56 protein-coding genes and 1 pseudogene (2 of these 57 cut by a window edge) are annotated in these 56,881 nt (G+C 74.5%); 22 read left to right on the plus strand and 35 right to left on the minus strand.

Annotation, left to right across the window (positions count from 1 at the left end):
- Both CO540_RS11100 and CO540_RS11105 read right to left on the minus strand, forming a co-directional pair.
- Positions 1-279, minus strand: the start of a protein-coding gene (locus tag CO540_RS11100) for a cell wall metabolism sensor histidine kinase WalK (protein ID WP_172967828.1). It extends 879 nt beyond the left edge of the window; the window shows 279 of its 1,158 coding nt (coding positions 1-279); the start codon lies at positions 277-279; the stop codon falls past the left edge of the window.
- 1 nt (position 280) lies between these two features.
- A complete protein-coding gene (locus tag CO540_RS11105; RefSeq protein WP_099161975.1) occupies positions 281-946 on the minus strand; it encodes a response regulator transcription factor in 666 nt (221 codons plus the stop codon).
- 158 nt (positions 947-1,104) lie between these two features.
- Between CO540_RS11105 and CO540_RS11110 the strand changes: the two genes are divergently transcribed.
- Positions 1,105-2,301: a C39 family peptidase gene (locus tag CO540_RS11110; protein WP_253866612.1), complete on the plus strand. Its 1,197-nt coding sequence runs from the start codon at positions 1,105-1,107 to the stop codon at positions 2,299-2,301.
- Here the strand turns inward: CO540_RS11110 and CO540_RS11115 are convergent, their stop codons facing one another.
- On the minus strand, positions 2,302-3,594 hold the full coding sequence (locus tag CO540_RS11115) for a PQQ-binding-like beta-propeller repeat protein (RefSeq protein ID WP_099161977.1): 1,293 nt from the start codon (positions 3,592-3,594) through the stop codon (positions 2,302-2,304).
- Positions 3,591-4,838 carry a PQQ-binding-like beta-propeller repeat protein gene (locus CO540_RS11120; protein ID WP_099164706.1) on the minus strand — a complete coding sequence of 416 codons (1,248 nt, stop codon included), beginning with the start codon at positions 4,836-4,838 and terminating at the stop codon, positions 3,591-3,593. The genes CO540_RS11115 and CO540_RS11120 overlap by 4 nt, the downstream gene beginning before the upstream one ends.
- A gap of 91 nt (positions 4,839-4,929) precedes the next feature.
- Here CO540_RS11120 and CO540_RS11125 point away from each other — a divergent pair, with 91 nt between their 5' ends.
- Positions 4,930-6,783: a hypothetical protein gene (locus CO540_RS11125; RefSeq protein ID WP_172968010.1), complete on the plus strand. Its 1,854-nt coding sequence runs from the start codon at positions 4,930-4,932 to the stop codon at positions 6,781-6,783.
- Positions 6,784-6,874: 91 nt separating this feature from the next.
- Here the strand turns inward: CO540_RS11125 and CO540_RS11130 are convergent, their stop codons facing one another.
- Positions 6,875-8,662: a hypothetical protein gene (locus tag CO540_RS11130; RefSeq protein WP_099161979.1), complete on the minus strand. Its 1,788-nt coding sequence runs from the start codon at positions 8,660-8,662 to the stop codon at positions 6,875-6,877.
- Positions 8,620-10,560: a hypothetical protein gene (locus CO540_RS11135; RefSeq protein ID WP_099161980.1), complete on the minus strand. Its 1,941-nt coding sequence runs from the start codon at positions 10,558-10,560 to the stop codon at positions 8,620-8,622. The genes CO540_RS11130 and CO540_RS11135 overlap by 43 nt, the downstream gene beginning before the upstream one ends.
- Positions 10,561-10,704: 144 nt before the next feature.
- On the opposite strand from CO540_RS11135, the gene CO540_RS11140 reads away from it, so the two are divergent.
- Together CO540_RS11140 and uppS are read left to right on the plus strand one after the other, a co-directional pair.
- Positions 10,705-11,898 carry a hypothetical protein gene (locus CO540_RS11140; RefSeq protein ID WP_099164707.1) on the plus strand — a complete coding sequence of 398 codons (1,194 nt, stop codon included), beginning with the start codon at positions 10,705-10,707 and terminating at the stop codon, positions 11,896-11,898.
- A 37-nt stretch (positions 11,899-11,935) separates the two neighbouring features.
- A complete protein-coding gene (gene uppS / locus CO540_RS11145; RefSeq protein ID WP_099161981.1) occupies positions 11,936-12,748 on the plus strand; it encodes a polyprenyl diphosphate synthase in 813 nt (270 codons plus the stop codon).
- Here the strand turns inward: uppS and CO540_RS11150 are convergent.
- The 5 genes from CO540_RS11150 to CO540_RS11170 form a co-directional block, all read right to left on the minus strand.
- Entirely contained in the window at positions 12,718-13,215 is a 498-nt protein-coding gene (locus CO540_RS11150) for a GNAT family N-acetyltransferase (RefSeq protein ID WP_253866616.1), read from the minus strand. The genes uppS and CO540_RS11150 overlap by 31 nt on opposite strands.
- 95 nt (positions 13,216-13,310) lie before the next feature.
- A complete protein-coding gene (gene dxs / locus CO540_RS11155; RefSeq protein ID WP_099161983.1) occupies positions 13,311-15,257 on the minus strand; it encodes a 1-deoxy-D-xylulose-5-phosphate synthase in 1,947 nt (648 codons plus the stop codon).
- 48 nt (positions 15,258-15,305) lie between these two features.
- Entirely contained in the window at positions 15,306-16,448 is a 1,143-nt protein-coding gene (locus CO540_RS11160) for an anhydro-N-acetylmuramic acid kinase (protein WP_253866618.1), read from the minus strand.
- Positions 16,449-16,511: 63 nt separating this feature from the next.
- Entirely contained in the window at positions 16,512-17,753 is a 1,242-nt protein-coding gene (locus tag CO540_RS11165; RefSeq protein ID WP_253866620.1) for a class I SAM-dependent RNA methyltransferase, read from the minus strand.
- Between the two features lie 43 nt (positions 17,754-17,796).
- Positions 17,797-19,845, minus strand: coding sequence for an APC family permease (locus CO540_RS11170; RefSeq protein WP_099161985.1), 2,049 nt, complete (start codon positions 19,843-19,845; stop codon positions 17,797-17,799).
- 158 nt (positions 19,846-20,003) lie between these two features.
- Here CO540_RS11170 and CO540_RS11175 point away from each other — a divergent pair, with 158 nt between their 5' ends.
- Together CO540_RS11175 and CO540_RS11180 are read left to right on the plus strand one after the other, a co-directional pair.
- Complete coding sequence (locus CO540_RS11175; protein WP_091579521.1) at positions 20,004-20,669, plus strand: TrkA family potassium uptake protein; 666 nt, start codon at positions 20,004-20,006, stop codon at positions 20,667-20,669.
- A gap of 3 nt (positions 20,670-20,672) precedes the next feature.
- Positions 20,673-21,362, plus strand: a complete 690-nt coding sequence (locus tag CO540_RS11180) for a TrkA family potassium uptake protein (protein ID WP_091579526.1) — start codon at positions 20,673-20,675, stop codon at positions 21,360-21,362.
- A gap of 15 nt (positions 21,363-21,377) precedes the next feature.
- Here CO540_RS11180 and CO540_RS11185 read toward each other — a convergent pair whose 3' ends face one another.
- The 4 genes from CO540_RS11185 to dut all read right to left on the minus strand — a co-directional run bounded on the left by CO540_RS11185 (position 21,378) and on the right by dut (position 23,756).
- Positions 21,378-22,058: a DUF3159 domain-containing protein gene (locus CO540_RS11185; protein WP_099161986.1), complete on the minus strand. Its 681-nt coding sequence runs from the start codon at positions 22,056-22,058 to the stop codon at positions 21,378-21,380.
- Positions 22,055-22,435 carry an OB-fold nucleic acid binding domain-containing protein gene (locus CO540_RS11190; RefSeq protein ID WP_091579534.1) on the minus strand — a complete coding sequence of 127 codons (381 nt, stop codon included), beginning with the start codon at positions 22,433-22,435 and terminating at the stop codon, positions 22,055-22,057. Before CO540_RS11190 ends, CO540_RS11185 begins: the two co-directional genes overlap by 4 nt.
- 162 nt (positions 22,436-22,597) lie before the next feature.
- On the minus strand, positions 22,598-23,233 hold the full coding sequence (locus CO540_RS11195; RefSeq protein WP_099164709.1) for a DUF3710 domain-containing protein: 636 nt from the start codon (positions 23,231-23,233) through the stop codon (positions 22,598-22,600).
- A 25-nt stretch (positions 23,234-23,258) separates the two neighbouring features.
- A complete protein-coding gene (gene dut, locus CO540_RS11200; protein WP_172968011.1) occupies positions 23,259-23,756 on the minus strand; it encodes a dUTP diphosphatase in 498 nt (165 codons plus the stop codon).
- Positions 23,757-23,841: 85 nt separating this feature from the next.
- Between dut and CO540_RS11205 the strand changes: the two genes are divergently transcribed.
- On the plus strand, positions 23,842-24,333 hold the full coding sequence (locus tag CO540_RS11205; protein ID WP_099161987.1) for a DUF3093 domain-containing protein: 492 nt from the start codon (positions 23,842-23,844) through the stop codon (positions 24,331-24,333).
- Between the two features lie 21 nt (positions 24,334-24,354).
- On the opposite strand, the gene CO540_RS11210 is transcribed toward CO540_RS11205, so the two are convergent.
- Together CO540_RS11210 and CO540_RS11215 are read right to left on the minus strand one after the other, a co-directional pair.
- Entirely contained in the window at positions 24,355-25,083 is a 729-nt protein-coding gene (locus CO540_RS11210; protein WP_172968012.1) for a hypothetical protein, read from the minus strand.
- A 269-nt stretch (positions 25,084-25,352) separates the two neighbouring features.
- Complete coding sequence (locus tag CO540_RS11215) at positions 25,353-25,649, minus strand: DUF4193 domain-containing protein (protein WP_013284790.1); 297 nt, start codon at positions 25,647-25,649, stop codon at positions 25,353-25,355.
- Positions 25,650-26,085: 436 nt separating this feature from the next.
- Here CO540_RS11215 and CO540_RS11220 point away from each other — a divergent pair, with 436 nt between their 5' ends.
- On the plus strand, positions 26,086-26,601 hold the full coding sequence (locus tag CO540_RS11220) for a LytR C-terminal domain-containing protein (RefSeq protein ID WP_172968013.1): 516 nt from the start codon (positions 26,086-26,088) through the stop codon (positions 26,599-26,601).
- A 95-nt stretch (positions 26,602-26,696) separates the two neighbouring features.
- Here the strand turns inward: CO540_RS11220 and CO540_RS11225 are convergent, their stop codons facing one another.
- Positions 26,697-27,518 (minus strand): inositol monophosphatase family protein, encoded by an 822-nt coding sequence (locus CO540_RS11225; RefSeq protein WP_098745843.1) that lies wholly within the window; start codon positions 27,516-27,518, stop codon positions 26,697-26,699.
- Positions 27,519-27,805: 287 nt separating this feature from the next.
- Here CO540_RS11225 and CO540_RS11230 point away from each other — a divergent pair, with 287 nt between their 5' ends.
- Both CO540_RS11230 and CO540_RS11235 read left to right on the plus strand, forming a co-directional pair.
- Positions 27,806-29,419: an RNA polymerase sigma factor gene (locus CO540_RS11230; RefSeq protein WP_091579563.1), complete on the plus strand. Its 1,614-nt coding sequence runs from the start codon at positions 27,806-27,808 to the stop codon at positions 29,417-29,419.
- A gap of 245 nt (positions 29,420-29,664) precedes the next feature.
- Positions 29,665-29,898, plus strand: a complete 234-nt coding sequence (locus tag CO540_RS11235) for a hypothetical protein (RefSeq protein ID WP_013284786.1) — start codon at positions 29,665-29,667, stop codon at positions 29,896-29,898.
- A 142-nt stretch (positions 29,899-30,040) separates the two neighbouring features.
- Here the strand turns inward: CO540_RS11235 and CO540_RS11240 are convergent, their stop codons facing one another.
- From CO540_RS11240 to CO540_RS11250, 3 genes are all read right to left on the minus strand, one after another.
- Positions 30,041-31,762, minus strand: a complete 1,722-nt coding sequence (locus tag CO540_RS11240) for a DEAD/DEAH box helicase (RefSeq protein WP_098745846.1) — start codon at positions 31,760-31,762, stop codon at positions 30,041-30,043.
- A gap of 198 nt (positions 31,763-31,960) precedes the next feature.
- Positions 31,961-32,605, minus strand: coding sequence for a trimeric intracellular cation channel family protein (locus CO540_RS11245; RefSeq protein ID WP_099161989.1), 645 nt, complete (start codon positions 32,603-32,605; stop codon positions 31,961-31,963).
- 40 nt (positions 32,606-32,645) lie between these two features.
- Complete coding sequence (locus CO540_RS11250; RefSeq protein ID WP_091579574.1) at positions 32,646-32,864, minus strand: DUF3039 domain-containing protein; 219 nt, start codon at positions 32,862-32,864, stop codon at positions 32,646-32,648.
- An 88-nt stretch (positions 32,865-32,952) separates the two neighbouring features.
- Between CO540_RS11250 and CO540_RS11255 the strand changes: the two genes are divergently transcribed.
- Together CO540_RS11255 and CO540_RS11260 are read left to right on the plus strand one after the other, a co-directional pair.
- Complete coding sequence (locus CO540_RS11255; protein WP_099161990.1) at positions 32,953-33,879, plus strand: pseudouridine-5'-phosphate glycosidase; 927 nt, start codon at positions 32,953-32,955, stop codon at positions 33,877-33,879.
- 53 nt (positions 33,880-33,932) lie between these two features.
- The gene (locus CO540_RS11260; protein ID WP_099164710.1) at positions 33,933-34,829 is read left to right on the plus strand and encodes a carbohydrate kinase family protein; all 897 of its coding nucleotides are present in this window, start codon (positions 33,933-33,935) and stop codon (positions 34,827-34,829) included.
- Positions 34,830-35,144: 315 nt separating this feature from the next.
- Here CO540_RS11260 and CO540_RS11265 read toward each other — a convergent pair whose 3' ends face one another.
- On the minus strand, positions 35,145-35,501 hold the full coding sequence (locus CO540_RS11265) for a DUF3099 domain-containing protein (RefSeq protein WP_099164711.1): 357 nt from the start codon (positions 35,499-35,501) through the stop codon (positions 35,145-35,147).
- 106 nt (positions 35,502-35,607) lie between these two features.
- On the opposite strand from CO540_RS11265, the gene CO540_RS11270 reads away from it, so the two are divergent.
- Both CO540_RS11270 and CO540_RS11275 read left to right on the plus strand, forming a co-directional pair.
- A complete protein-coding gene (locus CO540_RS11270) occupies positions 35,608-35,919 on the plus strand; it encodes a hypothetical protein (RefSeq protein ID WP_246248200.1) in 312 nt (103 codons plus the stop codon).
- Positions 35,909-36,220: a hypothetical protein gene (locus CO540_RS11275; RefSeq protein WP_099161991.1), complete on the plus strand. Its 312-nt coding sequence runs from the start codon at positions 35,909-35,911 to the stop codon at positions 36,218-36,220. The genes CO540_RS11270 and CO540_RS11275 overlap by 11 nt, the downstream gene beginning before the upstream one ends.
- Positions 36,221-36,224: 4 nt before the next feature.
- On the opposite strand, the gene CO540_RS11280 is transcribed toward CO540_RS11275, so the two are convergent.
- From CO540_RS11280 to CO540_RS11290, 3 genes are all read right to left on the minus strand, one after another.
- A complete protein-coding gene (locus CO540_RS11280; RefSeq protein ID WP_099161992.1) occupies positions 36,225-37,457 on the minus strand; it encodes a low temperature requirement protein A in 1,233 nt (410 codons plus the stop codon).
- Between the two features lie 2 nt (positions 37,458-37,459).
- Positions 37,460-38,035, minus strand: a complete 576-nt coding sequence (locus CO540_RS11285; protein ID WP_091579592.1) for an HhH-GPD-type base excision DNA repair protein — start codon at positions 38,033-38,035, stop codon at positions 37,460-37,462.
- Positions 38,036-38,146: 111 nt separating this feature from the next.
- The gene (locus CO540_RS11290) at positions 38,147-39,367 is read right to left on the minus strand and encodes a S8 family peptidase (protein ID WP_099161993.1); all 1,221 of its coding nucleotides are present in this window, start codon (positions 39,365-39,367) and stop codon (positions 38,147-38,149) included.
- Between the two features lie 183 nt (positions 39,368-39,550).
- Here CO540_RS11290 and CO540_RS11295 point away from each other — a divergent pair, with 183 nt between their 5' ends.
- Both CO540_RS11295 and dtd read left to right on the plus strand, forming a co-directional pair.
- Positions 39,551-41,035: a methyltransferase gene (locus CO540_RS11295; protein ID WP_172967829.1), complete on the plus strand. Its 1,485-nt coding sequence runs from the start codon at positions 39,551-39,553 to the stop codon at positions 41,033-41,035.
- The gene (dtd, locus tag CO540_RS11300) at positions 41,035-41,457 is read left to right on the plus strand and encodes a D-aminoacyl-tRNA deacylase (protein ID WP_091579600.1); all 423 of its coding nucleotides are present in this window, start codon (positions 41,035-41,037) and stop codon (positions 41,455-41,457) included. The genes CO540_RS11295 and dtd overlap by 1 nt, the downstream gene beginning before the upstream one ends.
- Before the next feature lie 4 nt (positions 41,458-41,461).
- Here dtd and CO540_RS11305 read toward each other — a convergent pair whose 3' ends face one another.
- Positions 41,462-42,250, minus strand: coding sequence for a sporulation protein (locus CO540_RS11305; RefSeq protein WP_099164713.1), 789 nt, complete (start codon positions 42,248-42,250; stop codon positions 41,462-41,464).
- A gap of 220 nt (positions 42,251-42,470) precedes the next feature.
- On the opposite strand from CO540_RS11305, the gene sigB reads away from it, so the two are divergent.
- From sigB to CO540_RS11325, 4 genes and pseudogenes are all read left to right on the plus strand, one after another.
- Entirely contained in the window at positions 42,471-43,457 is a 987-nt protein-coding gene (gene sigB / locus CO540_RS11310) for an RNA polymerase sigma factor SigB (protein WP_091579604.1), read from the plus strand.
- Between the two features lie 96 nt (positions 43,458-43,553).
- Positions 43,554-43,911: pseudogene (locus CO540_RS11315) on the plus strand (ArsR/SmtB family transcription factor).
- The gene (locus CO540_RS11320) at positions 43,908-44,408 is read left to right on the plus strand and encodes an SRPBCC family protein (protein ID WP_253866622.1); all 501 of its coding nucleotides are present in this window, start codon (positions 43,908-43,910) and stop codon (positions 44,406-44,408) included. Before CO540_RS11315 ends, CO540_RS11320 begins: the two are co-directional and overlap by 4 nt.
- Positions 44,405-44,812 (plus strand): VOC family protein, encoded by a 408-nt coding sequence (locus CO540_RS11325; protein WP_099161994.1) that lies wholly within the window; start codon positions 44,405-44,407, stop codon positions 44,810-44,812. The genes CO540_RS11320 and CO540_RS11325 overlap by 4 nt, the downstream gene beginning before the upstream one ends.
- A 54-nt stretch (positions 44,813-44,866) precedes the next feature.
- Here CO540_RS11325 and CO540_RS11330 read toward each other — a convergent pair whose 3' ends face one another.
- Genes CO540_RS11330 through CO540_RS11340 form a run of 3 tightly spaced genes read right to left on the minus strand, consistent with a single transcriptional unit; the run spans position 44,867 to position 49,513 of the window.
- Positions 44,867-47,422, minus strand: coding sequence for a bifunctional GNAT family N-acetyltransferase/acetate--CoA ligase family protein (locus CO540_RS11330; RefSeq protein WP_099161995.1), 2,556 nt, complete (start codon positions 47,420-47,422; stop codon positions 44,867-44,869).
- A 4-nt stretch (positions 47,423-47,426) separates the two neighbouring features.
- Positions 47,427-48,608 carry an acetoin utilization protein AcuC gene (locus tag CO540_RS11335; protein ID WP_099164715.1) on the minus strand — a complete coding sequence of 394 codons (1,182 nt, stop codon included), beginning with the start codon at positions 48,606-48,608 and terminating at the stop codon, positions 47,427-47,429.
- Positions 48,609-48,655: 47 nt separating this feature from the next.
- Positions 48,656-49,513 (minus strand): sulfurtransferase, encoded by an 858-nt coding sequence (locus tag CO540_RS11340; protein ID WP_099161996.1) that lies wholly within the window; start codon positions 49,511-49,513, stop codon positions 48,656-48,658.
- Between the two features lie 98 nt (positions 49,514-49,611).
- On the opposite strand from CO540_RS11340, the gene CO540_RS11345 reads away from it, so the two are divergent.
- Entirely contained in the window at positions 49,612-50,298 is a 687-nt protein-coding gene (locus tag CO540_RS11345; RefSeq protein ID WP_099161997.1) for a metal-dependent transcriptional regulator, read from the plus strand.
- 10 nt (positions 50,299-50,308) lie between these two features.
- Here the strand turns inward: CO540_RS11345 and CO540_RS11350 are convergent, their stop codons facing one another.
- The 4 genes from CO540_RS11350 to CO540_RS11365 all read right to left on the minus strand — a co-directional run bounded on the left by CO540_RS11350 (position 50,309) and on the right by CO540_RS11365 (position 52,857).
- The gene (locus CO540_RS11350; protein WP_099161998.1) at positions 50,309-50,854 is read right to left on the minus strand and encodes a hypothetical protein; all 546 of its coding nucleotides are present in this window, start codon (positions 50,852-50,854) and stop codon (positions 50,309-50,311) included.
- A gap of 86 nt (positions 50,855-50,940) precedes the next feature.
- On the minus strand, positions 50,941-51,174 hold the full coding sequence (locus CO540_RS11355) for a DUF5522 domain-containing protein (protein WP_099161999.1): 234 nt from the start codon (positions 51,172-51,174) through the stop codon (positions 50,941-50,943).
- 67 nt (positions 51,175-51,241) lie between these two features.
- Positions 51,242-52,219 (minus strand): asparaginase, encoded by a 978-nt coding sequence (locus CO540_RS11360; RefSeq protein ID WP_099162000.1) that lies wholly within the window; start codon positions 52,217-52,219, stop codon positions 51,242-51,244.
- Positions 52,216-52,857 (minus strand): class I SAM-dependent methyltransferase, encoded by a 642-nt coding sequence (locus tag CO540_RS11365; protein WP_099162001.1) that lies wholly within the window; start codon positions 52,855-52,857, stop codon positions 52,216-52,218. The genes CO540_RS11360 and CO540_RS11365 overlap by 4 nt, the downstream gene beginning before the upstream one ends.
- 105 nt (positions 52,858-52,962) lie before the next feature.
- Here CO540_RS11365 and CO540_RS11370 point away from each other — a divergent pair, with 105 nt between their 5' ends.
- The gene (locus CO540_RS11370; RefSeq protein ID WP_157779106.1) at positions 52,963-53,496 is read left to right on the plus strand and encodes a hypothetical protein; all 534 of its coding nucleotides are present in this window, start codon (positions 52,963-52,965) and stop codon (positions 53,494-53,496) included.
- Positions 53,497-53,575: 79 nt separating this feature from the next.
- Here the strand turns inward: CO540_RS11370 and CO540_RS11375 are convergent, their stop codons facing one another.
- Positions 53,576-54,511 carry a DUF2332 domain-containing protein gene (locus tag CO540_RS11375; protein WP_099162003.1) on the minus strand — a complete coding sequence of 312 codons (936 nt, stop codon included), beginning with the start codon at positions 54,509-54,511 and terminating at the stop codon, positions 53,576-53,578.
- A 185-nt stretch (positions 54,512-54,696) separates the two neighbouring features.
- Positions 54,697-56,881, minus strand: the 3' portion of a protein-coding gene (locus CO540_RS11380; protein ID WP_099162004.1) for a vitamin B12-dependent ribonucleotide reductase. It continues 713 nt past the right edge of the window; 2,185 of the gene's 2,898 nt are visible here — the last part of the coding sequence; its start codon lies off the right edge, out of view; it ends in the stop codon at positions 54,697-54,699.

The following is a 56,881-nucleotide window of genomic DNA, read 5'->3' on the forward strand; positions in this document are numbered from 1 at the left end:
CCCGACCACGCCGACGGCCAGCAGCGCCAGCAGCCCCTTGACCAGCAGCTCCCGGGAGGCGGCGTCGACCAGTTGCCGCTGCCACTGCCCGGCGTTGAGGGTGCGGCCGTCGGTGAGCACCACGGTGGTGCCGGGCAGCAGCTCGTCGGTGGGCCGCAACGCGTCGCGGACCAGCAGCCAGGCCAGCAGGACCAGGATCGCCCCGGCGCCGACCAGCAGCACGCCGTTGAGCAGGGTCAGTCGCAGTCGCAGCGTGGGGCGCACCCGCCGCGTAGCCATGTCAGGAGACCCCGCCGACGCGGTAGCCGGCGCCGACCACGGTGTCGATCAGCGGCGGGTCGCCGAGCTTCTTGCGCAGGGTCATCACGGTGACCCGGACGATGGTGGTGAACGGGTCGGTGTTGGCGTCCCAGACCCGTTCCAGCAGCTCCTCGCTGGACACCACCGCCCCCCGCGCCTTGAGCAGCTCGGCGAGCACGCCGAACTCCTTGTTGGTGAGCTCCAGCGGCACCCCGCCGCGGCTCACCACCCGGCGCGCCGGGTCGAGTTCCAGGTCGGCGACGGCCAGCACCGGGGGCGCGGCCGGGGTGGCGCGCCGGCCCAGCGCCTGCACCCGGGCCACCAGCTCGTCGAAGGCGAACGGCTTGGCCAGGTAGTCGTCGGCGCCGAGCTGCAACCCCTCGACCCGGTCGGCGACGGTCCCGCTGGCGGTGAGCATGAGCACCCGGGTCAACGCACCGGAGGCGGCCAGGTCCGCGCAGATCCGGTCGCCGTGCACGCCGGGCAGGTCGCGGTCCAGGATCACCACGTCGTAGCGGGTCACGAACGCCGCCTCGTGCCCGGCGTTCCCGTCGTAGGCGACGTCCACCGCCATCCCGCGCTTGCGCAGCCCGCGCGCGATCGCGTCGGCGAGGTTCCGCTCGTCCTCGACCACCAGTACCCGCATCCCGGCCTCCCGCCTCGTGACCTCCCACAACCTACTGGCGGGGACCAAACGGCCGGCACGCGCCGCCGTTGCAGAAAACCTTCGGGTACGCGATGCTCCCCGACAAGAATCGACCAGCGCGCCGGCCGACGGCCGGACCCGAGCCGAGCGGAGCCCCGATGACCGCCGTCCACCCCGGCCGCGACGTGGCGTACCACCGGTTCCGCTTCCCGGCGGACCGGGACCGGGGCCGCGTGGACGGACTGCGCGCCGAGCCGGGCGGGCTGACTCCCGACGGGACCGCGGGCCCGGTCACGCACACCGATCCGCACTCCGGGACCACCGTCGACTACGCCGCGGGGACGTGGACCTCCCCGGTGGTGCCGGTCGGCTTCGCCGCCGCCGAGCTGGTGCCCTCCTGGACCGCGGACACGCCCCCCGGCTGCTGGCTGCGGGTGGAGCTGCGCGGCTGGGCCGGTGACGCCGCCACCACCGGCTGGTACGAGCTGGGCCGCTGGGCGGCCGACGACAGCGCGGTGCACCGCTCGTCCGTGCCCGGGCAGGCCGACGGCCGCGCCCGGGTGCTGGCCGACACGCTCCGCGTCACCGACGCGACGGTGACCGGCTGGCAGGCCCGGGTGACCCTGTTCCGCCGGCCCGACGCGCCCGCCGGCCCGGTGCTGCGCACGGTCGGCGTGGTCGCGTCCGCCGACACCGACGGCGACCCCGACGCCCACGGTGGCGCGGCGGAGGAGACCGGGGCCCGGGGTCGGGTGCTGGACGTGCCGCGGTACGCGCAGCGGCTGCACGCCGGCGGGGAGACCCGCTGGGGCGGCGGCGGGGACTCCTGGTGCAGCCCCACCTGCGTGTCGATGGTGCTCGACTTCTGGGGCGCCGGCCCCACCCCGGAGCGCTACGCCTGGGTCGACCCGCCCGGCCCGCGCCCGGTGGTGGTGCACGCCGCCCGGCACTGCTACGACCACGCGTACGCCGGGGCGGGGAACTGGCCGTTCAACACCGCGTACGCGGCGACGCACGGGGTGGACGCGTTCGTCACCCGGCTGCGTTCGCTGGTCGAGGCGGAACGGTTCGTCGCCGCCGGCATCCCGCTGATCGTCTCGGCGGCGTTCACCGCCGGGCAGGTCCCCGGGCTGGACTACGACACCCGCGGGCACCTCGTCGTGCTGGTCGGCTTCACCGACGACGGCGACCCGGTGCTCAACGACCCGTACGCGCCGGACGACGAGCGGGTCCGCCGGACCGTGCCCCGGGCGCCGTTCGAGGCGGCCTGGCAGGGCGGCAGCTGCGGGATCGCGTACGTGCTGCGCCCGGAGTCGGTGCCGCTGCCCGCGCCGCCCGCACAGCGCAACTGGTGATCAGCGGCCGACCGGCCAGATCGTCAGCCCGCCGTCCGGACGCAGGCACACCAGCACGGTGCCCGAGTCGGCGCACTCGTCCCACGAGCCGGGCAGGACCGCGCGGATCCGTGCCTCCGCGGCCGGCACGTCCAGCACGCCGACCAGCGTCCGGTCCGCGCTGAGGTGACGCAGCCCGAGCAGCCGGCCGGCCTCCCGGTCCGTGCCGGTGATCCGCCAGCGCCCGAGCCGGCCGAGCACCCGGCCGGTCGCCGGCTCCAGCACCCACCGGTCCAGCTCCAGACCGATCCCGGGCGTGGCCGCGAGCAGGCGGCCACCCACCGGGTAGACCCCGAGCCACCGCTCGTCGGTCCACGCCGGGCGCCCGGTCGCCGGGTCGAGCGTCCGCGCGCCGCCGACCTGGTCGCGCAGGCAGACCATGCCGGCACAGTCGGTGAACCAGAGCCCGGCGCGTTCCTGCACCGGCACGGTCCACCGGGCGTCGAGCCGGTCCAGCCCGTACGCGGTGACCGTGCCCGGGCCGCCGTCGACCAGTAGCAGATCGGCCACCACCTGCGCGTACCGGTAGGAGACGCCGTCCGGCGCGGCCGGCACCCGCCCGGTGTGCGCCAGCGCGCCGGTGTCCGCGTCGTGCACGGCCACCCGCCCGTCCGGCGCCACCAGCACGAGCTGGGTCACCCCGTGGCCGTCCGTCCGGTAGCCCACCCCCTGAGCCGGTATCGGCAGCGTCCACCGCACCGCCCCGGAGCCCGGGTCGACGGCCAGCACGCTGCCCGCGCCGGCCGCCCGGGGACTCTCCAGCAGCAGGCCGCCGGACGCGGTCGCGACCGGGTAGCCGGGCTGCCGCCAGCGCGACGCGCCGGTGGCCGGGTCGAGCAGCGTGGAGAGCGTGTCGCCGGCGCCGGCCGGGCTGCTCGTGACCAGCAGCCCACCGGCGGCGACGCCCAGCCCGAGCACGTGGTCGCCGGCGGGCAGGCTGAACCGCCAGAGCGGCTCCCCACCGGGCAGCCGGTGCCCGGTCACCACCCGGCCGCCCCGGCCGACGGTGCCCGGCCCGTCGGCCACCATCAGCCGGTCGGCGAGGACCACGAACGCGGCTCCCTGCGGTGCGGGCACCCGCACCGGCGCCGGCCGCCGGGCCGGCGCAGCCGCGCCGGTCACCGCGAGCAGCGCCAGGCAACCCAGCGCCACCACCCGGGCGACCCGACCCGGAGGGCGCCGGGGCGACGCGGGAAGCGGCTCGTCGCCGTCCCCGCCGTGCCGCATCTCACCCAGGTCGATGAGCGCGCTCACGGCAGCCGCCGCACCGCGAAGTCGCCGTCACGGTCCCGGCACACCACGAGCGCGCGCCCGGCCGAGCAGTCGACGCCGGAGAGCACGCCCCGGACCGGGAGCCGGCCGGCGGGCAGGTCCAGCTCGGCGAGGAGCAGTCGCCCGCCACCCAGCGGCCGGGTCAGGAACAGCGGGCCGCCGACCTCGTTGGGCGGGACCGCCGTCCACCCTGCGAGATCTGCGACCAGCCGCCCGTCGTCGGCGTCCAGCACCGCCAGGTGACCGTCGTCGCTCTCACCGGCCCCGACGAGCAGCCGCCCGCCGTCCGCCTTCCACACACCCGCCCATCGGTCGGTGGCCCACCGGACCGCGCCGGTGGCCGGGTCGAGCCCCCACATGCCGCCGGTCTGCCGGCTGGCGCAGAGCACGTCGCCGCAACTGTCCACATAGTCCAGCAGCGGCAGGTCGGCGGTCCACCGCGACCGGAGCGTGTCCCGCTGGTAGGCCGCGAACCCGTCCTCCCGGGTCTCCAGCACCAGGTCGCCGGCGGTCAGCACCCGCCGCTGGGTGGGCAGCTCCCCCGGATGCAGGTCACGGGCGGCCAGCCGCTCACCGGTGACCGCGTCCAGCACCACGGTCTCGCCGCTCTCCGGCACCACCAGCAGCCCTTCGACCCCCGCCGGCCCGAGGACGAACCGCAGATCCGGCGTCTCGGGGGCGGTCCACAGCGTGCGGCCGTCGGCGACCGCCACCCGGCGTACCTCCTGCGGGCCCGACGCGGTCGTCGGTTGGAGCAGGAGCGCGTCACCGGCCGGGTAGCCGAGCGCGTTCTGCCGCCAGCTGAGCCGGCCCGTCGCCGCCTCCAGGGCCACCGTCTGCCACGCCTGGTCGGGCCCGTTCGGCCCGGCGGCCAGCACCCGGTCGCCCATCTCCCACACCGAGACGACGTCGCCCGGGGTCGGCAGCCGGCTGCGCCAGCGTTCCCGCCCGTCCCGGTAGGCGACCACCTCCCGGAGCGCGCCGGGCCGCCAGTCCAACGGCCGGACCACGTACACCCGGTCACCGGCGACGAACGCGGACGCCCCGGTGCCACCCGGCACCGTCCACCGCGCGGGACGCGCCGGTGGCGTCGCGGACGCGAGCGTGACCAGCGCCACCAGCAGGACCACCAGGACGCGGAACGGCCGACCGACCGCACGCGGCGCCCGGCCCGGCACGTCGGACACCGTGTCGTCCCGCAGCTCACCCAGATCGATGACGGTCACGAGCACCCCTCTCCGCGCCGCCGGACCGTCGCCCGGTCGTGACCGGACCACGCCCGGACCGCCTGTACGATGGCCCGTCGTGGCCGTGCCGGTGGTGGACCCCTCGCTGAACTCCTCGTCCGTCGAGGTCGACACCGGCGTGTCCGACCCGCCGCGTCGGCCGCGTCGCCGACCGGCCCGTGCCGACGTGCTGGCCATCGGAGCCTATGCGCTGCTCGGTGTTCTCGTCTGCCTCAACTACTGGGGCGACGTGCAGCACCGGGTCTCCTCGCATCTGCCGACCGACCACAGCTGGTTCGAGTGGCTGTTCGCGCACGGCGCCTACTCGGTGCGACACCTGGAGAACCCGCTGTTCACCGCCCGGCAGAACGCGCCGGACGGGGTGAACATGATGGCGAACACCTCGCTGCTCGGGGTGACGCTGCCGCTGGCGCCGCTGACCATGCTGCTCGGCCCGCAGGTGATGTACGCGCTCTACCTCGGCGCGGCGCTGTCGGCGACCGCCGCCACGTCGTACTGGACGCTGTCGCGGCACCTGGTCCGCTCCCGCGGCGCGGCCTTCGTCGGCGGGGCGTTCCTCGGCTTCGCCCCGGGGATCGTGCACCACGCCAACGGGCAGCCCAACTTCGTGTCGAACTTCCTGCTCCCGCTGATCGTCTCCCGGGTGCTGCGCCTCGGCGAGCCGGGCCGCTGGCGGCGCAACGGCGTGGCGCTCGGGCTGCTGGTGGCGTACCAGATCTTCATCAACGAGGAGATGCTGCTGCTCACCGCGCTGGCCTGCCTGGTCGTCGTGGTGGCGTACGCGGTGCAACGCCCGCGCGCCACGCGGGAGCGGGCGGGCGCGTTCCTGGCCGCGATCGGGGTCGGTGGCGCTGTGGCGCTGCTGCTCACCGCGTACCCGATCTGGTTCCAGTTCAACGGCCCGCAGTCCTACCGCGGCCTGCAGGGCGGGGTCTTCCACAACTGGGGCGAGGACCTGATGGCCTTCGTCACCTTCGCCCGGGACACCGTCGCCGGGGACGAGGCGGTGGAGAAGACCATCGGGCTGACCGAGCAGAACACCTGGTTCGGCTGGCCGCTGGTGCTGGTCGGGCTGGTCGCGCTGGCGCTGTTGGTGCGCCGGTCGGTGCCGGCCCGGATCCTGGCCGTGCTGGTGGTCGTGTTCACGGTCGCCTCGATCGGGCCGAAGGTGCGCTTCGACGGGGTGGAGACCGGGGTCGACGGCCCGTGGGCGTACGTGCCGGACGACCTGCCGCTGGTCGAGATGATGATGCCGACCCGACTGAGCCTGGTGGTGGTCGGCGCGGTCGGCGTGCTGCTGGCGCTGGCCTGGGACGCCCTGGCCCGCGCCGGCCGGTCGCCGGTGCCCGCCCCGCGTGCCGGCGACGAGACCTCCGCGCCGGGCGCCGGGCCCCGTCGGCGGCGCGGGCTGCGCCTGGTCGGGTACGCCGCGATCGTGGCCGCCCTGCTGCCGCTGTTCCCGCGCCCGCTGCCGGCGCAGCAGATCGACCCGCCGCCGCACTTCGTCACCTCGGGCGGCTGGCGCCCCTACGTGCCGGACGGCCGAACCCTCGTCCCGGTGCCGATCCCGAGCAACGTGCACGGGCTGCCGACGCTGCGCTGGAGCGCGCTGACCGGGCAGGAGTTCCCGATCCCGGGTGGCTACTTCATCGGCCCGAACGAGCGGGGCGAGGGCGTCTTCGGCGCCCCGAACCGCCCCACCAGCACGTTGATCTACTCCACCATGGACGCCGACCGGGTCCCGGAGATCACCGAGGAGAACCGCCGGCAGGCCGTCGAGGACCTGCGCTTCTGGCGGGCGTCGGTGGTGGTGCTCGGGGCGAACCCGCGCGAGGCGGTGCTGCGCGACCTGATGACGGCGCTGCTCGGCCCCGCCCAGCGGGTCGACGACGTCTGGCTCTGGGACGTGCGCGACCGCGTGTAAGGAAGGGCCCCTTCTTAACGTATTCGGTAGAGGAAGGGCCCCCTCTTAACACAGGCGCGTTAAGAGGGGGCCCCTCCTTGCACCGGGTGCGTCAGCCGAGCAGGGGGCGGACGTCCCACAGGTGCCCGCCGGGCACGTCCCGGCCCGGGCCGACCAGGGCGTCCACGGTGGCGCGCACCGGGTCGGTCGGCGACGAGTCGGCCTGCACCAGCGCCGCCGCCCGCCAGTGCCGCAGGTCCTCGACCGCCTGCCGGCGCTCCACGTCGCCGACCGGCGGCACCTGGCCGGTCTCGGCGGCCCGGCGCAGCAGCAGCGAGGTGGGTCGGTCCGGCGCGCCCCAGCGGGCGGTCGGGTCGGTCGCCGAGCGCGGACCGATGAAGTAGCCGCCGGGCGCGTCGAACGCCAGCCCGGTGCGCGCCGACCAGAACATGGCCGGGCTGACCGCCGCCCCGGTCACCGGCGGCACCGGCACCAACGTCCGGCCCGGCGGGACGTACGCCTGCCAGCCGCCGCCGGACACCACGGCCGGCACCGGCGTCACCGGCACCGTGCGGATCGGCGTCGGGGTGAGCGGCAGCAGCGCGGCGGCGACCGCGCCGGCCCACGGCGCCCAGGCGCGCGTGCCGGAGCGCCGGACCCGGTCCACGGCCAACGCCAGCAGCACCCCGCACACCGGTACGCACACCAGGGCGAACCGCGCCGGCACCACCAGGTCGAGCAGCGGCACCCCGGCGAGCAGGCGGTAGGGGCCGGGCACCCCGGTGTCGTGCCGGTTCAGCACCACGCTCGCGCCGAGCGACAGCAGCGCGAACAGCAGCCCGCACGCGGCGAGCGCGCGCACCAGCGGCCGGCGCCACAGCCGCACCACCACGAGCAGCGCCAGCAGCGGCAGGAACGGCCCGAAGAACGAGTTCTGCTCGGTCGGGTTCGGCGACAGCAGCCCGGCGCGGTGGGCGTCCCCGGCGACGGTCTGTCGCGCGGTCGCGGTGAACGAGGCCAGGTCCAGCCGGTACCCCAGGGTGTGGAACGGCATCCCGCTGTAGTGGCCCGGCCCGAAGAACTGGAACCACAGCGGGTACGCCAGCAGCACGCCGGCGACCAGCGCGCCGATGCCCAGCCGGCGGGCCACCACCGGGACCAGCCGGCGGGCGGCGGCCCGGTCGGCCAGCGCGTACGCCCCGGCGAGCACCCCGGCCGCGAGGGCCAGGAACACCAGCAGCTCCTCGCCGAGGAAGACCTGGTAGGCGACCGCCAGCCCGAGCAGCACGCCGTCGCGGCGGACCCGGTCGGTGGCCGGCCGGAACACCAGCGCCAGGATCACCGGCACCAGGAACTGGGCGGCCATGTGCAGGTGCGCGCCGGCCTGGGCCACCATGCCGGGGGCGAAGCCGCAGACCAGGCCGCCCACCGCGGCGGCGGCCCGGGAGCGGACCAGCCGGCGGGCGAGCAGCGCGTACCAGGCGGCGGCCGTGCCGGCGAGGCTGAGCGTCACCGCGACGAGGAACGCCACCTGGGAGCCGAACGCCACGGTGACCGGGGTGAGCGGCACGCCCAGCCCGAGCACCGAGGTGTTCGCCATCAGGTTCACGCCGTCCGGGGCGTTCAGCGCTGCGCTCCACAGCGGGTTCTCCCCGCCGGTCACCGCGCGGGCCGCCCGGGCCAGCATCCACTCGAACAGCATCTGGTCGCCGGCCTGGTGGAACAGCCGTTCCGGCCGGCGCCACTGGTCGGTGGTGAGCAGCACGGCCAGGCCGAGGTAGCCGGCCACCACGAGCGCGTCGACCGGGCGGGGCCGCCACCGGCGCCGGGGCGGGCGGCCGGAGCGGTCCGCCGCGGTCAGACGGAGCGGCTGGTCAGTGTCCGGACGTCCCACAACCACACGTCCAGCTCCTGCCGGCCGGGGCCGACCAGCTGCTCCACGGTCCGGCGCAGCGGCTCGGCGTTCTGCTCGTTCAGCGGCAGCACCACCACCGCCGCGTTCCAGTGCCGCAGCTCGTCGAGGAAGCGGCGGCGCTGCCGGTCGTCGAGCTTCGGCGTACGCCCGGTGGACGCCACCTCCTCCAGCATCTCCCCGATGCCGCTGGGCCGGCCGCCGAAGCGGCCCGGGTCGCCGGTGACGCCGTTGCGCGGGGCGAGGAAGTAGCCGCCGGGGATCTTGAAGTCGAGGTCGGTGCTGGCCGCCCAGCGCATCGGGTCGGTGTTGCCCATCGCCGGCACCGGCACGGAGACCAACGTCTGGTCCGGCCCGACGTACTGCCGCCACCGGTCGGCGGTGATGAACTCCGGCACCGGCGGTCGGGTGGTGACCCGCAGCGGCATCGGCGCGATCGGCAGCAGCGCGAAGACCAGGCCGGCGGCGGTCAGCGTGCGGGCGGTGCGCCGGTCCACGCCCCGCAGCACCCAGGCGCTGCGCACCGCGTACGCGAGCAGCACCGCGACCGTCACGCCGGTGATCATGCCGAACCGGGTCGGCACCACGGCGTCCAGCAGCGGCAGCCGCACCAGCAGCTCCCACGGCCCGGTGACCAGCTCCCGGTCCCACCAGGAGATCCGCTCGCCGAGCGAGAGCACGGCGAAGAACAGCCCGGTCGCGGCCAGCGCCCGGACCACCACGTCCCGGCGCAGCCAGACCACGATGCCCACGGCGAGCAGCGACAGGCTCCAGCCGAAGAAGGCGTTCTCCTCCGAGTAGTTCGGGGCGAGGTTGACGTTGGCCCGCTCGTTGCCGCCGAAGGTGGGCGAGCCGGGGGCGAAGAACGCGGCGATGTCGTTGCCGTAGTCACGCACCGTGTCGCTGAGCCCGTGGTACGCCATCGGCCCGGCGAACTGCACCCAGAGCGGGTACGCCAGCAGCGCGCCGGCGAGCAGCGCGCAGACCGCGAGTCCGGCGCCGAGCGGCCGCCACGCGGCGGCCCACCGCGCACGCTGCTGCGCCAGCACGGCGAGCAGGAACACGCCCAGCGCCATGGCGGTGAAGAGCAGGATCTCCTCGTTGATGAACGCCTGCGCGGTGACCAGGAGCGCGAGCAGCGCGCCGTCGCGGACCGGGCGGGTCGACCGGGTCAGCACCAGCACCCGCCAGACGATGAACGGCAGCAGGAACTGGCTGATGATGTTCGGGTGCCAGTTGGCGTGCGACAGCATGGCCGGTGAGAACCCGCAGAACCAGGCGCCGACGGCGGCGGCCGGCCGGTGGCGCACCAGGTGCCGGGAGAGCACCCGGTACCAGGCGGCGGCGGTGCCGGCCAGGCCGAGCGTGACCAGCGTGACGAAGGAGACCGCCGGTCCGAACAGGAGGGTCACCGGCACCATCGGGATGCCGAGCGCCAGGATGGCGGTGTTCGCCATCAGGTTGACCCCGTCGGGGTAGTTGAACTGCTCGGTGAAGAACGGGAACTCGCCGTGCAGCACCACCCGCACCGAGTGGGCGAGGAAGAACTGCACCTGCGCCGGGTCGCTGCTGTAGAGCGCGGCCACCCGGCCAGCGGGGTCGGCCCAGATGCCGCTGGTCACCCAGATCGCGGCGAGCAGGAAACCGCCGTACACGACGAGGTCGATCCGGCGGCGCGTCCAGCGCCACCGCCACCGGCGACGCGCGGCGGGCGCGGCCCCGTCCGCCGGGTCGGCGGGGGGCGGCGCATCGGCGGGGGCCGACGGGTCGGCCGGGGCCGGCGAGTCGGGCCGGGTGACCGGAGGCCGGTCGAGGGTGACGGAGCGGGGTCCCGTCGGGGCGTCGGCGGCCGGCGTCGAGGCGCCGCGGGTCTCGGCAGGCGTCACAGTCGGCGGAGTCTACCGGAGCCGGATATTGGCGCACGAATCGCGCGTCACGTTCCGCGACGAACGGGTGAGCCGGGCTCGGCCGGGCGACCGGTCGTCTCGTACCATGTGGGCTTCCGACCGACGACCGGCGAGGGGATCAGGGTGGTTTCAGCCCGCCGAGGCGCTACGACGGGCACCGCGCTGGCCGCGCTGCTGCTGGTCACGGTCGGTTGCGGACCGGTCGCCGACCGGCAGCCGAAGGACCTGCGGGTCGGCTACGACAGCCTGGACGGCACGCTGGCGGTCTGGCCGCCGCGCGGCAGCCTGGCCCGCGACGCCGCCGCCACCGCCGGGATCACCGAGGCGGTGCGGGACTGGCGGTCCCCGGTGGACGACCGGGTGCACGTGCCCTCCTCCGGCATCCTCTTCTCCGGCCAGGTCGCCGGTTCCGCGCTGGCGCTGGTCGCCGCGGACGTGCCCGGCGAGGCCGCCTCCTGGCTGCTGCAACTCGACCGGGACGGGCAGCGCTGGCGGGTTGCGCACGCCACCGAGTACACCGACCCCGGCTACCTGGTCTACTCCGACGTGCTGCCGGTGCGCCAGCCCGAGGGCCGCCGCTACCTCACCTCCGCCCGGGTCGAACGCCTGCTCGGCCCCGACGGCCGGGTGCTGGGCGGCGCCGACGGCGTGACCGAACCGGTCGCCGTGCCGGCCTGCCGGGCCGTCGAGCTGACCGCGACGCTGCGGCCCACCCCGTCGCTGCCGCGCGGCCGGGCCGCGGACCGCGTCCTCGACCTGGGTACGGCCACCGAGGCGCCCCGCTACCCGCTGGTGCGCGACGAGAGCGGCGCCGGCAAGCGGGCCCTCGCCGGGCTGGACACCTGCGCGCTGGCCGGTGAGCGGGGCCCGTTCGGCAGCCTCCCCCGCCGCCTCGGCGACCGCGAGGCGCCCCGTTCGGCGCCCGAGTCCTGGCCGATGGCGAAGATCGCGACCCGGTCGCTGGGCGAGGTGGCCCTGGGCGGTGGGGAGCCGGGCGACCTGGAGCAGCTCAGCTGGGAGACGGCCACCGGCACCATGACCGCGGTGGTCTACCGCCCGGCCGGCGGCGGCACCCCGGTGGTCTCCCCCGCCGACCGGTCCACCACGCTGCAGGCCTACCACCTGCCGGTGCCCGGGCAGCCGCTCGCGGTGCTGACCTGGCGTACCCGGGACGCGTCGTTCGCCGCCCCGCCCGGCACCACCCGCCTGGTCGACCGGCCCGGCCTGGTGGTGGTCGAGCAGACCGACGCCAAGCAGACGTTCAGCCTGGCCGGCACCGAGAAGACCTGGTACCGCTCCCTGTCCGCCCCCCGCTGACGGCGAGCAACCGCGCGCCCGCGTCGGAGGAGACGCCATGGTCGAGATGATCCGTCGGCTCTACGCCCGTCGCCTACGGGCCGGACTCGTCGACGCGACGCTGCCCCGGCACGTCGCGATGGTGATGGACGGCAACCGTCGCTGGGCGCGGCAGATGGGGTTCGACGATCCCTCGGTGGGCCACCGGTACGGCGCGGCGCACCTGCACGAGGTGGCCGGCTGGTGCGCCGAGCTGGGCATCCGGCAGATCACCCTGTTCGTCGCCTCGGTCGACAACGTACGCAAGCGCGGCTCCGCCGAGGTGGCGCACCTGATGCGGTTGGTCGAGGAGGTCATCGCCGAGCCGCTGCGGCGACCGGACAGCCCGTGGCGGCTGCACGTGGCCGGCCGGACCGACGTCCTGCCCGACTCGACCCGGTACGCGTTGAAGCTGGCCGAGGACGACACCCGGGACCGGGCCGGCGGCTTCGACCTGACCGTCGCGATCGGCTACGACGGTCGTACCGAGATCGCCGACGCGGTCCGGCGCCTGCTGCACCACGAGGCGGAGGCCGGGGCCACCCTCACCGACGTGGCGGACCGCCTCACCGCCGACGCCATCGGCGCGCACCTCTACACCGGCGACCGACCGGCCCCCGACCTCGTCATCCGGACCAGCGGGGAACGGCGGATGTCCGGCTTCCTGCTCTGGCAGGCCGTCCACTCGGAGCTGTACTTCTGCGACGTGTACTGGCCCGGCTTCCGTGAGGTGGACTTCCTCCGGGCCCTGCGCACCTACGCCACCCGCACCGCCCGCCCCCACCGTGCCTCGAGGCGGGGTCAGGGGCGGTGGAGGCGCATGCCCAGGTAGGGGGCGTCGGCGGGGCCGGGACGGGTGGTGCCGTCGGGGCGCCAGCCGTGCCGGGTGTAGAAGGCGCGGGCCCGGGTGTTGCGCTCCCACACCTCCAGCACCCCCACCGCCAGCCCCTCGGCCTCCAGGTGACGCAGGAAGAGCCCGTGCAACGTGCTGCCGACGCCACGGCCCCAACAGTCCGGGTCGACGTGGATCTGGTAGAGCTGCGCGGCGTCCACCTCGGACGAGTGCGGCGGGCCCATGGCCAGCAGACCGACCACCCGCCCGTCGACCACGGCGCAGCGGACGTGCTTGTGCGGCGCGGCGATGGCCGCCGTCCAGCCGTCCCGCTGTTCCCGGGCCAGCTCCGGGTTGACGATCTCCCCGGTGGGCAGCCCGCCCGCGCCGTAGTAGGCGACGCGGGCCCGGGTGTGCAGGTCGACGATGTCGTCCAGGTCGGCCGGCGCGGCCTCACGCACGTCCACGGCACACCCCATTCAGGCAGACGGCCCCGGGAAGCCCCGGAACGGCGCTCGGGCGGCCCCGCGGGAAGCGGGACCGCCCGAGCACCGTATCCGGATCAGTTCTGCGCCGCGGCCCCGTCGGTGGCCGGGTCGACCGGCGCGGCGTCCAGGCCGGAGATCCAGCCGGTGACGTCACGCGCCACGTCCTGCGCGGTCAGCCGCAGGTCGGCCAGGATCTGCGCGCGGGTGCCGTGCGGGTGCCAGTCGGCCGGTACGCCCAGGTCCTTGACCGGCACCCGGACGTCGGCGTCACGCATCGCCTGGGCCAGCGCGGAGCCGACGCCACCGACCCGGACGCCGTCCTCGACGGTGACCACGAGGCGGTGCCCGGCGGCCAGCTCGACCAGCTCGGCCGGGACCGGGCGGACCCAGCGCGGGTCGACCACGGTGACGCCGTAGCCCTGCTCGGCGACCCGGCTGGCGACCTCCATGCCCAGGGCGCCGAAGGAGCCGACCGCGACCAGCAGCACGTCGGTACGCGCCGACTCGGCCAGCACGTCAACCGGGCCGACCCGACGCACGGCCGGCAGGTCGGCGGCGACGGTGCCGGTCGGGAAGCGCAGGATGGTCGGGCCGTCGTCCACGGCGATCGCCTCGCGCAGCTCCTCGCGCAGCGTGGCCGAGTCGCGGGGCGCGGCGATGCGCAGGCCGGGCACCACGCCGAAGACCGACATGTCCCAGACGCCGTAGTGGCTCGGCCCGTCGGGGCCGGTGATGCCGGCCCGGTCCAGCACGAACGTGACCGGCAGCTTGTGCATGGCCACGTCCAGCAGGACCTGGTCGAAGGCCCGGTTGAGGAAGGTGGCGTAGACCGCGACCACCGGGTGCAGGCCGCCCATGGCCAGGCCGGCGGCGGAGGTGGCGGCGTGCTGCTCGGCGATGCCCACGTCGTAGACCCGCTCCGGGTACTTGCGGGCCAGCGTGGCGATGCCGGTGGGCTCGGCCATGGCGGCGGTGATGCCGACCACGTCCGGACGCTCGTCGGCGATGCTCACCAGCTCGTTGGCGAAGACGTGGGTCCACTTCACCGACGGCGCGGCGACCAGCTGGCCGGTCTCGACGTCGAAGGCGCCGCCGGGGCCGTGCAGGCAGTCCGCCTCGTCGTCCTCGGCCGGACGGTAGCCGTAGCCCTTGCGGGTGACCGCGTGCACGATCACCGGGCCGCCGAAGTTCTTCGCCGCGCGCAGCGCCGCCTCGACCGCCGGCACGTCGTGGCCGTCGACCGGGCCGACGTACTTGATGCCCAGGTCCTCGAACATCGCCTGCGGGGCGACCGCGTCCTTGATGCCCTTCTTGACCGCGTGCAGCACCTCGAACATCGGCTTGCCGACGAACGGGGTGTTGCCCAGCGCGTCCTTGACCGTGTCGAGCACCTTCTCGTAGCCGGGGTTGAGCCGCAGCGACGACAGGTGGTCGGCGAGGCCGCCGATGGTCGGCGAGTAGGACCGGCCGTTGTCGTTGACCACGATGACCAGCGGGTTGCCGGCGGTGGCGATGTTGTTCAGCGCCTCCCAGCACATGCCGCCGGTGAGCGCGCCGTCGCCGACCACGGCCACCACGGCCCGCTTCTCGCCGCGCAGCGCGTACGCCTTGGCCAGGCCGTCGGCGTAGGACAGGGCGGTGGAGGCGTGCGAGTTCTCGATCAGGTCGTGCTCGCTCTCCGCCTGGCTGGGGTAGCCGGAGAGGCCACCGCGCTGGCGGAGCTTGTCGAAGCCCTCCTGCCGGCCGGTGAGGATCTTGTGTACGTACGCCTGGTGACCGGTGTCGAAGAGGAGCCGGTCGCGCGGGGAGTCGAAGACCCGGTGCATCGCCAGGGTCAGCTCGACCACACCGAGGTTCGGACCGATGTGCCCGCCGGTGCGGGAGACCTTCGCGATCAGGAAGTCACGGATCTCGGCGGCGAGGATGTCCAGCTGCTCGGCGGTCATCCGCTTCACGTCCTGCGGGCCGCGGACGGTGCCCAGCAGCCGACCGTGGTTGGCCGTGCCCTCTTCAACACTCATGACCGGAGAGTCTATCGGCCGCGCCACAGTCCGCAGCCGAGCCGTGGATCAGGCGGCGACCACCAGCCGGCGCGGCGGCGTCGCCCGGGCCACCCCGAACGGCGGGCCGGCGGGGGTCCAGGAGCCGAGCACGGCGGCCCGGGAGGCGCCGGTGACCGACGGGACCGCGCCGGGCAGCCCGTGCCAGCTCAGCCACCCCAGCAGCGCGAACGCGTACGCCTCCTTGGCCTGGGCCGGCACGCCCAGCTCGTCGGTGGTGCGCAGCCGCCACCGCCCGGCGCCCAGCGCGGCCAGCCGGGCCCGGAGTGTGGGATTGCGCACTCCCCCGCCGGCGGCGACCACCTCGGTCACCCCGTGCCGGTCGCAGGCGTCGGCGACCGTCCGGGCGGTCAGCTCGGTGAGCGTGGCCAGCACGTCGTCGGCGGCCACCGGCTCGCCCAGGGCGGCCAGCGCGGCGTCCAGGTAGCCGCCGTGGAACAGCTCCTTGCCCGTCGACTTGGGCGGCGACGCGGCGTAGTAGGGCTCGGCGAGCAGCCGGGCCAGCAGCGCCGGGTGCGCCCGGCCGGCGGCGGCCCGCGCCCCGTCGATGTCGCAGGGGCGGTCGAGGAAGCGGCGGGCAGCGGCGTCCAGCAGCGCGTTGGCCGGGCCCACGTCGTACCCGAGGACCGGCGCCCCGGGCGCGACCACGGTGAGGTTCGCGATGCCGCCCAGGTTCAGCGCCGCGCGGGCCCCGGCGCTCCCGTCGAGCAGCAGCGCGTCGAACGCCGGGACCAGCGGCGCCCCCTGCCCGCCGGCCGCCACGTCCGCCGAGCGCAGGTCGTGCAGCACGGGTACGCCCACCCGGGCGGCGACCCGGGCCGGCGCGCCGAGCTGGAGGGTGCCGCGCACCCGGCCCGCCTCGACCCAGTGGAAGACGGTCTGGCCGTGCGAGACGACCGCGTCGACGGCGCCCCCGGCCAGCTCGATGCCGACGGCAGCCGCCTCGGCGAACACCTCACCGAGCCGGTTGTCCAGCCGGCACACCGCCTCGATCGTGGTCGCGGCCGGCGGCAGCAGCGCGCCGATCTGCGCCCGCAGGTCGTCCGGGTAGGCCAGCTCGCGGTGCCCGAGCGGACGCAGGCGCAACGTGTCCCCGTCGAGGGTGAACTCGCCCGCCGCCACGTCCACCCCGTCGTACGAGGTGCCCGACATCAGCCCGACGATGCGCAAGGAAGGGCCCCCTTTTAACGGATTCGGTAGAGGAAGGGCCCCCGCTTAACGCGCCGGGGGCAGGAACAGGCCGACCAGCTCGACGTGCTGGGTGTTCGGGAACAGGTCGAACCCGCGCAGCGCGGCCAGCCGCCAACCCGCCTCGGCGAACGTGCGCACGTCCCGGGCGAAGGCGGCCGGGTCGCAGGCCACGTACGCGACCGCGCGCGGCCCGGCGGCCACCACGCCGCGCACCACCGGGGCGCCCGCGCCGGAGCGCGGCGGGTCGAGCACCACCAGGTCGACCGGGCCGGTGATCCGGCGCCGGGCCAGCGCGGTCTCGACCCGGGCCGCGACGACCTCGACGGCGGGCAGGTCGGCCAGGTTGGTGCGGGCGGCGGCCACCCCGTCGGGCGCCGACTCGACCACCGTCACCCGGGCCCCGTCGACCCGGCCGGCGAGCGCGGCGGCGAACAGCCCGGCCCCGCCGTACAGGTCCCAGGCGCTCTCGCCCGGACGCGGGTCGAGCAGGTCGAGCACGGCGCCGACCAGGGCGTCGGCCGCCGCCGGGTGCACCTGCCAGAAGCCGGAGGCGGGCAGCGTGAAGGGCCGCCCGGCCGCCGTCTCCCGGACCCGCTCCGGCCCGCTCACCGCCGTGGCGACCCCCTCGGCGTACGCGACCACGGCGACGTCCCCGCCGGTGCTGGCGACCGTCTCCACCGCGTCGGCGTCCGGCCAGCGCGCCCCGGTGGACGGCAGCACCGGCAGTTCCTGGATCGCCGGGTGGGCGATCAGGCACCTGTCGATCGGCACCACCTCGTGCGAGCGGTGCTTGAGCAGCCCGGCCCGGCCGGTCGCGTCGACCGCGTAGCGGACCCGGGAGCGCCAGCCCAGCGGCCCGCCGGGCAGCGCCTCGACCCGGACGCCGAGCGCGTCCACCTCGGCGTCGGTGAGCCGACCCAGCCGGGTGAGCTGCTCGCGCACCACGGCGACCTTCCAGTCGAGCTGGGCCGCCGGGGCGACGTGCTGGAGGTCGCAGCCGCCGCACGCGCCGGGCCGGGCGTACGGGCAGGGCGGGACGACCCGGTCCGGGGAGGCGTCGAGGATCTCCACCGCGTCAGCGCGGGCGAAGCCGCGGTGCAGCTCGGTCACCTCGGCCACCACCCGCTCGCCGGGCAGCGCGTGCCGGACGAAGACCACCTGGCCGCCGACCCGGGCCACGCAGTGCCCGCCCGGCGCGACCGCGTCGACGGTCAGCTCGACCCGCTCGGCCTCCTCCAGCCCGGGGCGTTCCGGCGCGGCGCTCACGGCGTCCTCCTTCGTTCGCGACTGCGGGGCTCGCGACACCGGCTCACTGTCGGCCCTCCTGCTCGGGGGCCGTGGTGCCGACCGGCGGCGGCAGCGTGCTCTGCGGCGCCACCCGGGGGCCGCGGGCCGGACCGCGGCTGAGCGTGGCGTCGAGGCGGTCCAGGTTCTTGCTGGCGGTGGAGGCGAGCTGCCAGGGCACGCTGGTCACCATCACGCCCGGCTCGAACAGCAGCCGGCCCTTGAGCCGCAGCGCGCTCTGGTTGTGCAGCAGGTTCTCCCACCAGCGCCCGACCACGTACTCGGGGATGAAGACGGTGACCACGTCGCGGGGCGACTCGCGGCGGACCGAGGCGACGAAGTTGAGGATCGGCCGGGTGATCTCCCGGTACGGGGAGTCGATCACGGTCAGCGGCACCGGCAGCTCCCGGCGCTCCCAGTCGGCCTGGAGGTCCCGGGTGTCCTTCTCGTCCACGTTGACGGTCACCGCGGTCAGCGTGTCCGGTCGCGTCGCCCGGGCGTACGCGACGGCCCGCAGGGTCGGCTGGTGCAGCTTGCTGACCAGCACGATGGCGTGGTTGCGGGCGGGCAGCACGGCCCGCTGCTCGGTCGGCTCCAGCTCGGCCGCGACCCGGTCGTAGTGCCGGCGGATGGCGAGCATGACCACGTACATCACCGCCATGGCGACGATCGCGATCCACGCGCCGAGCAGGAACTTCGTGACCAGCACGATGATCAGCACGATGCCGGTCATGGCCATGCCGAACGTGTTGATCGCCCGGGAGCGGATCATCCGCCGCCGGGCCTCCGGGTCGCGCTCGGTGCGCAGGTGCCGGTTCCAGTGCCGGATCATGCCGGCCTGGGAGAGCGTGAACGAGACGAAGACGCCGACGATGTAGAGCTGGATGAGCCGGGTCACCTCGGCCTGGAAGCCGACGATCAGCACCACCGCGAAGACGGCGAGGAAGACGATGCCGTTGGAGAACGCCAGCCGGTCGCCCCGGGTGTGCAGCTGGCGCGGCAGGTAGCGGTCCTGGGCGAGGATCGAGCCGAGCACCGGGAAACCGTTGAACGCGGTGTTGGCGGCCAGGAACAGGATCAGCGCGGTCATGCCGGCGACCACGTAGAGCAGCACCGAGCCGCTGCCGAACACGGTCTCGCCGAGCTGCGCGGTGACCGTCTTCTGCACGTACCCGGCCGGGCCGCCGACGATCTGCGTGGTCGGGTCCTCGACGAACTGCAGGCCGGTCCGGCGGGCCAGCAGGATGATGCCGACCAGCATGCTGACCGCGATGGTGCCGAGCAGCAGCAGCGTGGTCGCCGCGTTCTTGGACTTGGGCGACTTGAACGCCGGTACGCCGTTGGAGATGGCCTCGACGCCGGTGAGCGCGGCGCAGCCGGAGGAGAACGTGCGCAGCAGCAGGAAGATCAGCGCGAAGCCGGTCACGCTGTGCTCGGCGTGGATCTCCAGGCCGGCGCTGGGGGCTTGCAGGTCGTCGCCGAGCACGAAGATCCGCACGAACCCGGTCAGCAGCATGCCGCCGATGACGATGACGAAGCCGTAGGTGGGGATGGCGAACGCGGTGCCCGACTCGCGCAGGCCGCGCAGGTTCATCGCGGTGAGCAGCACGACCGCGCTGACCGCGATGAGCACCTTGTGGGTGGCCACGAACGGCACCACCGAGCCGAGGTTGGCCACGCCGGAGGAGACCGACACGGCGACCGTGAGCACGTAGTCGACGAGCAGCGCGCTGGCCACCGCGAGGCCGGCGCGCGGCCCGAGGTTGACGGTGGCCACCTCGTAGTCGCCGCCGCCGGAGGGGTACGCGTGCACGTTCTGCCGGTAGCTCGCCACCACGGTGAGCATCACCACGACGACGGCCAGCGCGATCCACGGCGAGAAGAAGAACGCCGACGCGCCCGCGATGGAGAGCGTCAGCAGGATCTCGTCCGGCGCGTACGCCACGCTGGAGAGCGCGTCGGAGGCGAAGACCGGCAGCGCGATGCGCTTCGGCAGCAGGGTGTGCTGCAGGCGGTCGGACCGGAACGGTCGACCGAGGAGGAGTCGCTTCAGCAGCGAGGTGGGTCGGGCCACAACCGCCAAGCGTACGGCCACCCGGCTCGGGACGGTGGGGTGGCTGATCACCCCCGCGCGCGACCGCGCGGTACGGTTCGGTGCCCCGTCGCGGGCGGGGACGTGGCAGGCTCGCAGACGACGGGTCGGCGGGCGGCACCGTGGGAGGAGCGGACACCGTGCATGTCGTGATCATGGGCTGCGGCCGGGTCGGGTCGACCCTGGCACACAGCCTGGAGTCCCGGGGGCACTCGGTGGCGGTGATCGACCAGGACGCGGACGCGTTCCGCCGGCTCGGGCCGGACTTCGCGGGCATCACGGTCACCGGCGCCGGCTTCGACGGCGAGGTGCTGCGTCAGGCCGGCATCGAGCGGGCCGACGCGTTCGCCGCGGTCTCCAGCGGCGACAACTCCAACATCATCTCGGCCCGGCTGGCCCGCGAGACGTTCGGCGTCTCCCGGGTCGCGGCCCGGATCTACGACCAGCGCCGCGCCCAGGTCTACGAGCGCCTCGGCATCCCCACCGTGGCGACGGTCCGGTGGACCGCCGACCGGATGCTGCGGCACCTGGTCCCCGAGGGCAACGTGGAGATCTTCCGCGACCCGACCAGCACCGTGTCGATCATCGAGGTGCCGGTGCACAAGGACTGGATCGGCCGGTCGCTGCGGCAGCTGGAGGAGGCCGTCGGCGCCCGGGTGGCCTACCTGACCCGGTTCGGGATCGGCACCCTGCCCACCGCCTCCACCGTGGTGCAGGAGGGCGACCAGGTCTTCATGCTGGTGACCGACGACATCACCGCGTCGGTCACGTCGGTGGCGGCGACGCCGCCGGAAGGGGGGCACTGAGCCATGCGGATCGCCATCGCCGGCGCCGGCAACGTGGGCCGCTCGATCGCCCAGGAGCTGATCGACAACGGCCACCAGGTGATGCTGATCGAGCGGCAGCCCAAGATGCTGCGGCCGGACCGGGTCCCGGCCGCCGACTGGGTGCTCGCCGACGCGTGCGAGCTGGCCAGCCTCGAGGAGGCCAACGTGGCCGGCTGCGACGTGGTGGTGGCGGCCACCGGCGACGACAAGGTCAACCTGGTGGTCTCGCTGCTGGCCAAGACCGAGTTCGCGGTGCCCCGCGTGGTCGCCCGGGTCAACCGGGCGGAGAACGAGTGGCTCTTCACGGACCAGTGGGGCGTGGACGTCGCGGTCAGCAAGCCGCGGGTGATGGCGGCGCTGGTCGAGGAGGCGGTCACCGTCGGCGACCTGGTCCGGCTGATGACGTTCCGGCAGGGCGAGGCGAACCTGGTCGAGATCACGCTGCCGCCGACCGCGCCCTACGTCGGGCAGCCGATCCACGCGGTGCCGCTTCCCCGGGACGCGGCGCTGGTGGCGATCCTGCGCGGCAAGCGGGTGCTGGTGCCCACCCCGGACGACCCGATCGAGGCCGGCGACGAGCTGGTCTTCGTGTGCACGGCGGAGGTGGAGGACGAGGTGCGCGGCGTCATCCTGGGCCCGGAGAGCACCGAGCGGCACCGCGGACGCCCCTGACGGGCGGGGGGACCCTCAGGCGCCGGGCAGCGGGGCGGGGGCGCCCTCCCGGGTGACCCGACGCACCACCCAGACCGTGATCAGGAGCAGCAGCGCGTACGGCGGGTAACCCAGGGCGAGCCGGGCCACGCCGAGCGCGGTGTCCTGGTGGGCCAGGTAGAGCCCGGCCTGCACGCCGACCTTGGCCAGCCACACCACGCCCCAGAGCACGGTGAGCTGGGTGAAGGTGCGCACCAGCCTGGGGTCGTCGCGCCACTCGGAGCGGCCCTTGGCCACCAGCACCGACCAGATCCAGCCGACCAGCGGCTGCCGGATCGCGGCCGACAGCAGCAGCGCCAGCCCGTAGCCGATGCCGTAGAGGATGCCGGGCAGGTAGAAGTCGCGCTCGTTGCCGGTGCGCCAGGCGATGGCCGCGCCGATGCCGACGCCGAACAGCCCGTTCACCGCGTGCCGCACCGGCCGCCGCTGCACCAGCCGGAGCACGGCGATCAGCAGCGCCACCGCGACCGAGGCGATCACCGCGGGACGCAGCTCGCCCACCACGTTGGCGATCACGAAGACCACCACCGGGATGCTCGACTCGACCAGGCCGCGCCAGCCGCCCAACTGGTCGGCCATCTGCTCGGCGATGCTGGGCAGCCGCTCGTCGTCCTGCGGGTCGAGCCCCGACGGGGTGCGCTGCTGTCCGGTCGTCACTTCGGCGACTCCAGCTCGTAGTACGGGTTGTAGATCACCTTGCGGTCGTCCCGCACGGCCACCCGGCCGCGGGCGGTGAGGTGCCGGCCCGGCTCGATCCCGGCGATGTGCCGCCGGCCCAGCCACACCAGGGTGACCACGTCGTTGCCGTCGTAGAGGTCGGCCTCCAGCGTGGGCAGGTTGGTGCGCGGCGTGTAGACCACCGTGCGCAGCCGCCCGGCCACCGAGACCACCTGGCCCCGGTTGCACTGGTGGGTCGGCGTGCCGCCGGACTCGGCGCTCTCCCGGCGCAGCTCCTGCGCCTCGATCTCGGCCTCGCTCGCGGTGAGCCGTTGCAGGAGCCGCCGCAGCGACACCCGGCCCTGGTCGGTCGTCATGACCTCCGCGTCACCCTCTCCACGCCGGGGCTCCGCGGACGGCGGAACCGTCCCGCCAGCGTACGCCGATCCGGCGCGCCGGCGGGACCGGCGGGGGCGCGCACGCGACGGGCCCGGCGCCGCCGGCCCGGAGGCCGACGGGACCGGGCCCGGCACGGTGCGTCAGACCTCCTGCGGACCGGCGGCGGCCTGCTCCTGGGCGGCCTGCTGCTCGGCGACCTCGCGGGGCAGCCGCAGCGGCAGCGGCTCCCGCACCGGCTTGGCCTCCTGCCCGCGGTCGACCACCAGGCCGTCCAGGCAGGCCGCCAGCGGGCCGGCGGCGGCCGGGTCGGTGGCCGCCTGGCCCTGGAAGACGCCGCGGACCATCCAGCGCGGCCCGTCGATGCCGACGAACCGCAGGTCGGTCATGCCGTCCGGGGTGCGCAGCCGGGCCCGCAGTTCGGTGCCGTACTCGCCCTCGACCTCCTGGGCCGCGGCGCCGTCGTTGAACAGCGACTGGCGGATCTCCTCGCGCACCTCGTCCCAGATGCCGTCGGACCGGGGCGCGGCGAAGACGCCGAGCTGCAGCGCGTTCTGCCCGTGCACCAGCACCACCTGCTGGATCACCCCCTGCGGGTCGGCCTGCACCCGCACCTCCACGTCCGGCACCGCCGGGATCTGGAGGCTGCCCAGGTCCAGCCGGGGCGCGTCGGGCGCCTCGCTGACGTCGTACGGGCCGCGGGACGGCCCGGCGGCCTCCTCGACGTCGAGGACCGCGTCGTCACGCGTCTCGTCGGCCCGCTTCCGGGAGAAGATCACTGCGCCCACCCTCCGCTGTTCGCACTCACCCTGCCACCTCTTCGTCCTGCCCACCGGCCGGAGCCGGAACCAGGCCGGCGTGCCCGCCGGTGGATCCGTGCCCACCGGTGCCGCGCCGCGACCCGGGCAGCTCGGCCACCGGCCGGAACTCGGCCCGGGCGACCCGCTGGACCACCAGCTGGGCGATCCGGTCGCCCCGGCTGATCGTGGCCGGCGTGTCCCGATCATGATTGATCAGGTTGACCAGGATCTCACCCCGGTAGCCGGCGTCGACCGTACCGGGCGCGTTGAGCACCGTCACGCCGAGCCTGGCGGCCAACCCCGATCGGGGGTGGACCAGTCCCACGTACCCCTCGGGCAGCGCCACCGCGACGCCGGTGGGCACCAGGGCCCGGCCGCCGGGCGGCAGCTCCACGTCCACGGCGGACACCAGGTCCGCGCCGGCGTCGCCGGGATGGGCGTACGCCGGCAGCGGCAGCTCCGGGTCGAGCTGCCGTACGGGCACGGGTACGACGTCTGTCACGGTCATCCTCTTCCGTCCGGTCCTCGCGGGGTGACCCTGCCATCCTGCCGGTTGGCCGACCCGCCGCGCGCCGTACCCTCGCAGTGTGCGTCAGTCGTCATCCCCGGCCGCCCCGACGGCCACCCCCGCGCCGTACGCGGAGCGCCTCGGGCTGCCCTGGTGGGCCTGGCCGGTCGGCCTGGCGGTGGCCGGGCTGCTCGCCGCCGAGCTGTGGCTGGGCGCGACCGGGGTCCGCGCCTGGCTGCCGTTCGTGCTGCTGATCCCCGGCACGGTGGCCGCCCTGTGGTGGCTGGGCCGGATCCGGGTCGAGGTGCGCGACGGCGAGCTGCGGGTCGACGACGCCCACCTGCCGGTGCGGCACGTCGCGGACGTGGTGCCGCTGGACGCGGCCGGCCGGCGCGAGGTGCTCGGCGTCGGCGCCGACCCGCTCGCCTTCGTGGTCCAGCGTCCCTGGGTCGGCGGCGCGGTCCAGGTGGTGCTGGACGACCCGGCGGACCCGACCCCGTTCTGGGTGGTCAGCACCCGGCGTCCGGTGGAGCTGGCGGCGGCCCTGCTGGCCGCCCGAGACGCGGGCTGACCGTCGTCTCCCGCCGGGCCCTCAGCCCCGCTTGTGCGGCAGGCCGCGGGCGGTGTGCCGGAGATCCTTGCGGAGCTGCTCGCCGAGCGCGCGGGTGGCCCGCCGGTTGAGGTAGCCGGCCACCGCGGCGCCGGTCAGGAACGGCCCGAGCGTGGTGAGGTTGCGACCGAACCGGCGCAGCAGGCTGTCGCGCAGCTCGCGGCGGGCGGCGGTGCCCAGCACCGCGCTCACCCCGACGCCCGGCATCATCGGGTTGATCCCCCGCTGCCCGGCCCAGGACTGCACCAGCGCCACGGCGCGGGCGGTGCCGCCGGTGGGCAGCGGCATCCGGTGGATCTCGTGCAGCTCGCCGATCAGCTTCAGCTCGATCGCCACCACCGCTACCGTCTCGGCGGCCAGCAGGACGGGGGCGGAGAGCAGCGTGGGCGTGACCGCCCACTCGACCGCGGCGACCCCGCCGCCGGCCGCGCCGACCCCGGCGGTGGCCCGGGAGGCGTTGCGGACCAGCCGGTCGGCCAGCGCGTCGTCGTCCAGCCCCGGGAAGTGCCGCCGGAGCGTGGCCAGGTCCCGGATCGGCACGTGCGGGGCGACCTCGGCGACGGTGTCCGTCATCCAGCGCAGCGCCGCCTTGGGCTTGAACAGGTCGGTGATGCCGCGGGCCCGGGCCTGGCCGACCATCCGGACCAGCAGTTGCCGGCGTCGGGCCGGCGCGATGTCGTCGGCGGTCAGGGCGGCGACGGTCGCGCCCAGCTCGTCACCGTCCGCACCGGACGGCGCCCGGCCCGGCTCGGCCGGAGCGGTGGCCGCGTCCGGGGTGGTCGGCGCCGGTCCCGGCTCCGGGGCCGGCGTCCGGTCGGTCCCGTCCGCACGCTCGCTGCGCTCGCTCACCCGTCCGCCCTCCTGCTCCGTGCGGCGTGGCAGCCGCCGCTACGAGTCAAGCAGCTTCCGGCCACCCGCGCACGGCGGCTCGAACAGCGGCGGCCCCGCACCGGGGCCGCCGCCGGTTTCCCCGGACGGGATCAGACGCACTCGCGGCAGATCAGGTCGCCGTTGCGCTCGACCGCCAGCTGGCTGCGGTGGTGGACCAGGAAGCAGCGCGCGCACCGGAACTCGTCCTGCTGCATCGGGAGGACCTTGACCGTGAGCTCCTCGTCGGCCAGATCGGCGCCGGGCAGCTCGAAGCTCTCGGCCACCTCGGCCTCGTCGACGTCCACGGCGCCCGACTGTGAGTCGACCCGCCGGGCCTTGAGCTCTTCCAGGCTGTCCTCGCCGAGGTCGACCTCGTCGCGACGCGGGGCGTCGTAGTCGGTGGCCATCGGTTTCACTCTCCAATATCGATATGGTCGCTGCCGGTTGTAACGCCGGACGACGCCGTTTCGGTTCCCCTGGCCGGCCACCATCTGTGTCGGGCACCCGACCCGACGACCGTTGGGTCGGGCTCGCCGGAGCGGAACCCCCCGGCGAGCGCGGAACCTTACCCCCCTTTGGGCGAGGCATGTATACCGCCCTCGCGGGAGAGATGTACGCCCCTGCGCCCGAAGTTGTTCCCAATGTGACTCAGGCGACACGAAGATAGGGGTAGTCCTACCCGTTCCCCCGGTGGCGCGCCGGCATGTCGGACTGTTTCCACGCGGGAGCCGGACAAGGGTTAACCTCAGCGGCGTACTGGACGGCCACAGACGCGGCCCGACCGCGGCGGCCGCCGCCACCCAATCACTGTCCGGGGGAGCGCCCAGGATGAGTTTTGCGCGAGTGCGGGCACTCGTTGTCGTCGGACTGCTGGCGGTCATCGCCCTGGTCATCGTGGTCGTCGCGGTGGTGCGCGACACCCAGAGCAACGCGGGCACGGCCGGCGGGTGCCCGGACGGCTGGCAGCTGGTCGACCTGCGGTTGCGGGAGCAGAAGGACGTGAAGCTCAACGTCTACAACGCCACCGACGAGGCCGGGCGGGCCGGCCTCGTCGCGGACGACTTCCGCAACCGCAAGTTCCAGGTCAAGAAGGTCGGCAACGAGAAGAAGGCGTTCGACGGCGTGGCCATGCTGCGCTACGGCCCCAAGGGCGTGGGCTCGGCGCACCTGCTGCGGGCGTACTTCCTCAACGAGGCCGAGCGGAAGTTCGACCCGAACCGCAAGGACGACAGCGTCGACGTGGTCCTGGGCAACGGCTTCCAGCAGTTGGCCACCACGACCGAGGTGAACCAGTCGCTCGGCGACCTGGGCGCGCCCGAGGCGCCGCCGGAGACGTGCCCGATGCCGGTCGACAAGTGACCGGCGGGCCGGTCACCCGGCCCGACCCGACGACGACGCAGGGCGGCCTCCGCGGTTCGGGAGGCCGCCCTGACTCGTACGAGGGCGCGTGCCGGTCACGGCCCGCCGGAGGCGTCCAGGTCGGCGAGGCGGGTGTGCAGCGGCCCGTGCAGCGCCGGCGGCGCGGCGAGCACCAGGTCCGGCCCGGCCGCCCGACCGGACAGCCCGGTCACCAGCAGCCCGGCCTCGCGGGCGACCAGCCCGCCGGCGGCGAGATCCCAGGCGGCGAGCCCCTTCTCGTAGTAGGCGTCCACCCGCCCCTCGGCGGCCAGGCAGAGATCGAGCGCGGCCGCGCCCATCCGGCGGATGTCCCGCACGTGCGGGATCAGCTCGGCGACCACGCGGGCCTGGTGCGCCCGGCGGCCGGCGTCGTACCCGAAGCCGGTGGCGACCAGCGCCTGCCCCAGGTCGGTCTCGGCGGAGCAGCGCAGCCGCTCCCCGTCCCGCCAGGCCCCGCCGCCGGCGGTGGCGGTCCACTCCTCGCCGGTGGCCACGTTGCGCACCACCCCGGCCACGACCTCGCCGGCCACCTCGGCGGCGAGCGAGACCGCGCAGTAGGGCAGCCCGTAGAGGTAGTTGACGGTGCCGTCGATCGGGTCGACGATCCAACGCACGCCGTCCTCGGCGGCCGGGCCGGTGTCCCCCGTGCCGTACTCCTCGCCGAGCACCGCGTCGCCGGGGCGACGCTCCCGCAGCGCCGCCAGCACCTGCCGCTCGACCGCGCGGTCGGCGGCGGTGACCACGTCGGTCACCGTGCTCTTGGTCGCGGCCACCGACACGCCCTCGGCCCGCATCCGGTGCGCGGTGGCGGCGGCGTCGCGGGCCACCTCGACGGCGATCGTGAGCAACTCCCGCGGCGTGGGCGCCGAGGTGATCATGTTCGTCCCCTTCCCGCACGATCGGGACCGCCCGCATCGCGCGTGGGTATCATCCTTACAAAGTCCACATCTGCACTGATTCGGCGGTCCCGGACCACCGGTACGCCGTGCGGCGCAGGATGATCGCGGCAGACGGCGTTACAATTCACCCTGCCCACGCGCCACGGACCGCCACCGACCGGACGGCCCGGGACACGGGGGTCCCTCAACGACTCGCCCGGCACGGCCGTTCGTGCTGCGCCGGACGACCCGGCCGTGCTCGCTCTTTCGCCTCCGGAAGGTCATTCGTGACAGAACCCCGCCAGACCGGCGCCGACGTTCGCTCGCTCACCGACACCCTGATCGCCCACGCGCAGAGCGCCGGCGGCCAGCTCACGTCGGCCCAGCTCGCGCGCACCGTCGAGTCCGCTGAGGTGACCCCGGCCCAGGCCAAGAAGATCCTCCGTGCGCTCTCCGAGGCGGGCGTGACGGTGGTCGTGGACGGCTCGGCGAGCACCCGCCGCCCGCGGGTCGCCGCGGCCCGGTCCGCCACCCCGGCCTCCCGGGCGACCACCGCCAAGACCACCAAGAAGGCCGCCGCGCCCGCCCCGAAGCAGGCGCCCGCCGCCGAGGAGTCCCCGGCGCCGGCCCCGCGGAAGGCGACGGCGCGCAAGGCCGCCGGCACCACCGCCGACGTGGCCGCCAAGGCCGCCGCCCCGGCGAAGGCCACCAAGGCGACCCGGGCCACCAAGGCCACCGTGGCCGCCAAGACCGCCGCGGCGAAGTCCGGCAAGGCCGGCGCCAAGGGCGAGGGCGCCGAGGGCGAGATCGACCCGGAGGAGCTGGCCGCCGAGATCGAGGACGTCGTGGTCGAGGAGCCGGCCGAGCTGACCCAGGCCGCCGAGGCCGACGCCGCCAGCTCCGCCACCGACAACGACTTCGAGTGGGACGACGAGGAGTCCGAGGCGCTCAAGCAGGCGCGCCGGGACGCCGAGCTGACCGCCTCCGCCGACTCGGTCCGTGCCTACCTCAAGCAGATCGGCAAGGTGCCGCTGCTCAACGCCGAGCAGGAGGTCGAGCTCGCCAAGCGGATCGAGGCCGGCCTCTACGCCGCCGAGCGGCTGCGCGCCGCCGACGAGGGCGAGGAGAAGCTGGTCCGCGACCTGCAGCGCGACCTGATGTGGATCTCCCGGGACGGTGAGCGGGCCAAGAACCACCTGTTGGAGGCCAACCTCCGCCTGGTGGTCTCGCTGGCCAAGCGCTACACCGGACGCGGCATGGCCTTCCTCGACCTGATCCAGGAGGGCAACCTCGGCCTCATCCGCGCCGTCGAGAAGTTCGACTACACCAAGGGCTACAAGTTCTCCACGTACGCCACCTGGTGGATCCGCCAGGCCATCACCCGCGCCATGGCCGACCAGGCCCGCACCATCCGCATCCCGGTGCACATGGTCGAGGTGATCAACAAGCTCGGCCGGATCCAGCGCGAGCTGCTCCAGGACCTGGGCCGCGAGCCCACCCCGGAGGAGCTGGCCAAGGAGATGGACATCACACCGGAGAAGGTGCTGGAGATCCAGCAGTACGCCCGGGAGCCCATCTCGCTCGACCAGACCATCGGTGACGAGGGTGACAGCCAGCTCGGCGACTTCATCGAGGACTCCGAGGCCGTCGTGGCCGTCGACGCGGTGTCGTTCTCGCTGCTGCAGGACCAGCTCCAGCAGGTCCTGCAGACGCTGTCCGAGCGCGAGGCGGGCGTGGTACGCCTGCGGTTCGGCCTGACCGACGGTCAGCCGCGCACCCTGGACGAGATCGGCCAGGTGTACGGCGTGACCCGGGAACGCATCCGGCAGATCGAATCCAAGACGATGTCCAAGTTGCGGCACCCCTCGCGTTCCCAGGTGCTCCGCGACTACCTGGACTGACCACCGCACGTCAACTCGTCGTGCCGGTTTGATCACCAGCCGTAGAACACTCATCGGTGATCGGTCGGTTGCCTGTTTGTGATCGTTGACGTGGCACCCTTGGTGCACGGCACACTGTCTTCCACGCCAGGTGTGACCTCGGTCCCCCGCGGGCACACAGGGAAGGCAGGGCCCGAGATGGGTGTTGCACGATAGGTGAGCAACCGAAGAGAGTGTTCATCGGTGACGACCAGAGGAGGAAGGCGATGACCCCGACCCTCACGCCGCCGCCCGAGACGGTGAGCCCCCCGGCCGCCGATGAACGGTGCGACCGCTGCAATGCTGCCGGCAAGCTCCGGATCACTCTGGCGGGTGGGAGCGAGCTGGTGTTCTGTGGGCACCACGCGAACAAGTACGCGGAGGATCTCGTGAAGATCACCGTGCGCTACGCGTCGGACCCGGAGTTCAGCTGGCGTGGCGCCGATCTGATGGCGAACTGAGGTCCGACAGGAAATCCGCAACTCGACATAACCGACCGGAGGCACCCACACGGGTCGCCTCCGGTCGGTTTTTCGTACCCGCGCGCCCAGGTGTTAACAGGGGGCCCCTGCACTACCGGAGGCGTTAGGAAGGGGCCCTTCCTTACAGGGTCTGCACGGTGGCGATGCGCTCCTCGAGCTGCTCGATCGTGGCCTGGGCGCTGGGCGGGCCACCGCAGATCCGGCGCAACTCGGCGTGGATCTTGCCGTGCGGCTGGCCGGTGCGGTGGTGCCGGGCGGCCACCAGGGCGTTCAGCTGCCGCCGTAGCGCCACCCGACGCTGGGCCGCACTCATCGGTGGGGGCACCGCCGCCGGGGCGGCAGCGGCCGGCTCAGCGGTCCGTAGGGCGGCTCGACGCTTCTGCGCGGCGAGCTGCTCGGCCTGCCGCTTGGTCAGCAGCAGCGAGACCTGGTCGGCGGTGAGCAACCCGGGCAGGCCGAGGTATTCCTCCTCCTCCGGGGTGCCGGCCTGGGCGGCGGTGCCGAACGAGGCGCCGTCGAAGATCACCTGGTCCAGCTCGGCGGTGGCGGAGAGCGCGGCGAACCGCTTCTCCAACTCGCCGCTGGCCCCGTCGTCGCGCTGGGCGCGCTCCAACAGGTCGTCCTCGAAGCCCTCGCGGTCCTTGGGCTTGCCGAGCACGTGGTCCCGCTCGGCCTCCATCTCGCTGGCCAGCCCGAGCAGGTGCGGCACGCTGGGCAGGAAGACCGACGCGGTCTCGCCGGACCGGCGGGCCCGAACGAACCGGCCGATCGCCTGCGCGAAGTAGAGCGGGGTGCTGGCGCTGGTCGCGTACACGCCGACGGCCAGCCGGGGGATGTCCACGCCCTCGGAGACCATCCGCACCGCGACCAGCCACCGCTGCTCGGAGGCCGCGAACGTCGCGATCCGCGCCGAGGCGCCCTGGTCGTCGGAGAGCACCACGGCGGCCTTCTCACCGGTCACCTGCTCCAGCAGCTTCGCGTACGCGCGGGCCACCTGCTGGTCGCTGGCGATGACCAGGCCGCCCGCGTCGGGCATGCCGTTGGCCCGCAGCACGCTGAGCCGGGCATCGGCGGCGCGCAGCACCTGCGGCATCCAGTCGCCGGCCGGGTCCAGCGCGGTCCGCCACGCCTGGGCGATCAGGTCCTGCGTCATCGGCTCGCCCAGCCGCGCGGCGAGCTCGTCGCCGGCGTTGGTGCGCCACCGGGTCTCCCCCGAGTAGGCCAGGAACAGCACCGGCCGGACCACCCCGTCGCGCAGCGCGTCGGAGTAGCCGTAGACCGAGTCGGCGCGGGAGCGCAGCAGCCCGTCCCCGCCGCGTTCGTAGCTGATGAACGGGATCGGGTTGTCGTCGGAGCGGAACGGCGTGCCGGTGAGCATCAGTCGGCGTACCGCGGGCTCGAACGCGGCCTTGACGCCGTCGCCCCAGGTGCGCGCGTCGCCGGCGTGGTGGATCTCGTCGAGGATCACCAGCGTCCGCCGGGTCATGGTGCGTCGTCGGTGCACCTGCGGCGCCATGCCGACCTGGGCGTAGGTGACCACGGCGCCGTGGAAGTCGGCGGCGGAGTGCAGGTCGGCGTTGCGGAACGCGGCGTCGAGCTGGATGCCGACCCGGGCCGCGGCCTGCGCCCACTGGGTCTTCAGGTGCTCGGTCGGCGCGACCACGGTGACCGCCTCGACGGTGCCGTCGGCGAGCAGCTCGGCGGCGATCCGCAGCGCGAAGGTGGTCTTTCCGGCGCCGGGCGTGGCGACCGCGGTGAAGTCCTCGGCCCGCCGGCGCAGGTATTCCACCATCGCCTTGCGTTGCCAGGCACGCAGGGGCGGGAACGTGTCGAGCGCGGGCATCCGCGGTGGCACGCGTGGCTCCTCTCCGCCGCGGACGGCGGCGGGCCCGACCGGGGGCCACGGGAGCCGCCGCCCATGAAAAGGCCCTCGCGCATCCGGTGCCGCGAAGGCCGACTCAGCATAACCAGCGGGGGCGTTCCGCCCCACTCGACGCCACGCTGGTCACATCCGCCCACCCCGGTGCGCGACGGTCGCCGGCTACGGCCAGCGGGTCCCGGTGCGGGGCGGGCGCATCGTGGGCACCGGCGCCGACCAGCGTCGCCGCAGCGCGATCAGGCGCAGCCCGAACACGAAGACCGCCGCGCCGGTCAGCGGCAGTGCGGTGGCGTGTCCGTAGGTCGACAGCAGCGCCACCACGATCGAGCCGGCGAGCGCGGCGACCGCGTAGATCTCCGAACGCAGCACCACCGGGATCTCGCCGGTGAGCAGGTCGCGGCCCAGCCCACCGCCGATCGCGGTGAGCATGCCGATCATGCAGGCGCCGACGGCGGGCACGTGCGCGTCGAGCGCCTTGAGCGTGCCGGTGACGGTGAACAGGGCGAGGCCGGCCGCGTCGAGCACCAGCACGGTGGTGCGCAGCCGGGCGAGCTGGGGGTGCAGCCGGAACACCGCGGCGGCGGTGACGGCGGCGGTGACCGCGTACCGCCAGTCGGCGAACGCCAGCGGGGGGACCTCGTCGATCACCAGGTCGCGGAAGATGCCGCCGCCGAGGGCGGCGACCACACCGACGAAGACCACCCCGAACAGGTCGAGTCGTTTCGCCACCGCCGCGGAGGCGCCGGAGGCGGCGAACACCGCCACGCCGGTGAGGTCGGCGAGGAGCAGCGCGGTGGAGGTGGTCACCGCCGCAGGTTACGTGGGCGGGCGGCGGAGCCGCCCGCGATCACTCCGAGTAGGAGTCGTAGATCTCCTTGCACTTCGGGCACACCGGCGAGCCGGGCTTGGCGGCCTTGGTGACCGGGAACGTCTCACCGCAGAGCGCGACCACGTAGGTGCCCATGACGGCACTCTCGGCGATCTTCTCCTTGCGGACGTAGTGGAACATCTCGGGACCAGTGTCGGCGTCCTTCAGCTCGGGACGCTCGAGAACCTCTGTGCTCACGTCTGCACCTCCGACCTTCCAGTTTTGCAGGTCCGCCCGGGCCGGTCCAGCTGGGCCCGCCCCGGGAGCGGCCCGTACCGTAGCCGAAGTGACCAACTTTCACATCAGCCTCGGCAGTGACGTGGCCGACGCCCTGCGCGACGGGCGCCCGGTCGTGGCGCTGGAGAGCACGATCGTCTCGCACGGCCTCCCCCGGCCGGACAACCTGCGTGTGGCGCGCGAGATCGAGCAGGCGGTCCGGGACGCGGGCGCGGTGCCGGCCACCATCGGCATGGTCGCCGGTGAGCTGCGGGTCGGGCTGGACGACGCCCAGCTCACCCGGCTCGCCACCGTCGACGGCGTGAGCAAGCTCTCGGTCCGCGACCTGGCGCCGGCTGCGGCGACCGGCGCGGACGGGGCCACCACGGTGGCGGCCACCAGCGCGGTCGCGGCGGCTGCCGGGATCGGGGTGTTCGCCACCGGCGGGCTCGGCGGCGTGCACCGCGAGGCGGCGCAGACGTTCGACGAGTCGGCGGACCTGGTCACCCTGGCCCGTACGCCGATCGCCGTGGTCTGCGCCGGGGTGAAGTCGATCCTCGACGTGGGCGCGACGCTGGAACGGCTGGAGACGCTCGGGGTGGGCGTGGTGGGCTACCGCACCCGCCGCTTCCCCGGGTTCTACCTGACCGACGCCGGGTTCGACCTGGACTGGTCGGTCGAGTCCCCGGAGCAGGTGGCCGACGTGCTGGCCGCCCGCGCGGCGCAGGGCGTGCACCACGGGGGGCTGGTCGTGGCCAACCCGCTGCCGGTCGACGAGCAGCTCGACCCGGCGCTGCACGACCGGACGCTGGCCGAGGGGCTGGCCGCGCTGGCCCGCGAGGGGATCACCGGCAAGGCGGTGACGCCGTTCCTGCTGGCCCACTTCCACACCGCCACCGAGGGCGCCAGCCTGGCGGTGAACGTCCGCATCATCCTGCGCAACGCCGACCTGGCGGCCCGGATCGCGGTCGCCGCCGCGAAGCGTCGCCCGGCATGAGCGAACGCACCGAGCGCAGCGAGGGCCGTGAGAACATGCCCAGCCAGCACGGCATGAGCGGGGTGCCGCGCGTCGTCGTCGTCGGCGACGTGATCACGGACGTGCTCGCGGTGCTGTCCGGCCCGCTGGCCACCGGCTCGGACACGGCGGCCGGGATCCGGTTCAGCGGCGGCGGCCAGGCGGCCAACACGGCGGCCTGGCTCGCCGGGCAGGGCGCGGCCGTGACGCTGGTAGCCGCCGTCGGCGACGACGAGACCGGCCGGGAGCGGGTGGCCGAGCTGACCCGGACCGGCGTGGACTGCGTGGTGGAGCGGCACGAGGGCTATCCCACCGGCACCGTCATCGTGCTCACCCACGGCGGCGAGCGGACCATGGTCAGCCAGCGGGGGGCCAACCTGCGTCTGACCGCCGGGCACGTGGACGCGGCCCTGGCGGCGGCGCCCGACGTCGGGCATCTGCACCTGTCCGCGTACACCCTGTTGGACGTCGGGTCGCGCGGCGCGGGCCTGCGCGCGCTGGCCGCGGCCCGCGAGCGCGGGCTGACCGTCAGCGTCGACGCGGCCTCCGCGGCGCCGTTGCGGCGCGTCGGCGGGTCGTTCCTGACCTGGGTACGCGACGTCGACCTGCTGCTGGTCAACACCGACGAGGCGACGGTGCTGGCCGGCGGCCTGGATCCGGCGGCCCAGGCGCGGGCGCTGACGTCGGTGGCGCACCGGGTGGTGGTCAAGCGCGGCGCGGCCGGCGCCGTCTGGGTGGAGCGCGGGGGCCGGGTGGAGACGGCGCCGGCGCCCGGGGTGGCCGTGGTGGACGTCACCGGGGCCGGGGACGCGTTCGCGGCCGGTCTGCTCACCGCCTGGCTGGCCGGCGCCGACCCGCGCGCTGCCCTGGCCCGCGCGGGCGACCTCGGCGCGCTGGCCGTGACGACCGTCGGCGCACGCCCCGTCGCCTGACCGCGCCCGCCGGGCCGGCACGCCGCCGGGGCGGGGCTGGCGGGGCCGGCCCGGACGCGGCACCGGTACAAGGCCGGTTCGGCGTGGTGCGGGGGCCGGCTCAGCAGGGCCGGCTCGGCAGGGGGTGGCGGGGCCACGGCGCCGACGGCACGGCACAGAGGTTCTGCATAGGCCGATATACCTCTCAGGCATTTTTATGACTCAGAGGTATATCGCTCGTGAGGAGGGTCGTCACTCGCCGCGACACGCCGAGCCGCGACGCGCCGTTCGTCTGCGCTGCTGAGCGCTGCCCGCGGAGGGTGCGGAGAACTCGGGTCAGGGTTCGGCGTCGATGACCTTGTGCGGGCGCTCCTCGGCCGGGAGCGCCATCGGCGGCGTCTCGTCGCGGTGGCGCTGCTGGAACCTGGTGGACAGGCGGTGCTCCTCCTTGGGCGGGCGGTCGTTGGCCAGGAGCACCGCGAGCCACGGGATGAGCACCATGCCGAGCCCGCACAGCGGCAGCCAGAGCCAGAGCAGCGGGGCCTTGACGCCGACCAGGATCGCGCCCGCGACCAGGCACGCGACCCGGACGCCCATCATCAGCACGTAGCGCTTCTGCCGACTGGTGAGCTGGTCGTCCTGGCTGCGCGGGGCGTCGGTGATCAGGATCGGCTGGTAAGCCTGACGCTTCACCACGGACCTCCTACGAGGGGATACGGCCCATCCTGTCACTCCGGACGGATGATCGGCGAACTTCGACCCACCCGGTTCGTGTTACGTGCGTGGTACGCTCCGTCTCGTGGCCAACCGGTTCAGCTTCACCGACGAGGCGCTGGCGAACCTGCGGGTCTACGACGTCACACCCGGGGAAGTCTGGGAGGCCCTGCACAGCAACCGTCGGGTCATCCGGCACCTCGGCGACGACGTCATGGTGGTCTACGCCACCGACCACCGGGGCCGACGACTCGCCGTGCTGCTGGCCGAGGCCGACGGCACCGACAACGACTGGGACATCCTCTCCGCCCGCGAACTGAGCGACGTCGAGGCCAAGCGCTACGACGAGGCGGTGCGGAGGTCACGCCGACGAGGAGGCGGTCACCATGCACCGTGACGAGGCGACCAAGCGGTTCCACGCCGGCGGCGACACGTTCGCCGACCTGATCGACGAGACGTCGCCGGCGCAGCTGCCCACCCCCGACAGCGACGTGCCGATGGTGAGCCGCTCCGTGCGGCTGCCGTTGGAGACCTACGACCGGGTCCGGGCCGCCGCCGAGGCGCGCGGCATCGGGGTGACCACCCTGATGCGGCAGTGGATCGAGGCCGGTCTGGCCGACCTGGACGACTCGGCCACCGTCTCCCTGGCCGACGTGCGCCGCGCGCTGGCCTCGCTGTCCCGCCCGACCGCCGCCTGACCCCTCACGCCTCGGGGCCGGCCTCACCGCGCATCTCCCGGCCCAGGGGCGAGGCGGAGGACTCCGGTGGCCGCCCCCGGGCGTGCCGGGCGTCGGCGAGCGCGACGAGCGCCAGCACGCCGGCCACCGTGCCCAGCGCCAGCAGCGCCGACCCGGCCGTCAGCACGGGCGCGAGCAGCACCAGGGCCAGCAGCCCGGCCAACCGGGAGCGGGAGATCCGGCCGAAGATCTCGTACTCGAAGCGGGACCGGGCGGCCAGGAACAGGGCCGGGCCACCCACCACGAAGACCAGCCAGCGCGGCTCGGCCGGGTCGAACGGGTGGGCGATGACCAGCTCGTAGCCGACCGCGGCGGCGAGCACCCCGAGCACCATGAACAGGTGCGTCTGCGCGGCCGACTCGGCCAGCCGTCCCGGGGAGCCGGCCCGGCGCAGCGCCTCGGCGAGCAGGAACCCGGCCCGGTGGAAGTAGATCCGCCAGAGCAGCGCGGTGACCAGGAACGCGAGCGTGAACGCGGCGGCGCCCTGCCGGGAGAACCGCTCGCCGCTGTAGGCCACCCCGATCACCAGGACCGACTCGCCGAGCGCGATGAGGAAGATCTGCTGGTACCGCTCGGCCAGGTGTTCCCCGGCGATCAGCCAGCTGCGGATGCGGGACCGCCCGAGCCGGGGCAGCGGCCAGCCCAGGTACGTGCCGAGGTAGTCCACCGCCAGCGCCACCACCCACAGCGGCAGGCGCGCCCCGGGCATGAGCGCGCCGGCCAGCCAGAGCGGCGCGCTCATGCCGGCCCAGACCGCCAGCCGCAGCGGAACCGTCCGTCGCGGGTGGCCGCGCAGCGCCGCCACGATCACCAGTGGCCGGCCGACCATCATCACCACGTACGCGAGCACGAACGGCAACGCCCGCTCCTCCAGCGCGCGGGGCAGCGTCACCCCGAGCACCAGGCTGCCGAACATGGTGCCCACCACGAGCGCCTGGATCACGACCCGGTCCGGCTCGTACCGGCTGGTCACCCAGGTGGTGATCGTCCAGACCTGCCAGAGGACCAGGAAGAGCAGCAGCGTCCGGCCGACATCGGCGGCCATCGCCTCGCCGGAGCCGTCGATGTCGGTGATCAGTCGCTGCGACACCCGGGTCAGCGCGAAGACGAAGACCAGGTCGAAGAAGAGCTCCAGGAACGTGGCCCGCTCCGAGCTGGCCATGGTGCGCAGCAGCGCCCCGCCCCGCTGCTCGCTCATCGTCAGCCCTTCGCGGCCTTCGCCTCCGCCTTCATCCGCTGCTTGAACTCGCGCACCCGGCGCAGCGACTCGGGGTCGGTCACGTCGGCCACCGACCGGTGGGCCGCCGGGTCGCCGTAGTCGCCGGCCGCCTCGCGCCAGCCCGCCGGGGTGACCCCGAACCGCTTGCCGAGCAGGGCGACGAAGATCTGCGCCTTCTGCCGGCCGAAGCCGGGCAGCTCACCCACCCGGCGCAGCAGCTCCCGGCCGTCGGCCGCGTCGGACCAGAGCCGGGCCGGGTCGCCGTCGTAGCGCTCGACCAGCGCCCGGCAGACCTCCTGGGTGCGGGCGGCCATCGCCTTGGGGAAGCGGTGCAGCGCCGGCGGCCGGGCGAACAGCTCCACCAGGGCCTCCGGGTCGTACCCGGCCAGTTCCCGGGCGTCCGGCTCGTGGCCGAGCCGCTGGGTCAGCACGTACGGCGAGGAGAACGCCTTCTCCATCGGCACCTGCTGGTCCAGCACCATGCCGAGGAGCAACGCCAGCGGGCTGCGCCCGAGCAGCTCGTTGGCCTGCGGGTCGATGGGCAGGGAGAGCGTCATGCCCCCATCCTGCCGCCCCGGCCACCGGCCGCGGGGGCGACTCCCCGACGCGCGCGACGCGGCCCGGTGGACCGGGCTGGGGTCCACCGGGCCGCGCGGCTCACGGTGCGGTCAGTTCACCACGAAGAGCAGCCGGTTCGGCGAGCCCGAGCCCGGGTTGGTCACCTTGCCGGTGGTGGCGTTGCTGGTCAGGTAGCTGGCCACCTGGGAGGGGGTGTAGGCGGGGTTGGCGCCGAGCACGAGCGCCGCGGCGCCGGCCACGTGCGGGGACGCCATCGACGTGCCGCTGATCGTGTTGGTCGCGGTGTCGCTGGTGCGCCAGGCCGAGGTGATCGACGAGCCCGGGGCGAAGATGTCCACGCAGGAGCCGTAGTTGGAGAAGGACGACCGCGCGTCGCTGCTGGTGGTGGAGCCGACGGTGAGCGCCGAGGCGACCCGGGCCGGCGAGGAGTTGCAGGCGTTGGCGCTGGAGTTGCCGGCCGCGACGGCGTACGTGATGCCGGAGCTGATCGAGTTGGCCACCGCGTTGTCCAGCGTGCTGCTGGCGCCGCCACCGAGGCTCATGTTGGCCACGGCCGGCTTCACCGCGTTCGAGGTGACCCAGTTGACGCCGCTGATCACGCCGGCGGTGGTGCCGCTGCCGGAGCAGTTGAGCACCTTCACGGCGACCAGGCGGACGCCCTTGGCCACGCCGTACCGGGTGCCGCCGACCGTGCCGGCGACGTGCGTGCCGTGGCCGTTGCAGTCGGTGTTGTTGCTGTCCACCGTGTTGGTGCCCCAGGTCGCCCGGCCACCGAAGTCGGTGTGGGTGGTCCGGATGCCGGTGTCGATGATGTAGGCCCGCACGTTGCTGGCCGTGTTCGGGTAGGTGTAGGTGCTGTTGAGCGGCAGGTTGCGCTGGTCGATCCGGTCCAGACCCCAGGTGGCGCCGGTCTGGGTGCCCTGGACGGTCACCCGGCGGTCCTGCTCGACGTAGGCGACGGCCGGGTCGGCGGCCAGCCGACGGGCCTGCGCGGCGCTCATCGTGGCGTTGTAGCCGGTGAGGGCGGCGCTCCACACCGTGCCGACGGCGCCGCCGTAGCGCTTGGCCAGGCCGGCGGCCCGGTCCGGCACGGCGGTGCGGGCGGTGCGGCTGTTCGCGGCGCCGACCGCGTCGCCCTTGAGCACGACCACGTAGCTGCCGCTGACGGCGTCGGCGGCGCCGGCGTACCGGATCTCGCCGGTCGGCGCGGCGAGGGCCGGGGTGGAGGCGGCGGCGGTGAGGGCCGCGGCGGCGGCCGTGACGGCGAGCGCGCGCAGCGCACGCCGCCGGGGAACGGACACGTCGGGCATCGTCTGGCTCCCTACCGGGCGGGCCGGTTCGTGGCCGGCGGATCGCCCATCGACGGATGTTGGAGGGAATGCTAGCCATACATCGATGTCCATGAAAGAGATAGTTGCCGATTGATACGGTCTGCGGGCCGGTTCCGGCGGGTGCGCGCCACGCCGGCCGTCGGGCGAGGCAGGATGACCGGTGTGAACCGTCACGACATGCTGCTCTCTCCCGCCGGGGTGGACGCGCTGCGCACCGCGCTGACGCTGGCCCGCTTCACCGCGAACGGCATCGCCGACCGGCTCGGCCCGCAGGCCACCGGCGGCGTGGCCCGCAACGACCACCGGGCCGCGCTGCGCGCCACCGAGGACCGCGACCGGCTGGCCACGCTGATCCGGGTCTTCATCTGCGACCAGACCGAGCCCGAGCCGGTCGTGGCCGAGGCGCTCGCCCCGCTGACCGTGGACGAGGCGCTGGCCGGGGGCATCGTCGAGCGCCACGGCGACGGGCTGCGCGCCGGCGTCGACCTGGAGCCGTACGGCGACGACTGGTGGGTGCTCGCCGACGTGCCGGCCAGCGCCCGGCCGGGCCGGCCGCTGCACGCCGAGCACGTGCTGGGCGTCGGGGGCGCCACCCAGACGCTGATCGGCGCCGCCGTGCGCCGCACGGTCGACACCGCGCTCGACCTCGGCACCGGCTCCGGCGTGCAGGCGCTGCACCTGGGCACCCACGCCCGCCACGTCACCGCCACCGACGTCTCCGAGCGGGCGCTGCGCTTCGCCGCCACCACCGCCGCGCTCAACGGACAGGACTGGGAGCTGCTGCGCGGGGACATGGTCGCCCCGGTGGCCGGACGCCGCTTCGACCTGGTGGTCAGCAACCCGCCGTTCGTGGTCGGCCCCGGCACCACCACGCACGTCTACCGCGACTCCGGTCGGGTCGGCGACGCGATCGGCGCCGAGCTGGCCGCCGCCGCGCCGCACCTGCTCACCGAGGGCGGCACCATGCAGTACCTGGCGAACTGGGTACACGTCACCGGGGAGGACTGGGCCGAGCGGGTCACCGGGTGGTTCGCCGGCACCGGCCTGGACGCCTGGGTGATCCAGCGCGAGGTGGCCGACCCGATGGCGTACGTGAACCTCTGGCTGACCGACGTCGGCGAGCGCGCCGACCCGGCGCGGATGGAGGCCTGGCTGGACTGGTTCGACGCGCACAAGGTCGAGGCGATCGGGTTCGGCATCGTCTCGCTGCGCCGGGCCGGGCACGACCAGCCGATCGTCCGGGTCGAGGACCTGCGCCAGCGGGTCGAACCTCCGCTCGGCGACCGGATCGGCGAGTGGTTCGACCGGCAGGACTGGCTGCGCGCCCGGGACGTCGACGGTCTGCTCGCCGCCCGCTACCGGGCCGCCGACGGGCTCCAGCTGCGCCAGGAGGCCACCATGGGCGACGACGGCTGGGCGGTGGACCGGCAGGTCCTGGCCATGCCGCGCGGCCTGCGCTGGTCGGAGGAGATCGACCCGCTGGTACTCGCCCTGGTCGGCGGCGCGGACGGCCGGCTGCCGCTGCGCGACCAGCTCGCCCTGCTCGCCGCCGCGCACGACGTGGCCCCGGACGAGCTGGCCGAGGCGGCCGGACCGATCGTGGCGCACCTGGTCGAGCGTGGCCTCGTCGAACCGGTGACCGACTGATGCGGGCGCTGGTGCAGACCGTCGGCCGGGCGTCGGTCACCGTCGACGGCGCGGTGGTCGGCGAGATCGCCGACGGGCTGCTGGTGCTGCTCGGCGTCACCCACACCGACACCCCACAGGTCGCCGCCACCATGGCCCGCAAGCTGCACGAGCTGCGCATCCTCGACGACGACCGCAGCGCCGCCGACACCGGCGCGCCGCTGCTCGTGGTCAGTCAGTTCACGCTCTACGGCGACGCCCGCAAGGGGCGGCGGCCGAGCTGGACCGCCGCCGCCCCGGCCGAGGTGGCCGAACCCCTGGTGGACACCGTCGTCGAGGAGCTACGCGCCCGGGGCGCGAAGGTGGAGACCGGCCGCTTCCGCACCCACATGCTGGTGGAGAGCGTCAACGTCGGTCCCCGCACCCTCCTGCTGGACCTCTGACGGCCTAGAAGAACAGACCCCGGCGGGACAGCGACTGGCGCAGCCAGCCGTCGAGCTGGGCGGCCCAGTCGGTGCGATCCGCGGTGGCGTGGTCCACGGTGAACCGGCCGAACGCGTCCCGCCCCTCGGTGAACAGGCCGCCCCGCTTGTCCATCTCCAGCACCACCTGCACCTGCTGCGGGTCGGTGACGAAGGTGACCTCCAGCTGGTTCATCGCGCCGGCGTACTGGGGCGCCGGGTAGAACTCGATCTCCTGGTAGAACGGCAGCTGCTGGCGTACGCCGTAGATGTGGCCGCGCTCGACGTCGGCGCGGGCGAACCGGAAGCCCAGCCGCAGCAACGCCTCCAGCAGGCGCTCCTGGGCGGGCAGCGGGTGCACCGCGACCGCGTCCAGGTCGCCCTTGTCCACCGACCGGGCCACCTCCAGCTCGGTCCGCAGGCCCATCGTCATCCCGTGCAGGTGCTGGCCGTAGAGGTCGGTGAGCGGGGTCTCCCAGGGCACCTGGAAACGGAACGGCACGTCGTAGCGCTGCCCCGGGTCCAGTCGGAACGGGCCGGTCACCTGGGCCCGGCCGAACTCCTGGGTGGTGTCGTACTCCGAGTCGCCGCTCTCCACCTCGACCCGGGTCACCAGGCCGAGCGCGACCCAGCTCACATCCACCGGGTGGTCGCCGCCGACCACGTGGACGCGGCCCTCCAGCTGACCGCCCGGGCGGCAGTTCGGGTTGGCCAGCACCGTCTCCACCGACGGACCGCCCACACCCATCGCCTGCATGAGCCGCTTGAAGACCACCACGTTCTCCGATCGCCGGTTCGTTCCCGGCCCCACCGGCCGGACGCTGGCACGGTATCCGGGTCGGGCAAGCGACAGCCGTACTTCCGCCCGGATTCGTGTCGGGTCCCCGATCGCCTCACTCCCGTCTCACGCCCCGACCGCCAAGCTTGTTGTCACCGGCCCACCGCGCCGGCGGCACGGGGACCGGTACGGCACGTAGGACACGGGGAGAACAGAGATGACCCAGCGAATGATCGAGCACCAGGACATGGACGTCACCCTCACCGACCTGGACGCCACCGACGAGCGCGGCGTCTCCACCGACCTGGTCCGGGCGTACCTGAACGGGATCGGCCGCACCAAGCTGCTCACCGCGGCGCAGGAGGTGGAGCTGAGCAAGCGGATCGAGGCCGGGCTCTTCGCCGAGGAGAAGCTGGCCACCTGCACGCCGGTCTCCGCCGAGCTGCGCGCGGACCTGGCGCTGGTCGCCGCCGAGGGGCGCGCCGCCAAGGACCACCTGCTGGAGGCGAACCTGCGGCTGGTGGTGAGCATCGCCAAGCGCTACACCGGACGCGGCATGGCCTTCCTCGACCTGATCCAGGAGGGCAACCTCGGCCTCATCCGCGCCGTCGAGAAGTTCGACTACACCAAGGGCTACAAGTTCTCCACGTACGCCACCTGGTGGATCCGCCAGGCCATCACCCGCGCCATGGCCGACCAGGCCCGCACCATCCGCATCCCGGTGCACATGGTCGAGCAGGTCAACCGGATGGTCCGGGTGCGCCGCGAGCTGTCCGTGGCGCTGGGTCGCGAGCCCACCGTGGCCGAGGTGGCCACCGCGCTGGAGATCCCCGAGTTCCAGGTGATCGAGCTGATCTCCTACGACCGGGAGCCGGTGAGCCTGGACCAGGCGGTCGGCGAGGACGGGGAGAGCGCCCTCGGCGACTTCGTCGCCGCGGTGGACCCGCGCGCGGAGCCGGGCGACGCCGCCACCAACGGCGAGCTGCGCAACGAGGTGCGGATCGTGCTGGCCACGCTGTCCCAGCGGGAGCAGGCGGTGATCCGACTGCGCTTCGGCCTGGACGACGGCCGCCAGCGCACGCTGGACGAGGTGGGCCGCGAGTTCGGGCTGTCCCGGGAGCGGATCCGGCAGATCGAGAAGGTGACGCTGCTCAAGCTGCGTGACCCGGAGCGGGCGAACCGGCTGGAGGCGTACGCCTGCTGACCCGACGCCCCACCGACAGGCCCCGGCGGTTCGCCGGGGCCTGTCGCGTGTCCGGTGCTTGACGCGGCCGCCCGCAGCGGATAAAACCAACTGGTTATCAAACCAGGAGGTTATGAACGTGACCGCCGACCTGCTCGACGCGACCTTCGCCGCACTGGCCGACCCCACCCGGCGGGCCATCCTCACCCGGCTGGCCGCCGGCGAGGCGACCGTCACCGAGCTGGCCGCGCCGTTCGCGATGAGCCAACCGGCCGTCTCCAAGCACCTCCGGGTGCTCGAACGCGCCGGCCTGGTCACCCGGGGCCGCGACGCCCAGCGACGCCCCTGCCGGCTGGACGCGCGGCCGCTGCGGGCGGCCGTCGCGTGGCTGGCCGACTACCGGGACTACTGGGCCGAGAGCTACGCGCGCCTCGACGAGGTGCTCGCCGAACTGACCGCCGGGGACCAGCGGTGAGCGCCGCTCCGCCGGACCTGACCGTGACCCTCCACGGTGACCGGGAGATCCGGCTGAGTCGCGACTTCGCCGCCCCCCGACACCTGGTGTTCGCCGCCTTCACCCGCCCCGACCTGCTGGTCCGCTGGTGGGGCGCGCGGGGCTGGCACCTGATCGAGTGCGAGGTGGACCTGCGGGTGGACGGGCGCTGGCGCTTCGTCTCCCGAGGCCCCGACGGCACGCTGATGGGTCAGGGCGGCACCTACCGGGAGATCGACCCGCCGGCCCGGCTGGTGTGCACCGAACTCTTCGACGACCAGTCCTACCCGGGCGAGACGCTGGTCCGCCACGACTTCACCGAGTCGGCGGGCCGGACCACGGTCGTCACCACCCTGCGGTTCGCCACCCGGCGGGGCCGCGACACCGTGCTGCGCTATCCCATGACCCGTGGCCTGGCCGAGGCGTTCGACCGGCTCACGGACCTGCTGCATCCGACGACAGAGGGAGTGACCCCGTGAACTGGACCCTGGAAGTGGTCATCGTGCCGGTCTCCGACATCGACCGGGCCAAGGAGTTCTACGCCGAGCGGGTCGGCTTCGCCGTCGACCACGACACCGACCTGGGCGGGGTGGGACGCATCGTGCAACTCACGCCCCCGGGCTCCGGATGCTCGATCGTCCTCGGCCATGGCGTCGTGCCGGAGATGCCGCCCGGCTCGCTCAAGGGGCTGCAACTGGTCGTGTCCGACCTGGAGAAGGCCCGGGCGGAGCTGGTCGAGCGGGGTGTGGAGGTCGGCGACATCCAGGTCGTCGGCCGGAACCCCCGACCGGTGCCGCACCCGCTGGACAACGTCGGCTTCGTCTTCTTCCGCGACCCCGACGGCAACGAGTGGTCGGTGCAGCAGATCTCCTCGCGCGCCTGACGGTGTTAAGAAGGGGCCCTTCCTCTACCGGAGGCGTTAAGAAGGGGCCCTTCCTTACAACCGGCGCGGGCCGGTGTCGGGGCGCGCCGCCTCGGCGCCGGTGCGCACCGTGGCGTGCAGCACCGAGATGCCGTCCGGGCGGGCCAGCACCGGGTTGAGCGTGAGCGACCGCACCCGGGGCTGCTCGTCCGCGAGCCGGCCCACCCGCAGCAGCAGGTCCACCAGGGCCGCCCGGTCCACCGGCGCGGCACCCCGGTGCCCGCGCAGCAGCGGCGCGGCCCGCGGCTCGTCGACCAGCTCGGCGGCGTCCCGGTCGGTCAACGGCACCGCCCGCCAGGCCCGGTCGCCGAGCAGCTCGGTCGCCACGCCACCCAGGCCGAACCCGACCACCGGCCCGAACGCCGGATCCTCCACCAGCTCCACCACGCACGCCACCCCCGGCGCGACCATCGGCTGCACCAGCACCTCCGGGCCGAACACCGGGGCCATCTCGGCGTACGCGCGGCGCAGCGCGCCGGCGTCGGCCAGGTCGAGCCGGACCGCGCCCAGGTCGAGCCGGTGCCGCAGCCCCGGCGCGGCAGCCTTCAACGCCACCGGCCAGCCGAGCCGCTCCCCCGCCGCCACCACCTCGTCGGCCGAACCGGCCGGCACGGACCGCACCACGTCGATCCCGTACGCACCCAGCAGCGCCGCCGGATCCGCCCCGTCGGGCCGCATCGCGGCCTGCCCCGCCACCCGGTCGACCCGGGGCAGCTCGGGCAGCACGCCGGGCGGCCGGCGCAGCCAGTCCGCGTACGTGGTGACGCGGGCCAACGCCCGCACCGCCTCCTCCACGCTCGGATACGCCGGCACTCCGGCCGGTACCCGCCCGGCCAGGAACGTCGCCACCACCGGCTTGCCGGTGGCCCGCGCGTCGGGCAGCGCCGCGGCGAAGTCGGCCTCCGGATCGGTGAGCTGACCGGGCAGCGGCGGGGCGAAGACCGCCACCACGGCGTCCACCCGCTCGTCGGCCACGGCGGCGGCGAGCGCGGCGGCGTACGCGGCGGCGCCGCCGGTCGGCCCGACGTCCTGCGGGTACCCGTCCGCCACCACCAGCCCCTGCGCGGCGCACGCGGTCGCCGCCAGCCCGGTCAGCGCCGAGGAGTTACCCACCACGGCCACCCGCCGACCGGCCGGCAGCGGCTGGTGGGCCAGGAGCACACCCACGTCGAGCAGCTCGGCGACGGTGTCCACCCGGATCACGCCGGACTGGGCGAACAGCGCGCTGACCGCGGCGGTGTCCAGCGCGGGCGCCTCGCCCACCCCCGGCGGCCGGGCCAGGGACGCCAGCGCCACCACCGGCTTGCTCCGGCCGATGCGCCGGGCCAACCGGGCGAACTTGCGCGGGTTGCCGAACGTCTCCAGGTAGAGCGTGATGACGTCGGTGGCCGGATCGTCCTGCCAGTACTGCAACAGGTCGTTGCCGGAGACGTCGGCCCGGTTGCCGGCCGACACGAAACTGGACAGCCCCAGCCCGCGCCGCGACGCCTCGGCCAGCAACGCCACCCCGAACGCGCCGGACTGGCTGAACACGCCCACCCGCCCGGGCGCCGGCAGCACCGGGGCGAGCGTGGCGTTGAGGCGTACCGCCGGGTCGGTGTTGGCGACGCCGAGGCAGTTCGGGCCGACCACCCGCATGCCGGCCAGGTGCGCGGCACGGACCAGGGCCCGCTGCGCCGCCGCCCCGGCCGGACCGGACTCGGCGAACCCGGCCGAGACCACCACCAGCCCGTGCGCGCCCGCCCGGGCCGCGTCCTGGACCACCTCCGTCACCGCCTCCGGCGCGACCGCCACCACGGCCAGGTCGACGTCCAGGCCGGCGTCGGCCGCCGACGGGTACGCGGGCAACCCGGCCACCGTCGCCGCGCTCGGGTGCACCGGCACGATCGCGCCGGCGAACCCGCCGTCGCGCAGATGACCGAGCAGCGCCGCGCCGACACCCTGGCCGGTGGCGCTGGCGCCGTAGACCGCGATGCCGCGCGGGGCGAGCAACCGGGCGATCGAACGCGCCTCGGTGCGGTGCTCCCGGCCACGCTGCACCGCGAGCGTCGCCTCGGTCGCCGCGATCGGGAAGGTCAGGTGCACCACGCCGTCGGCGTACTGGCGCTGCACCTGGTAGCCGAAGTCGGCGAAGACCCGCAGCATGGTCCCGTTGGCCGGGAGCACCTCGGCGACGAAGTGCACGATGCCGTGCCGACCGGCCGCGTCGGCCAGGTGCTCCAACAGCACCGAGCCGATGCCCCGCCCCTGGTAGGCGTCCTCCACCACGAACGCCACCTCGGCCTCGGGCGAGGCGGGACCGAGCCGCTCGTACCGGCCGACCGCGACGATCCGCTCGCCGGCCAGCACCACGAACGCCTCCCGGTCGCGGTGGTCGACGGTGACGAAGCGCTTCAGGTCCCGCTCCGGGATGCGCGGGTACGGCGAGAAGTAGCGCAGGTAGCGGGTGCGTTCGGAGAAGCGCGCGTGCATCGCCACGATCTCCGGCGCGTCGTCCGGGCGGATCTGTCGCAGCTGGACGGTCGTGCCGTCACTGAGCAGCACGTCCACCGGTTGCTCGACGGTGGTCACCGGATCAGTCGCGCGGGTCGTGCGGATCGAGCCCGAGCAGCGGGAAGACCGCCTTGCGGGTGGCCGCGACCGCCCGGTCCACCGCGTTCGGCTCGCCGCTCGGCTGCCACGGCTGATAGTCCGGATCCACGTCGTCGGTCATCCGCAGCGGGACGTCGTGCCCGGGCCGCCGGCGCGCGGCCAGCTCCCGCCAGCCGGGCGGGGTGAGCGTGGCCGGGTCGATCGGCTCGCCGGTGGCCACCGCGAGCAGGTGCGTCCAGGCCCGGGGCACCACCTCGACCAGCGCGTACCCGCCGCCGCCGGTGGCCACCCAGCGGCCGTCGCACAGCTCGTCGGCGAGCGCCCGCAACGCCCGGTAGGTGGCCCGCTGCCCGTCCACGGACAGGTGCAGGTCGGCCAGCGGATCGCTGCGGTGCCCGTCCGCGCCGCACTGGGTGACCAGCAGCTGGGGCCGGTACGCCCGCAGCACCGACGGCACCACCGCGTGGAACGCCCGCTGCCAGCCGGCGTCACCGACCCCGGGCGGCAGCGGCACGTTGACCGCGGTGCCCTCCGCGCCCGGCCCGCCGGTCTCGTCCGGGAACCCGGTGCCGGGGAACAACGCCAGCGGCGTCTCGTGCAGGCTGACCGTGAGCACCCGCGGGTCGTGGTAGAAGATCTCCTGCACCCCGTCGCCGTGGTGCACGTCCACGTCCACGTACGCGATCCGCTCCGCGCCGAGGTCGAGCAGACGGGCGATGGCCACCGCCGGGTCGTTGTAGACGCAGAACCCGGCCGCCCGGGCCGGCATGGCGTGGTGCAGACCACCGGCCACGTTGACCGCGCGCCGGGCGTCGCCACGCCACACCGCCTCGGCCGCGGCCACGGTCGCGCCCGCGATCAGCGCACTCGACTCGTGCATCCCGTCGAAGACCGGATTGTCCGAGGTGCCCAGGCCGAAGCCGGCGAAGAGCGGGTCGCGCGGCGCGGCGCGGACCGCGTCCAGATAGGCCGGCTCGTGCACCCGGGTCAGCAGCGCGTCGTCGGCCGGCTCGGGCTTGACCAGCCGCACCCCGGGCCGGTCCAGCACGCCCAGCTCCCGGGCGAGCGCCATGGTCAGCTCGACCCGGACCGGGTCGAGCGGATGGTCGCCCATGTCGTAGGCGAGGAGGGCCTCGTCCCACACCACCACCGTGTCGTCGGCCATGCGGCCATCGTCGCACGCAGGCCCGGGCGCGCCCACCAGCCGCCCGTTCACCGACCGGACGTGCCGCCGGTCGCCACCGGACGGTCCGGGTCGGCCACCCACTCGCTCCACGAGCCGACGTAGAGGGCGGCGTCCGGACGACCGGCCAGGTGCAGCGCCAGCACCGCCTGCGCGGCGGTCACCCCCGAGCCGCAGTACGCCCCGACCGGCGCGTCCGCGCCGACCCCAGCGGCGGCGAAGCGCTCGCGCAACGCCTCGGCGGCGGGGAACCTGCCCTGCGTGACGTACTCGGGGGCGGGCAGGTTGACCGCGCCGGGCACGTGCCCGGCGACCGGGTCGACCGGCTCGTGCTCGCCGAGGTGACGCGGCGCGGCCCGCACGTCGAGCAGCACGCCGGAGTCGGCGGCGGCGAGCCGGGCGGCCCCCGCGGCGTCGAGCACCGGCAGCCCGCCCGGGGCGACCGTCACGTCGCCGGGCGTCGGCTCCGGCGTCCCGGTGTCCACCGGCAGGCCGGCGGCGGTCCAGGCCGGCCAGCCGCCGTGCAGCACCCGCACCTCCCGGTGACCCGCCCAGCGCAGCGTCCACCAGGCCCGCGCGGCGGACATCCCGTCGCCGCCGTCGTACACCACCACGGGGTGACCGGCGCGGACGCCGGCGGCCCGCAGCGCCGCCTGCAACGCGGCCGGGTCGGGCAGCGGGTGCCGGCCCGCGGCGCCGGGCCGGCCGCACAGCTCGGTGTCCAGGTCGACGAAGACGGCGCCGGGGAGGTGGCCGAGGGCGTAGTCGTCGCGGCCGGGCGGGCCGGCCAGCCGCCAGCGGACGTCGAGCACGGTGGGCGGGTCGGCGCGGTCGAGCTCGGCGGCGAGCCGGTCCGGCTCGACCAACAACTCTGCGGTTCCGGACATGCGGTCCAGTCAACACCATCCGGGCCGCTACCTCCGGGTTCGCCTGCGGTCGACGGTCGGTGGTTACGGGTAGCATCGGACGCCGGGAGGCCGCTGACGTGAAGCACGACCTGGTTGACACGACCGAGATGTACCTGCGCACCATCCTCGAGCTGGAGGAGGAGGGTGTGCCGCCGCTGCGTGCCCGCATCGCCGAGCGGTTGAAGCAGAGCGGCCCGACCGTCAGCCAGACCGTCGCCCGGATGGAGCGCGACGGTCTGCTCACCGTCGAGGGCGACCGGCACCTGGCCCTCACCCCGCTGGGCCGCAACACCGCCGTGTCCGTGATGCGCAAGCACCGGCTGGCCGAGCTGCTGCTGGTCAACGTGATCGGGATGCCCTACGAGGAGGCCCACGAGGAGGCCTGCCGGTGGGAGCACGTGATGAGCGACGCGGTGGAGAAGCGGGTCTACGACCTGCTGAACCGGCCGACCCGCTCGCCCTACGGCAACCCGATCCCGGGCCTGGAGGAGCTGGGCGATCCGGGCCAGCCGGCGGTCGAGACGGTCGAGGGCGAGCGCAACCTGGCGTTCCCGGGCCTGTCCGGCCCGGTCGTGGTGCGGCGGATCTGCGAGAGCGTGCAGACCGACGCCGACGTGCTGCGGCAGCTGCACGCCGCGGGGGTCGACCCGGGCGCGACCGTGACGGTGGCGCAGGAACGCGACGGCGTCTCCATCGACCGTTCCGGCGACCGGGTGCGGCTGCCCCGCGAGGTGGCCTCCCGGGTGTTCGTGGCGGCCCGCTGACGCCCGGCGCTCAGAGCTTCCGGGTGTCCAGGACCTTCGCCAGCGCGACCAGCTTGCCGGTGGTCTTCTCGACCTCGGTCGTGGCGGTGCCCTTCGGCGTCGCCCAGCGCAGGCTGGCCAGCCGGCCCTCGTCGGCCAGCCAGCCCACCTCGGCGACCGGTCCGGCCTTCGTGCTCTTCGGCAGCGTCCGCCGGTAGGCGATCTTCCCGAGCTTGGTGACCTTGGCCGCCCCGCGCGGCTGCACGTCCAGCGTGAACGTCGACGTGTCGATCGACGTGTCGGTCACCGAGAGCGTCAGTTCCGGCAGCACGGCCGCCTGGGCGCGGAGCACGCAGGTGTGGGTGTCCCCCCGCTCGGTGGCGGCGGCCACGTCGAAGGTGGCGCCGGTGTGCTCGGCGATCACCGCGAAGTCGAGCAGCCGGCACGCCCCGCCGGAGGACGCCGCGGCGACCTCCACCGGGGGCCGGTCCGCCGGCACGGCGACCTCCGGGGCCTCGTCGGCGCAGCCGGTGGCGAGCAGGACGGCCGAGGCGGCCAGCCAGGTACGGGCGCGCACGGGAGACCTCCGCGGTCGGCGGCGGGTCGGACCCGCCGGAGTTCCGTCGGACACCGTACGGGCCGCCCGGCGGGGACGGAAGCCCCCTAATCGGCCACGTACGGACAGTGCCGGCATCCTCGCCCGCAGCACGTGCCGCGCCGGGCCAGAAAGCCGGCGCTGAGCACGAACAGCCCGGTCTCCGGGTCCAGGTAGCCGGCCTCCCCGGCGGCCAGCGCGGCGGCGTGCGCGGCCAGGATCCGCGTCCGGCCGGGGTGCGTCGGCGACAGGCGCGACGGGTGCGGCTCGGTCAGCGGGCGGTCCGCCAGCTCGTCACTCACCGCTGGAGTGTAAGGAAGGGCCCCTTCTTAACGTCTCGCGCATAGGCGGGGCCCCCTTTTAACACGCTCACCCGTGGCGCGCGAACGCCTCCGTGATCGACGGAAGGTCGGCGTCGGTGGCGAGCAGCAGCCGCAGCAGCACCTTCGCCTTGTACGGGTCGAGCAGCCCGCCGTCGACCAGCCCGCGCCGCCGCAGGTCCCGTTCCGAGCCGACCGCGCCGTAGGTGTCCCGCAGCACCGACCCGGCGCCGGTGCGCGAGGTCAGCACCACCGGCATCCGCCCGGCCAGCGCGCCCAGCGTCGGGGCGAACGCCGGCGGCACGTGCCCCACCCCGAAGCCGGCCACCACCAGCCCGTCCCGGCCGGCGGTCACGGCGTCGAGCACCGCCGCGTCGTCGTCGAGCGTCACGGTGTGCAGCGCGACCCGGGTGGCGGCCAGCCGCCCGCGGTCCACCGCGGGCAGGGGCGCGTGGCGGGGCGGCCGGGTCAGCACCCGTACCCGCCCCTCGACCACGTGCCCGAGCGGCCCGGCGTTGGGCGAGACGAAGGTGCCCGTACTCGTGCTGTGGGTCTTGCGGACGAACCGCGCGGCGTGGATCTCGTCGGCGAACGCGACCAGGACGCCGAGGTCCCGCGCGGCCGGCGCGGCCGCGACCCGCACGGCCGCGAGCAGGTTCGCCGGCCCGTCCGGGCCGGCCAGCGTGGGGTTGCGCATGGCGCCGGTGAACACCAGCGGCGCGGCGTGCGGCCAGACCAGGTCGGCCAGCCACGCGGTCTCCTCCAGCGTGTCGGTGCCCTGGGTGACCACCACGCCGGTCGCCCCGCCGGCGACCGCCCCGGCCGCCGCGTCCACCAGGTCGAGGATCTGCCGGTACGCGAGCGCGGCGCTGGGCACCGCCTCGACGTCGCGCACGTCGAGCGGGATGTCGGCGAGCCCGGGTACGGCGGCGGTGAGGTCGGCGCCGGTGAGCCGGGCGACCACTCCCCCGGCGCCGGCGCCGGCCATCGCGATGGTCCCGCCGAGGGTGAACAGCGCGACGGTCACCGGACGCCCCGCCGCGCGAGCAGGAACGCCTGGGGCTGCCGCTCGCCGTCGACCGGCTCACGCAGGATCGTGGCCGTGACAGCGAACCCGGCGGCGGTGAGCTGCGCGGACAACCGCTGCGGCGGCAGCCAGTGCACGTCGTAGGTGACCCGGTGGCCGTACGCCCGCTCCCGCCGGTCGAGCCGGTCGCCGGCCTTGACGGCGAGCAGCAGGTGCCCGCCGGGGGCGAGCGCCCGGTGGAAGCCGGCGAACACCTCGGGCAGCAGCTCCGGCGGCAGGTGGATCACCGAGTACCAGGCGACCAGCCCGGCCAGCGACCCGTCCGCGGCGATCGGTTCGGTCATCGAGCCGACCGCGAAGCGCAGCTCCGGGTACGCCCGGCGGGCCACCGCCACCATGCCGGGCGACAGGTCGACGCCGGTCACGTCAAGCCCGAGGCGACGCAGGTGGGCGGTGACCCGGCCGGTGCCGCAGCCGACCTCCAGCACCGGCCGGTCCGGCCCGACCGTCTCGGCGAACGCGGCCAGCACGGCCCGGTCCAGCGGCGGCTCGACCACGTCGGGCAGCAGCCGCGCGTAGTCCTCGGCGACGGTGTCGTAGGCGGCCCGGGTCTCGGTCAGCCAGTGCGGTTCGGTCACGACCGCCCACCCTAGTTCCCGCGTTTCGGTAGGCCCCCGACCACCCGGAGTTGATATTGACCGTCGTTGCTACGGTCTCCCGCGACCGTCCAGAGAGGACCCAAGGTGAGACCGACCGCGATGATCCTGTGCGCCGGTGCGCTCGTGATGGCCACGAGCGGCTGTTCCGCCGACGAGACCGCCCTGCCGGACCAGCTCCGCGATCCGTGCGCGCTGCTCCCCGCCGACCTGCTGGGCCGGCTCGCGCCCGGCGCCCGGCCCAGCGCCTCGGCGAACCTCGGCGACCGCAGCGGCTCCCGGGAGTGCGCGGTCGACCTGACCAGCGGCACCTCGATGCGGGGTGATCTGGTGGTCACCGTGTCCGTCGACGCCGAGGGCATGTACGACGACGCGTGGCGGCAGGACCGGTGCGCGCGGATCGCCGCCGAGGAGACCACGGCGGGGCCCGGCGACAGGTCGTGCGCGGCGGTGCGCCCCTGGGACGGCGGCGAGACCCGGTTCGACGCCTGGGCCTGGCGCGGCGACCGCTACCAGGTGCGGGTCGCCTACCAGGTGGTGCAGCCCCAGACGCTGCCCCCCGACGCCGAGGCCGACCTGCGCGAGGTGCTCGACCAGGCGGTCCGGTCCCTCCCCGACTGACCCCGCCGCCCCCGTCGATCATGAAGTTGGCCGGCCGATCCTTCCGGGCCGCCACGTTCATGATCGACGGGGTGGTGGGTCAGGCGAACCAGGTGGCGGCCTGGCCGTGGCCGCGGGTCCAGGCGAGCGGGCGGCCGTCCAGGGCGAGGACGTTGTGGAACCCGCCGGCGGGCGGCTCGGGCAGCGTGGCGTGCGGCAGCGCGGCCGGGTCCTCGTTGGCGACCCAGTGCCCGGGCAGCGTCCCGACCAGCGCGGTGAAGGCCGACCGGCGCGCCGGCGGCACCTGGTAGAGCACCGAGCTGTGGAAGACGACGAGCGTCGCGTCCGCCGGGGCGCGCGCCGCCAGCGCCGGCAGGTCGTCGACCAGGTCGCCCCGGAGCAGCAGCGGCGGGTCGGCCCCGGCGACCGCCGCCGCGGCGCGCAGCCGCTCCCGGCGGTGCCGGTGCTCCGGCCAGATCAACGCGTCCAGCCAGGCCAGGTCCGCCGGGTCGGTGACATCGAGCGGGTTCACGTCCAGCCCGGCCCGCCACACCACCTCCGGTCGTCGCGCGGGCGGGGCGACGCCGGTGAGCACGCAGTCGAGCACCGGCTCGCCGTCGCCGACCAGCCGGTCGCCGTAGCGGTAGGCGTACCGGTCGGGGTAGAGGCAGAGGCCGGCGGAGGCGCCCACCTCCAGCAGCGCCAACGGCTGCGGCAGCGCGGCGAGCACCGGCAGCAGCGCGGCGCACCGGCCGGCCTCGTTGGTCTGCGTCGCCCGGACCCGCATCTGCGCCGCGATCTCCGGCCAGCGCGCCGACACGTACGCCCGGAACGCCGCCGGGTCGTCCACCGGCCCGCCGCCCAGCCGCACCACGCCGAACAGCAGGTTCGGCTGGCGCTTGGCCGGCGGCAGCGTGTCGAGCAGGGCGAGCAGTTCCGCGTCGCGGGCCACCGCGCGGGACAGGCGTTCGTACGCCGGGGACACGCCGCGCGCCTCGCGGTCGGCGAATGCCAGATAGATGTCGGCCGTGGTCATTCCGTGAGCATCCCAGCTCCCGGGCGTCGTGGTCTGTGACCGTCCACACCTGTTGCCGCTCCGCCGCGGGCCGAAGCCCTACCACGGGTCGCCATCCGCCTCGGCCGGACGAGCCGCGGGACGGATCGTGAGACGCCGCGAGCGCGGCAGGGAGATCCCTGCCGCGCTCGCGCCACGGTGGAACGTCAGCTGCAACCGCTGGTGGAGCCGCAGCCCTCGCAGACGTAGCAGCTACCGGCCGGCCGCATCTTCGTGCCGCAGGTGAAGCAGAGCGGCGCGTCGGCGGCCTTGCCGATCACGGCCTCCAGCAGCTCGGTGCTGGAACCCACGGCCGGGGCGGGCTTGACGGCCGCGGCGTCGGCCAACTCCTGCGCCGGCTGGGCGACCGGGCCGGTCTTCGGCTCGGGCGCCTCGACCGGGGCGGAGGCGGCCATCGCGGTGAGGTCCGCACCGCTCGCCTCCGCCTCCGCCTCGGCCCGGAGCTGGGCGGCCCGCTCCTTGGCGGTGAAGATGCCCAGCTCCGCACGGCGGTCGTACGGCAGGAAGTCCAGCGCCAGGCGACGGAAGATGTAGTCCATCACCGAGGCGGCCATCCGCACGTCCGGGTCGTCGGTCATACCGGCCGGCTCGAAGCGCATGTTGGTGAACTTGCTGACGTACGTCTCCAGCGGAACGCCGTACTGGAGACCGATGGAGATGGCCACCGAGAAGGCGTCCATCACACCGGCCAGGGTCGAGCCCTGCTTCGACATCTTGAGGAAGACCTCGCCGAGGCCGTCGTCCGGGTAGGACGAGGCGGTGAGGTAGCCCTCCGCGCCGCCGACCGAGAAGGAGACCGTCTGCGACGGACGCTTCTTCGGCAGCCGCTTGCGCACCGGGCGGTACTCGACGACCTTCTCCACGACCTTCTCGACCTCGGCGGCCGGGGCCTGCGTCTCGGCGGTGGCCTTGTTCGGCTTGGCGGCCGACAGCGGCTGGCCCACCTTGCAGTTGTCCCGGTAGATCGCCAGCGCCTTCAGGCCGAGCTTCCAGCCCTCGAAGTAGATCTTCTCGACGTCCTCGACGGTCGCCTGCTCCGGCATGTTGACCGTCTTGGAGATGGCGCCGGAGATGAACGGCTGGACCGCCGCCATCATCCGCACGTGGCCCATCGGCGCGATCGAGCGCTCGCCCATGGCGCAGTCGAAGACCGGGTAGTGCTCCGGCTTCAGACCGGGGGCGTCCACCACGTGCCCGTGGTCGGCGATGTGCTCGACGATCGCCTCGACCTGCTCCTCGGGGTAGCCGAGGCTGCGCAGGGCGCGCGGGACGGTCTGGTTGACGATCTGCATCGAGCCGCCGCCGACCAGCTTCTTGAACTTCACCAGCGCCAGGTCCGGCTCGACGCCGGTGGTGTCGCAGTCCATCATCAGGCCGATGGTGCCGGTCGGGGCGAGCACGCTGGCCTGCGAGTTGCGCCAACCGTTCTTGTCACCGAGCTTGTTGCCCAGCGTCCACTGCTTGGTCGCCTCGCGCTGCAGGGCGGTGGCCACGGTGCCGGTCGGCTTGATCGCGTCGTTGGCGGCGGCGTGCTTGCGCATGACCCGCTTGTGCGGCTCGGCGTTGCGGGCGTAGCCGTCGTACGCGCCGACGATGCCGGCCAGCTCGGCGGAACGGCGGTAGGCGGTGCCGGTCATCAGCGAGGTGATCGCCGCGGACACCTCCCGTCCCTGCTCCGAGTCGTAGGGCAGGCCGGAGGCCATCAGCAGGGCGCCCAGGTTGGCGTACCCGATGCCGAGCTGCCGGTAGGCGCGGGTGGTCTCACCGATCTTCTCGGTCGGGAAGTCGGCGAAGCAGATCGAGATGTCCATCGCGGTGATGACGAACTCGACCGACCTGACGAACTTCTCCACCTCGAAGCCGCCGTCGGCGCGGAGGAACTTCATCAGGTTCAGCGAGGCCAGGTTGCACGAGGAGTTGTCCAGGTGCAGGTATTCCGAGCACGGGTTCGACGCGGTGATCCGCCCGGTCTCCGGGCAGGTGTGCCAGTCGTTGATCGTGTCGTCGTACTGCAGGCCCGGGTCGGCGCACTCCCAGGCGGCCTGGGAGATGGTGTGGAACAGCTTCTTCGCGTCGATCGTCTCGATGGTCTGCCCGTCGAGCCGGCCGCGCAGGTCGAAGCCGCCGCCGTTCTCCACCGCGGTCATGAACTCGTCGGAGACGCGGACCGAGTTGTTGGCGTTCTGGTACTGCACGCTGACGATGTCCGCGCCGCCCAGGTCCATGTCGAACCCGGCGTCGCGCAGCGCGCGGATCTTGTCCTCCTCGCGCGCCTTGGTCGCCACGAACTCCTCGATGTCCGGGTGGTCGACGTCGAGGATGACCATCTTG

It is taken from the genome of Micromonospora sp. WMMA2032, from assembly GCF_002688545.1.
GTDB lineage: Bacteria > Actinomycetota > Actinomycetes > Mycobacteriales > Micromonosporaceae > Micromonospora > Micromonospora sediminicola.

Bases quoted from the DNA above. Each gene is read 5' to 3' on its own strand.
- CO540_RS11105 (WP_099161975.1), bottom strand. From the start codon at position 946: ATGCGGGTACTGGTGGTCGAGGACGAGCGGAACCTCGCCGACGCGATC.
- CO540_RS11110 (WP_253866612.1), top strand. From the start codon at position 1,105: ATGACCGCCGTCCACCCCGGCCGCGACGTGGCGTACCACCGGTTCCGC.
- uppS (WP_099161981.1), top strand. From the start codon at position 11,936: ATGGTCGAGATGATCCGTCGGCTCTACGCCCGTCGCCTACGGGCCGGA.
- dxs (WP_099161983.1), bottom strand. From the start codon at position 15,257: ATGAGTGTTGAAGAGGGCACGGCCAACCACGGTCGGCTGCTGGGCACC.
- CO540_RS11160 (WP_253866618.1), bottom strand. From the start codon at position 16,448: ATGTCGGGCACCTCGTACGACGGGGTGGACGTGGCGGCGGGCGAGTTC.
- CO540_RS11180 (WP_091579526.1), top strand. From the start codon at position 20,673: ATGCGGATCGCCATCGCCGGCGCCGGCAACGTGGGCCGCTCGATCGCC.
- CO540_RS11190 (WP_091579534.1), bottom strand. From the start codon at position 22,435: ATGACGACCGACCAGGGCCGGGTGTCGCTGCGGCGGCTCCTGCAACGG.
- CO540_RS11215 (WP_013284790.1), bottom strand. From the start codon at position 25,649: ATGGCCACCGACTACGACGCCCCGCGTCGCGACGAGGTCGACCTCGGC.
- CO540_RS11225 (WP_098745843.1), bottom strand. From the start codon at position 27,518: ATGATCACCTCGGCGCCCACGCCGCGGGAGTTGCTCACGATCGCCGTC.
- CO540_RS11235 (WP_013284786.1), top strand. From the start codon at position 29,665: ATGACCCCGACCCTCACGCCGCCGCCCGAGACGGTGAGCCCCCCGGCC.
- CO540_RS11240 (WP_098745846.1), bottom strand. From the start codon at position 31,762: ATGCCCGCGCTCGACACGTTCCCGCCCCTGCGTGCCTGGCAACGCAAG.
- CO540_RS11260 (WP_099164710.1), top strand. From the start codon at position 33,933: ATGAGCGGGGTGCCGCGCGTCGTCGTCGTCGGCGACGTGATCACGGAC.
- CO540_RS11275 (WP_099161991.1), top strand. From the start codon at position 35,909: ATGCACCGTGACGAGGCGACCAAGCGGTTCCACGCCGGCGGCGACACG.
- CO540_RS11280 (WP_099161992.1), bottom strand. From the start codon at position 37,457: ATGAGCGAGCAGCGGGGCGGGGCGCTGCTGCGCACCATGGCCAGCTCG.
- CO540_RS11285 (WP_091579592.1), bottom strand. From the start codon at position 38,035: ATGACGCTCTCCCTGCCCATCGACCCGCAGGCCAACGAGCTGCTCGGG.
- CO540_RS11290 (WP_099161993.1), bottom strand. From the start codon at position 39,367: ATGCCCGACGTGTCCGTTCCCCGGCGGCGTGCGCTGCGCGCGCTCGCC.
- dtd (WP_091579600.1), top strand. From the start codon at position 41,035: ATGCGGGCGCTGGTGCAGACCGTCGGCCGGGCGTCGGTCACCGTCGAC.
- sigB (WP_091579604.1), top strand. From the start codon at position 42,471: ATGACCCAGCGAATGATCGAGCACCAGGACATGGACGTCACCCTCACC.
- CO540_RS11335 (WP_099164715.1), bottom strand. From the start codon at position 48,608: ATGGCCGACGACACGGTGGTGGTGTGGGACGAGGCCCTCCTCGCCTAC.
- CO540_RS11340 (WP_099161996.1), bottom strand. From the start codon at position 49,513: ATGTCCGGAACCGCAGAGTTGTTGGTCGAGCCGGACCGGCTCGCCGCC.
- CO540_RS11375 (WP_099162003.1), bottom strand. From the start codon at position 54,511: ATGACCACGGCCGACATCTATCTGGCATTCGCCGACCGCGAGGCGCGC.